Genomic DNA, 57,671 nt, shown 5'->3' on the forward strand with positions numbered 1-57,671 from the left:
CTGATGAACCTTTTTAATGTAATGTTTACTTTTTTAAGGATTCTCTATATAATTTAACTTAGTGCGTATTCCAATTAATGTATTAAAAGGGAATGGATATTGAATAGAATCTTTTTAGTGAAAGTAAGACAGTTTTCAAAAGCCTTGGTGATAGGTTCTGCTTTATCCCTAGGTATGTTTATTTGTGTTAGCGTTAACACAACAACTGCCGAAGCGATAACTAGTGGCTATGTTGATAAAGGGGATAAAAAGGGTTATTGGATACGTGGAAAGAAAGATGGGAACGTTTATTCAAAGTATAAAAACTATAAAATGGAAGACAGAGCTTCTGTTGTAAATGGAGCGGGAGACACGGATACAAGTGGATGGAAATCTCCTGATACTTATGGCGTAGCGAAAAGAGATTGGACATTCTGGGGTACTAATAAAACATATTACAATTACAAATAGATGTAAATATTAGTTGACAATCTACTGTTTTTAAATATTTAGACGAAAAAAATAGTTGGTTTGGCCTGAGTTAGGGGAAGAGTGATAGTCTTGTAAGCTAAGAGTTTTTTGTAGCTTAGTGTATACTTCCTCAATTCACTAGCCAAACCAACTATTAATCAGGATGTTTATTGTATAAATAGCTAGAACATATTTATCACGTTGAGGAGAATAACTATGAAAAAGGTCATGTATTTGTTAATAACATTTCAAATTATTTATGCTACTGTAATTATGTTCGCTTTTTTTCAAAAAGATAAAATGGATGAATTATTGTACGATGATTCAATACCGGTTTCTATATTTGTCGATCCTAGTATTGACCAAAAAGAGTATTTCAACTTTATTAATGAGTTATCAGTTGACTTTGATATACCTATCTCTAAATATGTATATCGAGAGGATAACAAGTTAATTGTTTTTACTACTAATTCGAGTTTAAATGGAAAAGTTAAATTGAAAAATGGGAATTATATTTCGGAAAACGACCCAAGTACTTATTTTCTATCCACGTCTGATTCAAATAACGATAAACAAATTGGAACAATAAAGCAACCAGTATCTTCAAGAGAAATTATGATTAAGGATTTTAGAGAAGTTAACAATTTCGGTCTAAATGGAATGTACACTTTTAACTCTCAAAATGTTAAGCAAGTCAATAAAATGGTGAAAGAAATTAATAAGCAATATGGTGAGGCAAAAATAGAGACATCAATAGGAAGCGTTGCAAATGAACCTGATATTTCTGTTGTTGTTAATCTAGCTATTATTTCAATATTTATTTTTATTTCAGTTGTGTACTATTTCATTAGTCAATTTAAAATGTTATCCGTTAAGAAGATAAATGGATATTCTATTTTTGATTTACAAATGGAATTTATAAATCAAATCACAAAGGTTTTCAGTATAGCTGCCATTACAGTATACGTCTTTTCATTTTTATATTTCTTAGTTCAGAGAGACTTTGATTACTTCCTGAATTTCACATTGGTATACGTTATTATAATTATTATGGATGGTTTATTTCTACTTTTACCGACTTGCTTATTAACATTGTTCATTAACAAGATTGATATTATAGGTTCGATTAAAGGAAAGAAACCGTATAAGCTTACAACAACACTTAATTATTTCACAAAAATCTTATTTACTATACTCATTATCGTTGTAATTGACAGAGGATTGGAAAACTATGATGATTTAAATGGAAAGCTTGAACAATTAAATGATTGGGAGAGAACGGAAAACATATTTAAAACAGTTACTAAATATAATGGACAAACTGATTTGAAACAAGAACAAAAATCCAATCAACGATTAAAACAATTCTACATAGATATCGAGGAGGAATTAGGGGCATTTGTTATAGATTCCTCAAACTATTCTGAAGATGGTAACACGTATCTTTATGAGGATTATCCTGAATGCGAAGAATTTCCGTATAAACCAAACTGTGAGGCAATTACAGTCAATTTTAACTATTTTAAACATAACCCTATACATTCAATTAATGGGAACATAAAAGAACAGATGGAAATTGATGACAAAACACTTAACCTATTAGTGCCTGAAAAATATAAGAAAATTGAAAAACAACTTATTCCTATATACAAGGAATACTTTCATTTTCGAAAGGTGGAAGTTGAGAATATTTACAATGAAGAGATAGGTTTACCACTTAATGATACGAAAATGAAAGACTTAGATGTAAATATTATATATGTGAGAAATAATCAAACATACTTTACTTTCGATATTGATAAAGCGAAACTTGATAATAATGTTATTTTAGACCCTATTACAATAGTTGATACCGGCAATTTTGACGCTTCTGATTATAGTTCGTATATCTCTTCATCACTATATTTTGAAAGTAATCCAAACGACGGAGCATTTGAAAACTTAAATCCTTATATTCAAAAATATGGATTAGAATCAACGTTACAAAGTGTAGATTCTTTATATGAAGAGTACGGAAAAGAAATAAATGATATTAGAACAGAACAAAAGCAAATTTTAAAAGTGTTATCTCTTCTTATCCTCTCTAATATAGTTATTACCTACTATATTATTAGTATCTATTATGAAAGAAATAAAATAGGCTACTTTATAAAAAAAATAAATGGATATAATTTTCTCGATAATATAAAGAATTTATTGTTAATACTCTTTATCCTTAATTTCATTTCAACAGTGATAGGATCTCTTGTTTCCTTTAGTGCTGACATACTTATAATTATGTTTGGAATGCTGTTAGTGGAGTTGTTTATCACTTTACTAATTTCTAAAAGAATTGCTAGGAAAACAATCAACTCAGTAATTAAAGGGGGCTGAAACAATGATTGAAGTAAAAAATATAACAAAAAAATTAGGGGATAAATCGATTATAAAAAATTTTGATTTGAATATTGAAGAAAGTGATTTTGTTGCAATATGTGGTGAAAGCGGGAAAGGTAAGACAACCTTACTAAATATATTAGGATTATTAGAAAAAGTAGATTCAGGTGACGTTATTATCGATCAAATAAAAAACCCAAACAATAAAGAAATTCAACATATGCAACGGAAAAAATTTGGTTATTTGTTTCAAAACTTTGCTTTAATAGAGAATGAAACTGTAGCAAATAATTTGAATATATCTTTAAAATATCAAAAAAGGGTTGACAAGAAAAAAGAAATTAGTACTGCTCTTAAACAGGTTGGCTTAGAGGGATATGAGCGAAAAAAAGTGTTTCAATTAAGTGGTGGTGAGCAACAACGAGTTGCTTTGGCGAGAATAATACTAAAAGAATGTGAAGTAGTATTTGCCGATGAACCAACCGGTAATTTAGATCCAAAGAATAGAGATTTGGTTTTTGATATATTAAAAGATTTGAATCTACAAGGAAAGACGATAATATATGTAACTCACGATATTGAGTTAGCTAGGCGGGCAAATAAATGCATAAAATTGTAAGGAATATACTGATTCTGTTAACAGTTATAGCTATAGGCTATGTGTTATACAATTATGAAGTTGTGAAAGTTGAAGGGGAGTCAATGGCTCCCGCTATGGCATCAGGTGATTATGCTATAGCCCAAAAAAGTAGTGAAAATAGGCAATACCACTTTAATGATATCATCGTGTTTGAGCATGATGGCAAAACGCTAATAAAAAGGGTAATTGCAACAGCTGGGCAAGAGGTTGAAATATCGGATAACAAAGTCTATATAGATAATGTAGAATTTGTAGGAGGGGAATGTGGTGATCCTTGTAAAAATGAATCTTATGTATTAGAGGACAATGAATATTTTGTTATGGGAGATAATATTACTATAAGTACGGATAGTCGATATTTTGGCCCAATAAGAAAAAAAAATATACGATTTGAGATTGTATATTATGGTTTTTAAAAAATGACGAATTGTCTTGTAACGCTTAAAATGTGGCTGAAACAAAACACGGGCTCTTATTTTTAATTGCCAATTTTGTGTGTATTAACATACTATACCCTGTACCTACTCTGTCGTGTAACAAGGATGGGTTTTAGTATTGGATACTAATTGTTTATCTTAAATCTAATTCATAACAAAGAGGAAACCGCTTCTTCATGATACGGTTTCCTTTCGATTTCTCAAAGCTTTACACCAAAATATTGTTTTGCAAGTTGCGGAAATGCATCTTCATTAATCTTCTTCTTTGTCATTACGCCGTCAGTCCATTGGATGAAGTGGGTATTCGTTAAAAGGATGCGGCCTTGTGGGGTGAAGGCGGTGAGAAGCGGTCGTTTATTAAATGGTGATGCTTCATGTTTGGCTATGATTGTTTGAACTTCGTTTAATTCGGACAAGTGAGCTACTGGTTTCCTTGAATCGAAGGCATAGCCTATATGCCAATCGGTATGTTTGTGTTTTAGTTTCATTTCAAATATATAGTTACCGCTGCTAGTGTGCATTGGTGTAATTCGGAATGCTCCATTTTTTGATTGTACGGTTTCTCCTGTCAGTGGTATAGGTGTTAATGGTAGATTTCCGCCAAATCCTGTGTCTATTAAATAGGTTTGTTGTTGATGTTCGATTAGAATGGTTACGTGTGTTCTCCCTAAGTTTTGGAATGTTTCTCGTTCTTGGTCATACACATCGCCTCTAACTAGAGTAGCATGAAAGCCGTTTTCGATTAAGAAGAGATAAAGGATTGGATTCAATTCATAACAAAGACCACCGTTATGCTGCACGAGAATGTTGTTTGCTAGGTTTTCTTTTGTGATGTCGAGCATTCTATGTTCTATTATGGCTAAGTTTTCGAAAGGGAGCGTTTGGGAAGCTCTGTCTAGAATGGTTGGTAATTGATCGAACGAAATGGTTACGTTGTTTGAGATTGCTAGTCGTTTACGAAATGGAGTATTAATATTCATCTTCTTCTCCTTTATGTTCGAATGGTACGTTTATCATACGTGCTTGCTCTCCTTGTTAGCAAGTGAATCGTTTGAGTATTGGTATAAAACAAAAGGATGATGCGAGGTTGCATCATCCATCTTTTTTTAATTTATTGCGGTAAGTTTGCCACTGTTGATGGTGTAGGTAGTGTTTTGCTCTGGTAAATACACAGCTTGATGATCATTGATTGGTTTCACTAACTCAGGATGGAAGCTATGCCATGGAATGAGAAGCTTTGGGTTTATTCGGTCGATTATTGCTAGAATGTCTTCGTTAGTTGCATGTCCAGAAATATTTAATGAGTGATATGACATGTCGAGCATTTCGAGGAATGCGTGCATCGTATTAAAGGCTGGGTCAAAAGCTCCCAGTGGCATGCCATTACTATGTATATATAAGCTGTCTTGAAGATTGAAGTCTAGTAAGTTCATCATGCGGTCGTAACTGTTTTGCAACACATATTGTCCTGGTTGTTTATTAATGTCATTGTTTGTCACTTGTGTGTACTTCTCTGTTAGTGCTTTGTGCCAATGTGTATGCGGCATGCTCGTGTGATAGATGGCGAAATCGCCTTGCTCCAGAAAGCAATCTGCCACGTATGCTGTTTCTGGTTCGAATACAATCGTACGACTTGCTTGTTGGGCAGCAGTTACGAAATGGTTTAACCGATCGATGTTTCGGTGGTAGATGTTGAATGTGACGAGTCCTTTTGTTTCATGAAGTAGTTCTGTTGTAAGTGCTCGGATGTCTCTTTCGCTTATCCCTTTCTTTTCTGCTTGGTTTCCTTCGTCTGGAAAGAATGTAGTTCCTTCCATTAATAAAAGGTCGATATCTTTGCTTGTCATGTCATTAATCCACGCGTCGTTCCATTCGGGATGCTGACCGTGCATACGGATATCTCCTGAGTTGACAATCGTCGCATCAGGCGTTTCGATTAGAAAGGCGCTTGCACCGATAATGTCGTGATCCACGCGATAAGGTGTAACGGTAATTTCTCCAACATGAATCGGTTCGTTGAATGTATAATCTCGGACTGGTGGTGTTCTCTGTAACGCTTCCCCGATGTCATTTAACGTTTCGAAAAGTTGTTTCGATGGTTGTGACATATAAATAGGTAGTTCTCGACTTAATGTATCTACGGCTCCAATGTGATCTAAATGCAAATGGGAAATGAATACACTCGTGTTGTACGGTGATGCTTCAAAGGAAAGTGGTTTTGTCATGTTATATGAGCTTCCTTGTAAGTCTTGCTCTGCGTAGATGCCGTCTATGTGTGGGATAGCTCCAATTTTTAATTTGTCTAAAACAAATGAATCCGTTCGATCGTCATGTTGAGGAATCGCTTGAACAGGGTCATAAATAAGACCAAAGTCAAAGATGATTCGATCGTTACCGTACCGAATTTCTGCTATATTGCCCCCAATGGTACGAAGTCCTCTCCAAAATGTAATCGTCGTTCTGTTCATGTCAAACACTCCAATGTGTATTTCTTATTGATGAATAGGAAAGGCGAGGTTATCCCCCGCCTTTTCCGTTATTAAGATGATTCGCTATGGGTTATTTCTTGACTATCTTATTTTTTCAGCTCTTCGTTTGAGCGTTCTTGTGCGCTTGTTAAGCCATCCTCAACTGTCTTCTCACCAAGAACGATTTTGTCTAGCTCTTCAAGAACGATGTTACGAACAGCGTCTCCACCAGTTACACGAGCTGTGAAGAATCCAGTATCTACTTGCTGAGATGCAGCAGCATATGCAGGATTTTCTTCTAAGAATGTTTTGTATTCTTCTAATTCAAGTGCAGAAGAACGTACAGGTAGATAGCCTGATTTCATTGCCCACTCTGCTGTTACTTCAGGGCTCGTTAAGTATTTCATGAATTTCCATGCCGCTTCTTTTTCAGCATCTTCTGATTGGTTGAACATGACAATATCGTTACCAGCGAAAGTAGTCGCGCCTTCCCCTTCCCAAGTTGGATTGGTTGTAACACCCCACTCTAATCCTTCTTCAGCAGCCCCAGCAATGTGCGGGATACCTGCGGAAGAACCAATGTACATGGCTACATCCCCACGACCAAATGGGTTGGACATGTATTGGTCTTCGCCGGCAGTACGTGCAATACCTTCTTGAATCATATCATTAATGAATGTCATTGCTTCGATACCTTTTTCGGATGCAAATTGTGCTTCTTTCGCTTCTTCATCAATGTAAGTACCGCCTAATTGCTTAAGGATTGCTTGGAATTCAGCTTCAAAGGAGTTCTCGAAGCCCATACCAATTACGTTATCTTTCGTAACTGCTTCGGAGATTTCACGAACATCTTGCCATGTTTCTGGAACGTCAAATCCATTCTCTTCAAGGATTGTTTTGTTATAGAACATCACGCGCGTACTCTTACTAAATGGTACACTGTAGTATGTGTCGTCCCACTTACTTGATTCACGAAAAATTTCCATGAAATCGTTACGCTCATCTTCTGATAAACCAATTTCTTCATCTTCCATATACGTGTTTAATGGTTCTACGAAATCGTTGTTAATATACTCAGGGATGACGCCTGTAACAGCTTGGGACATTGTTGGTAGTGTTTTCGCTTTAGCGGAAGCCATGATTTTCTGTTCAAGATCATCGTAGCCACCTTGGTTTACTGCTTTTACTGTAATCGATTCATTCTCACTGTTGAATGTCTCAACGAAAGATTGTAGTGCTTCTTCGTGTGGACCGCTCATCGCGTGCCAGAATTCAATTTCTACTGGTTCAGATGTTTCTTCATTATCTTTATTTTCTTCTGTTTTCTCTGCATCTTTCGCTTCTTTATCTTCGGTAGAAGTCGTATCTTCTCCAGAACATGCACTTAATACTAACAAGAAAAATAAGCTCAAAATCGTTGTTAACAGAAAACGCTTTTTCATAATTTGTACTCCCCCAAAATTGTAAGTATTGTTAAGAAACGTATGAATCAACTACTTCCAACCTGCACGTGTAATGAGCGGCGTCACCCCCTTTAATAGTAAGTAAGTTATCCTTTTAATCCTGCTCTAGTAACACCAGCGACGATGTATTTCTGCATTAGGAAGAAGATAATTACCATCGGCAGTATAACCATTGCGGATGCTGCCATGAGAAGGCCGTATTGAATGCCGGCTTCTGTTGTAAATGCGGTTAATCCGACTGGTAATGTGCGCATTTCAGTTGAGTTCGTCATTATAAGAGGCCATAGGAATGAGTTCCAGCTACCGATAATTTTAAGTAGAGCGATGGTGATAAGTGCTGGCTTCGCTAACGGCACCATGACATACCAGAGAAACTTAAATTCACTACAACCATCTACTTTGGCTGCGTATGAAAGTTCTTTTGGAATGCCTAAGAAGAACTGTCGTAATAAGAAAATCGCGAAGATACTTGCCGTCCAAGGAATGATTAGCGCTTTGTACGTATCAATCCATCCAAGGTCGGATAATGTTACGAAGTTAGGAATCATTAATACCTCACTTGGCACCATCATCGTACCGAGTAGAATGGCAAATACGACATCACGTCCATAAAAGTTAATTCTAGAGAAGGCGTATGCGGCTAATATGGTTGTAATTAATTCACCTAATGTACTTAATATGGTAATAATGACACTGTTGACGAAATAGCGACCAAAAGGAGCGATTTCTGTTGCTTCCGTGTAATTCTCCCAATGTAACTCAGAAGGGATCCAAACCGGAGGGAGTGCCATAACTTCGTTCGGCGCTTTAAGTGATGTGCTAATCATCCAAATGAATGGAAGAAGCATTAAGATAGCCCCGAACGATAATAGAATGTAGATGGTACTTTTAGATAAGGCTTCTTTTCGCACGGTATTCTCCCCCTTTTAATTGTAATGAACGAACTTCTTTCCTAATACGAGTTGGATAATCGTAAAGAGGAAGATGATGATAAAGAGTACAAAGGCTGCTGCTGATGCTAGACCAAATTGCCACTCTTCATAGAATTTCTGATAAATGTAATACACAACGGTTAACGCACTGTTTCCCGGTCCAGGTCTGCCGTCAAATAGTGCGAAGATTTCATCGAATACTTTAAAACCGTTTATTATCGAAATTATCGACACGAAAAACAGTGTAGGGGAAAGTAAAGGTAACGTTACGGACTTGAAACGATGCCATGCGGACGCTCCATCTACTTTCGCAGCTAAATAATATTGTTCATCAATCGTCTGAAGGCCGGCTAGCATAATCATGATGTTAAACCCGAGACCTTTCCACACGCTAACGATAATTAATGCTGGCATCGCATATTGCGGATCGCGGAGCCAGGCGATAGGATCGATTCCGAACCAACTTAGAAAATAGTTTAATAGACCGTAATCATAGTGAAAGATCCAACTCCATACAATTGAGATAGCAACAACAGATGTTACATACGGTAAGAAATAGATTGTACGGAAGGCTCCTCTAAATTTTATTTTGCTATTGAGGAATAGAGAAATAATAAGAGAAAGTACGATAGACAATGGTACGACACCTATGACGAAGATAACGGTGTTTACAATCGCAATGCGAAAGTTCGGATCTTGAAAAATTTCTACGAAGTTTCCGAAGCCATATGCAAATACTTCACCAGTAAAGAAATCGAAGTCAGTATACAAACTCATTACAAAGGACTTAATGATTGGATAAATGTTAAAGGTAATCAATATAAGTAAGGCTGGTAATAAGTAAAGATATCCCTTTAACGTACTCTTCTTCGTTGGGTTAAGATCCATTCCCACTTCCTCCTTCATGAGAAGTGAGTCTGATGCCTGTCTCTGTATTAAAGTAGTGAATGTTCTCCTCTTTGATGCCTAAGTAGCACGTTTGGCCCACTTGAATAGTTGCATCAGGATGAATGAGTGCACGAACTGTCTCTTCTTGTAATTGAACACGTATCATCGTATCTCGTCCAATGGTTTCCATATGGATCACTTGACCAGAAATAAGGTGATTTTCTTTAGAACTAACGTATAAATCTTCAGGACGTAAGCCGATAGTTACATCCCTTTGTTCAGCAGCAAGGATTTGTTTCGTTTGGTTGTATGTATGTAAGTGTAGCTTTTCTTGCGTTTGTCCGTGTTTCGTTTCTATTAAATTAATAGGAGGATTCCCTAAGAATTTAGCAGCGAATCGGTTACAAGGGTAGCGGTACATGGATTGTGGTTTACTATGCTGCTGAATCACGCCGTCTTTCATTAGTAATACATGATCTGAAATACTTAATGCTTCTTCTTGGTCGTGTGTGACAAACACAGCTGTAATGCCAATTTCTTGTTGTATGCGGCGAATCTCTTCTCTCATCTCTAGTCGAAGTCTTGCATCTAAATTGGATAACGGTTCATCTAGTAACAGTAGTTTTGGTTCTTTGACGAGCGCGCGGGCAATAGCTACACGTTGTTGTTGACCACCTGATAGTTGCCCAGGCTTACGGTCTTGTAAGTGCTCAATATGCATCAGCTTTGTCATGGCTTGTGCACGTTCTTTCGCTTCTTTCTTAGGTACTTTCTCCATGCGAAGCGGGAACATGATATTCTTTAAAACGGAAAGGTGAGGATAGAGAGCATAGCTTTGAAAAACCATTCCAATCTTACGGTCTTCTGCTTCCATATTCGTAACGTTTTTATCTCCAAAGTAAATGTCTCCTGAAGTAGGCTTATACAAACCGGAAAGTAACATGAGTGTCGTACTTTTACCACAGCCACTCGGTCCTAGTAAAGAAACAAGTTGTCCGCTCTTGATCGTTGTATTAATATTCTGTACCGCATAGACATCTTGAAATTTCATCGTTATATTACGTAGATGTATATCCATTTATGTCCTCCTAATGATTAGCGTAATTAAAAGTGCCTTATGAATTCTTTCTCATATCTAACACACTTCAAATAGTAAGCAAGAAATATTAAATGAACATTGATTTATTGTAAATAGACTGTAAATAATGTGCGTATTTTTGTTAATTGTGTTATGGTGTAATGTTAGGCTATATGTGTTTATAGATGGTGTTAGCTTTGTGAGAACTAGTTGTGCCTCCATTTATTGAAGAAATAATAAGCAGGGTACAGGGGGAATTATAAAATCAACAAAAAAGGAACCTCCTAGCGTTAAGCGTTAGGAGGTTCCTTTCTAGAATTTATGCACTAACTTTTTGTTGTTCTTGTTGCAGTTGTTTACGCCTCAACCATTTAGCTACCATGCCATGTTTTGGACTAAGCATAAATGTCGCTGTAAAGATGAGTCCAGTTGCGACTGCCATGGAACCTGAAATAGATACGTTAAATGTAAGAGCCATTCCATATCCTAAAAAGGCAGATAAAGCACCAATACCTCCGCTTAGAATCAGCATCATGCCGAATCGATCGGTTAACAAGTAGGCGGTTGCTCCTGGTACGATGAGCATGGCAACAACTAAGATCGCTCCTACACTATCAAAGGAAGCAACAGTGGAAAATGATACCATTGTCATAAGCATGTAATGAATAAACATGACAGGCACCCCAATGGAAATAGCCATTGCTGGGTCGAAGGTACTTATTTTAATTTCTTTATAGAATAATAGGATAAGAGTTAGGTTGAACAGTAGTACGCCGCCTAACATCCATACAGCCACTGGTCCATAGCTATTGCCATTAATGATGAGCGTATCCCAAGGGGTGAAAGCAATCTCTCCCATTAACGCATGGTTAACGTCGAGGTGCACATTATCCCCGATAAACGAGATTAACACGACACCTAAGGCAAATAGGGAAGTGAACACCACACCTATCGCAGCGTCAGATTGTACGCCACTTGAATCGAGCGCTTGCACCATAACTGCTGTTAATACCCCAACGATTGCAGCTCCAATTAACATCGGAAGGCCATTTAATGATTGGGTAACGAAAAAGGCTAATACGATTCCAAGTAATACGGTGTGACTAATCGCGTCAGCAATCATAGCCATTTTCCGTAGTACAAGTATTGCTCCGGTCACCCCGCACGTGATACCAACGAGGCTTCCAATAAGAAGAATCCATGCATCATAACTCATGCGTGGCGCACCACCTTTGTAATAAGACCTTTACGTGTTCCGAGTAATAAGGAAATGAGGAAAATCACTGACGCACACAATACGATGAGGGGACCAGTTGGTAATCCGTTCCCTATTGTGCTAATTAATGTACCAAACACACCAGACAATGCCCCAATAATTCCTGCCAAAAAACTCATCCGACCTAGCTGATCTGTCCAATATCGAGCAGCTAATGGGGGAGTAATTAATAAAGCTGCAATTAACACAACCCCAACCATTTGAATACCGACGACAACGATACCGACGACGAGTGCCATTAATACGCCATTTAATAAGTTTACTGGTAACCCAATACCTTTTGCATACAAAGGGTCAAAGATGGAGACTTTTAATTCTTTAAAGAACAAAGTAGATACAAGTAATATTACTACAGAACCTACAGCTATCACCTGAATATCACTTCGGACCATTGATGCTGCTTGCCCGAAAATAAACTCGTCAATTCCACTTTTATCCCCTGATGTATTTTGCGTAATATACGTAAGCAAGACGATTCCTAAACCGAATGAAACAGACAGCACTACACCTATGGCTGCATCTGTCTTAATGCGTGAGTGCTTGACGATAGCTTGAATTAAATAGGTTGAAATTAATCCTGTTACGGCTGCCCCGATTAAAAAGATAGGAGTTGATTTCTCGCCAATGACTAAGAAGGCAAGACATACTCCCGGCAATGTGGCGTGTGCCATTGCATCTCCTATTAAACTTTGTTTTTTTAATAATACGAAACTTCCAATTACGCCACTTGCAAATCCGAGAATAAGGGATCCCATTAAAACCCATTGTGTGTTTGCATTGGAGAGTAAGTATAGTAGGTTTTCCATATAGATCACCCTTTCTGAACGAGCATTGGACTATTGCCTAAGAAGGAAATCGCTCCTCCATACGTTTTTTCTAAATTATTTAGTGTGAATACTTTCTCGGTAGGACCACATTCAATCGGCTTTTTGTTTAATAATAAGCAATTGTCAAAGTAGTCACGGACGGTTTGCAAGTCATGATGCACGACTAATACCGTTTTTCCTTGCTCTTTCCATTCTTGTAATAGTTTCATAATCGCCTTTTCCGTTGCGGCATCGACACCCGCGAATGGTTCGTCCATGAAATAGATTTGTGCATCTTGAGCTAGTGCGCGTGCTAGGAATACTCGCTGTTGCTGTCCGCCAGATAATTGGCTAATTTGCCGATTAGCAAATGCTTTCATCCCGACTTTCTCTAAGCATTCGTATGCGAATTGTACTTCTTTCTTATTCGGACGTTTAAACATACCAATATGCCCATAACGGCCCATTAATACGACGTCTAACGCATTTGTTGGAAAATCCCAGTCGACTTCACTTCGTTGAGGGACGTAACCAATCAGTTTGCGCTGCTGTTTGTAAGGTTTACCATAAACTGTAACTTCTCCAGATAAACGCGGAATTAAGTGTAAAATTGCTTTAATTAATGTGGATTTACCAGCACCGTTCGGCCCAATAATACCGGTAAGTGTACCTTCTGGGATATTGAATTGTACGCCTTCTAATACTGGCTGTTTCTCATAGGTGACAGATATATTATTGACTTGTAATGCATGCATAGGGATGATGCTCCTTTCCTTTTATTTAAGTGAATTAACAATCGTATCAATATTGTGGGTAAACATACCGACATAAGTGCCTTCTTCTGTTCCTTCAGGGCCCATCGCATCAGAATAAATTTCTCCACCGATTTCTACTTCGTGTCCTTTATCTTTTGCGCCTTCAACTACTGCGTTGATCGCTTCATCGGAGACACTACTTTCAACAAATACAGCTTTAATATCTCGTTCTACTAATGTGTCAACAATGCGTTGAACGTCTTTTAAGCCAAATTCAGAATCTGTACTTAATCCTTGTAGCCCCATTACTTCAAAGCCATAAGCATCACCGAAATATTGAAAGGCATCATGAGCTGTTACCATCACGCGACTCTTCTCTGGTACTTCCTCAGCATTTTGTAGGGCGTACTCATGTAATTCATCTAGTTCTTTAGAGTATGCTTCTCTATTTTTCTCGTAATCTGCTTTGTTATCTGGGTCTAATTCAATTAATGCGTTTGTCACTTCCTCTACAGCGTATTGCCATAATTGAATATCAAACCAAACGTGTGGATCGGCTACTTCAGGATTTTCAGGATCGGCAGTAAGTTTTTCTTGTGGAATAGTTTCAGCGACTGCATAAGTAGGCTTTTCTTCCTGCATTTTCTCGAATATTTGATTCATTTGCCCTTCTAGATTAAGTCCGTTGTAATAAATTAAATCAGCATTTTCTAATTTATCGATATCACTAGGAACAGCTTCGTAGACGTGAGGGTCAACACCAGGTCCCATTAAACTTTCTACCTGTACATGCTCGCCACCAACATTTTTGGCGATATCACCGATTTGAGCAATTGTTGTTACAATATTGATTTTTCCTTCTGCATCGGATTGTGTTGCATTACCGCTTTCGTTTCCACAACCAGCTAGTAGGAAAAAAGGTACTAATAATAAGACAATTAATTTCTTCATGCTTTTTCATCTCCTTTTTGATTTCATGAAAATTGTTTCCCTGAGGCAAATTAAAGGTAAAAAAATTTTGAACACGTTAGGCTTAAAAAATTATATGTGTAGTAATACGCTGGTGTTCTTATTTTTGTACATTTAGCCAACACAACAAAAGTTTCCCTAGTGCAAAATATATAACGTTGGCCATAAATTGTCAACCTATTAATGAGAATATTGATTAATTGGAGAGGGAATATGTATTTGAATCCATTTGTTTATAGGGAAGTCAGTTGCAAACTCAAGTTTTGCGGAAGAGTTTAATAGCCGAAATGTTACAAGAATGTTAGAGGATGCACCAATTGCTCCTAAGCTTGAACATTATGGTAAACACAAGTCATATATACTTCATCATAAACAGCCTATAGATAAAGGCGGAGAAGTATATAATCTTGATAGTTTAATAATTACTTCACCAAAAATGCATCAAAACATCTTAGATCCAGCATATCATTTTTGGAAAAAAGGACATTGATTTAGGAAAGAGTGAATGTTATGGAAAATAAACTATCTAAAGAGGAATTAATTGAACTTGTAGAAAAAATATGTAATCCGAAGTTGTCTGATGGAGAAGTGAGTGAATATGTTGATATATTAAAAAGTAATGTACCTCATCCAGCTTCAAGTGACTTAATATTTTGGCATAATGAAGAGTTATCACCAGAGGAAATAGTAACAATTGCATTAGCATATGAAGAGAATGAAAAAGATAGATAGGTGTATAATGGCAATTTACAAAAGTAATAAAGTATAAAACTAATTTTTTTTAAAAAAATCACTCCTATAAAATAGAAGCCTCTAGGAAAATTAGTTTATTTATAGTTTGTTTTAATTGGGTTAATATTCAAATTATTAAAATTTAATTATTTAGATTTGATTTAATGGGAGGTTGTATACTATTGAATATTTTATGGAAAATTACCCGTCTTTTAATACTTGCCCTAGGTGTAGGGGTCGCTTTTAATTTTTTGAGGATTGGATGGAATATATAGGATTTATTGTGTTTGCAACAATTATCACGATTGTGTTAGATAAAATTGAAGAGAATAAAAATATAGAAAAAGAGAATTGATGTTGAGATTATTAGTGAACGGTTTATGACGGAAATCAAAACGTAGTCTTTTTGTATAGGAGAACCCTTTAAGTAAAATTCTGGTATACAACATTTAGGAGGTGCTTCCTTTTTTCTGTTTTTAACCCTTTGTCTCACAAGGGCTGATTAGTATGAAATTCATTCAATTACAAAAAATAATAAGATATTTCGACAAAATATTCATTATCCTATTGAATAAATGTTAATCCTTTGTTAAGATAGATTCTGTTATCAAATTTAAATGAATAGTTAAGACAGTTCTTTCTATTTATTAATAAAATACTAATGCGGGTGTAGTTTAGTGGTAAAACCTCAGCCTTCCAAGCTGATGATGAGGGTTCGATTCCCTTCACCCGCTCCATTGCAATTATAAGTTACCAACGCAGTGTTTCGTTTAGAGGTGTGAAAACGAAGCATTGCGTTTTTATTATGTTTTTATTCCTTTTGCTTGAAGGCGTGGAACACGTTACACTAAAACAAACAATGCAGTGGGAGAGATGAATGGAATTGAATACATTACAACAATTGTTGAGAAAAATAGATGGTAAGGGATATAAAGCGTATAAAGAGTTGCAAGGGCATTACACTTACAAAGGATATGAACTACGGTTTGATTATGTGCAGGGAGACCCGTTCGCATCTCCTTCTAAATTGAGAGTTATTATACCGAATAAATCTGTATATATCATGCCTGAGTGGAAGCAGACGCAATCAAGAAAAATATACACAGAAGATTTCATCGCACGAAGCGTATCGCAGGCTATTGCTCGGGATAAAACGTTTATTAAAGGTACAGGGAAAAGCGGTATGATTATGGTGGATACACCAGGACAAGAATTAATAGAACGTACAGCAGTAACGCTACATAAGGAAGAAATGGTACTTTGTCTTTCGATTGGATTACCTGCTAATGGTAGGAGGATCAACGGGAAAGAAGCGGAAAAGTTGCTTTTTCATGTAATACCAAATGTGTTAACTCACTCTGTTTTATCATTAAATGATCATGAAATCCAACGAACGTGCGAGCTTGCTGATCAACATGATACGATTCGAGCTAAAATGAAGGAAGAAAATTGGGTTGCATTTGTGGCTGATGGTTCTATTTTACCGAGGGAAAGTGGTATTAGCGATCGACCGTTACAACAGGCAGTACCTTTTCAAAGTCCAGAAGAGAATCGAGTATCCATCTCAATTCCTCACCAAGAACAACCAATTACTGGTATGGCGTTAAAGAAAGGGATAACACTCATTGTCGGTGGCGGATATCATGGGAAAAGTACACTATTGAAAGCAATAGAGCGCGGGGTATATCCTCATATTCGTGGAGATGGAAGAGAGTTTGTCCTTACAGATTTAAATGCTATGAAAGTGCGAGCAGAAGATGGAAGAGCGGTTACAACTGTAAACATCTCACCATTTATTAACGACTTGCCACATAAAGAAGATACGACACAATTTTCGACAGACAATGCGAGTGGGAGTACGTCACAAGCTGCAAACGTAATGGAAGCAATAGAGGCAGGTGCTTCAACGATATTAATGGATGAAGATACGAGTGCAACGAATTTCATGATTCGTGATGAGCGGATGCAATCGTTAGTAACAAAGGAAAAAGAGCCGATTACTCCGTTTATTGATCAAGTGAAGCCAATGAAAGACGAACTTGATGTGTCGACCATTCTTGTCATGGGTGGTTCTGGTGATTATTTTGACGTAGCAGATGAAGTGATTTTACTCGATCAATATGAGCCATTCAATGTGACAAATAAGGCGAAAAAAATTGCTGCAGCGCATCCGCAGAAGAGAAGGAAAGAAGTAGTGGTTCCGTTTCATTCATTTCCTAATCGGCATTTTCAATCTTCTAGCATTCAGAGTTATAAAGGGAAGAAATCGAAGGTACAAGCAAAAGGTCTTCATCATATTGTGATCGGGCAACAGGACCTTTCACTACATTTGGTCGAGCAAATGGTTCATTCCGCACAAACGAATACGATTGCGATGGTGCTTCAATATATGGAACGAAAAGGGTTGCTTAAGAAACGGCAAAGTCTACCTGATTTACTGGATAGGTTAGAGAAGCAAATGGATGAACAGGGTATGGCTTCTTTTGCGCCTTATCCCGAGCAACATCCAGGGGAACTCGCTCGCCCGCGTCGCTTCGAAATTGCAGCTGCTTTGAATCGCTTGCGCACGGCAAATGTAACGTTACTCTAAATGACATACAGTGAGGTAGAAAGGAGGGAAGAGGATGGATATTCAGCAATTGAAAGAAGATGTGATGCAGTACAGTAAAACGATTGGTATTGATAAGATTGGATTTACTTCTCCTGATGTGTTCACACAATTGAAAGAACGATTACGAGTGCAACAAGCGTTAGGTTATCAATCCGGCTTCGAAAAAGGGACAATAGAAGAAAGAACAGAGCCGAAATTGCATGTGCCTGAAGCGAAATCAATTATTTCCATTGCTTTAGCTTATCCTTCCAAATTAAAAGGTGCACCACGAAGTAAAAAAGGAGAGCGGCGGGGCATTTTCTGCCGAGCATCGTGGGGCGAAGATTATCATAATGTGTTAAATGACCGTTTAAATAAACTAGCTTCTTATTTACAAGAACGCTATCCGGAATTGCGCTGGAGGTCGATGGTTGATACAGGAGAGTTATCTGACCGAGCTGTCGCAGAACGAGCAGGTATTGGTTTTGTCGGCAAACATACAAACCTTATTACGGAAGAATTTGGTTCCTATGTGTATTTAGGGGAAATGATTACGAATATTCCTTTTCCCTCTGATGAGCTTGTCGAGGATAGCTGCGGAGATTGTACGATTTGTGTTGATGCCTGTCCGACAGGTGCGCTCGTCCAAGGCAATCAATTAAATGCGCAAAAGTGTATCGCTTTCTTAACACAAACGAAAGGATTTCTACCAGATCAATATCGCAGTGTAATTGGGAATCGGCTTTACGGGTGTGATACATGTCAAACCGTCTGTCCAAAAAATAAAAAGAAAGATTTTCATCTACACCAAGAGATGGAGCCAGAACCGGAAAAGGTAAAGCCATTATTAACGCCGTTATTGTCTATATCCAATCGACAATTTAAAGAGACATATGGGCAAATGTCTGGTTCATGGCGCGGGAAAAAGCCAATTCAACGTAATGCGATTTTGGCTCTTGCTCACTTCAAAGAGGAATCAGCAGTGGATGAATTAACGCGGTTAATGTTTGAAGATCCGCGGCCTGTTATTCGAGGTACGGCAGCTTGGGCTTTAGGGAAGATTGGTGTTGCCTCATCAGAAGAAGTTATTCGTAAAGCCCGCGCAACAGAGCGCGATGAAGATGTACGTGCTGAAATGGAAAAAGGTTTAGCTTTATTAAACGAATCTTCTCATTAGGCAACTGTCTATTCATAAGTAAAACTGTAACTTCTAGTTCAATTTTAGCATAAAGGTAAGGAATGCTTTCTTATTTCATGTGAAGCATGTACAATAATGTAAAATCTTATTTGTAAAGGGATGAGGATATATATGCGTGCCTTTTTATACTATAGTGAAATGGAATCTCCAGTAGGTCCTTTAACGTTAGTTGCTTCGGAGAAAGGATTATGTCGGATTGATTATGGAACGTTGCAAGATGTCGATACCAAGCTTAGGAATTGGGCTCGTAAGTACTTCTTGCGAGTGGAGTGGATCAATGATGATATGCCTTTCCAAACAGCTAAAGAGCAGCTCAAGGAGTATTTCGCTAAAGAAAGGATCGCATTTAACTTAGAATACGATTTGTATGGTACACCCTTTCAACAAAAAGTGTGGCAATCTTTAACGCATATTCCTTTAGGGGAAACACGCTCTTACAAAGATATTGCCATAAGCATACAAGCTCCTAAGGCAATTCGAGCTGTCGGAGGTGCCATTAATAAAAATCCCCTTTCCATTATTTATCCGTGCCATCGAGTGATTGGGAGCAACGGTGCTCTAGTTGGATATGCAGGCGGACTAGATAAAAAAGAACATTTATTAAATCATGAACAAGCAAAAGCTGTCTCTTTATAAAAGGGGTAGCTTTTTTTACTATCTTTTCTTGGTTGGACATATGGATAGAATAAAAGGGGGAGTGTGTGTGAATGCTCGCGTGCTTTTAAGACAATTTTGGTTGAGAAGGCTTGAGGAGAAAAAGGGCTGGAAACGTGATTGGTCGTGGATACATCGTAAAGTAGCATTGTTGGAAGAACGAGGAGCTAAAGTGGTGCGAATAAGTGTAGATGGAATACCTGATCGAATTATTACGTTATCTAGCAATCATCAACAAGTGGAGTATCTTTTACGTGCTTCGTTCTTTATGAACCAAGCGGGGCATTTTTATATAGAAGAGGGGGTGAAACGGCACCTAGCTGTACTAAATAAGAATAACATTGTAGAAGATTATGAAATACCACTAGATAAGGCAAAAGTAGCTAAGCAACTAGTGCAGTTTGATCATCATGATGAGGAGCAGGAAGAAAGAGAACATTTACGGTTTGAGTACAATCGTCATCAAGCTGTGCAGTATGCGAATCGTTGGTGGAATAGTTACAATCCCGATTACCGCCATTTTACGGATGATTGTACAAATTATATTTCCCAATGCTTACGTGCAGGGGGTGCTCCTATGTGGGGGAGCCCTAATCGTAGCAAGGGATGGTGGTATAATCATCGGACGTGGAGCTTTAGCTGGGCAGTGGCCAATTCATTGCGCTGGTATTTAAGTGGTTCGACGCAAGGATTACAGGCAACAGAAGTATCAGAGGCGAGAGCGTTAATGCCAGGAGATGTGATATGTTACGATTTTGAAGGGGATGGCGTATGGAACCATAATACAATGGTCGTCGCTAAGGATGGTCTTGGGGAGCCATTAGTAAATGCACATACGTCCAATAGTTATCACCGGTATTGGACGTATGAGGATTCCACTGCCTATACGCCAAATATTCAGTATAAATTTTTTCAAATAGGAAATTAAATTTGTGGTATAATACAAGGCATTGTGAATAAGAAATACGAGGTGAACGAAATGGCACTCCATGTGGTGTTATATCAACCAGAAATACCAGCTAATACAGGGAATATCGCGAGAACGTGTTTAGCGACGAATACGGTTTTACACTTAATTCGGCCGTTAGGATTTTCGACAGAAGACAAAATGTTACGCCGAGCAGGGCTAGATTATTGGCACGATGTAGATATTCGTTATTATGATTCTATAGAAGAATTGTATGAGGCATTTCCTGAAGGCAGTTTCTATTATATTGAGAATTTCGGGACAGGATATTGGACCGATTTCGATTATAGTAATCCGGATGAAGAACTGTTCTTCGTCTTTGGTCGAGAAACGGACGGGATTCCGAAGTCATTGCTAGAAGGGAAAGAAGATCGTTGCTTACGTATTCATATGACAGACAAAGTACGTTCATTGAACTTATCGAATACAGCAGCTATCCTAATTTATGAAGTGTTGCGCCAACAAGGATTCCCTAATTTGTCATAGGAGAAGATCAGCCTTTATGGAGCTGATCTTCTATTTGTGGTGCTTAGAGAAAAACGAGTATGATTCAAGCCAGGATTGATTTCGCTGATGCTTTACAATATCGTTTATTACCCAAATGCTATACGTTAGGCCGAGAATAAGGTGAATTATGCCTCCTGCACGATTCGTAACATACATATATCCATAATAAATCAGCAAAATGGTAAGAAGCAACTTGATCATAAAGGCGTGAATATTCTTCATTAGTACCTCCCCTTAATAAAAAAAGCAAGCATGATTTACTCAATGCTCGCTTTTCATCCTCATTTTGATTCATATCCTGATGTGTAAATAGAAACTAAAAATGTAATACATACGCCAAGGATAAGTGCTAGCTTCATGATTCTACCCCCTTATGTAACGTGCTTAGCTTGTGTTCATCCATCTCTTATTATAACCAATTGTACAAAGTCTGTGAAATGTTTTCCACACTTCTTTGTAAAAATGTTAGCGTTTCCTTACAATTGTTTTAGCTTGTACAAGAAAAAATAATTGACAACAAACCTTACAAAACGATAATATAATTAAGTTAACTTAACTAAATTAATTTGGGAGGTGCATGAGTTATGGGATATGTGCTTTTGTTTGCTGCTATTATAAGTGAAGTGATTGGAAGTTCTATGCTGAAGTTATCTACGTTAGAAGGGATTCCGAAGTTTTGGGGGAATGTTGGGGTTGTCGCAGGGTTTATGGTTGCTTTATATTTTCTACAACATACCCTTCATTATTTACCACTTAATACTGCATATGCTATTTGGTCTGGTATTGGTACGGCGTTAACTGTTGGAGTCGGGGTGTACTTCTTTAAAGAAAGTATTAATGGTACGATGATTATAGGAATTGTGTTCATTATCGTCGGTGTCATTGTGCTTAATGTAGGTAAAGTGGCACACTAATTATAATATGGGAGAGTTGATATGTGTTCTAACGACAATGTGATTGAATTGTATCAACGATTTGAACAAATATGGGGCAAGCTTTCAGATGTAGAAGATCGATTTAAAGCATACCAACTTACTTCATCATTAGAAGTTCTATTAACTTTAATCATTCGCTTAGACAAGCCAACCGTTACACAGTTAGCGGAACAAATGAATGTATCGAAAAGCGCGATAAGTCAAATGATTACAAAACTAGAGGATGCACATTATGTTCAGAAATCGGTTGACCCAAATGATAAACGGGTCCATCGAATGGAACTTGCTCGTAAAGGAAAAAAATATGCACATGATTTAAATCTTTATGAACAATACGTGTACCAACTTTTTAAGAAAAGCTTAGATGATGAGGAAGTGGTACAAATGAAAGGTTTATTTGAGAAAATACTCCAAACCATACAAGAGCAGAACTAGGCCTAAGTTGTTTCTGCTTTTGTATGGTTCTTTTCGTTGCATGTATTGTCTACTATCGTTCATTCATTATTCTGTAAGCTCACACATAGACTGTACTAATTCAGCTATTTGCTAACTTAGACAGGGGAGGTACAGTGTGTGGATATTTTAAAGAAGATACAAAATGTACGAGAAGAAGAAGAGAAGTTAAAGTGGGAAGGTACTTTTGCTGAGTATTTAGAAATGGTGAAGGAACGCCCGTATCTTGCACAATCAGCTCACTCCCGTGTATACAATATGATTAAACACGGCGGCATTGAAGAGGAGAATGGGCATTTTCACTATAAGTTTTTTGACAATGAAATATTTGGTTTAGAAGAGGCGATGGAGCGTTTAGTTGAAGAGTATTTTCATCCAGCTGCGAAACGATTAGATGTAAGGAAAAGGATTCTGTTATTAATGGGGCCAGTAAGTGGAGGAAAATCAACCATTGTAACACTGTTAAAAAGAGGGATGGAACGTTTTTCTCATACTGATGAAGGTGCAGTGTACGCAATTAAAGGATGCCCGATGCATGAAGACCCCTTACATTTAATTCCACAGCATTTGCGCGAAGACTTTGCTGAAGAATATGGCATACGTGTAGAAGGGAATCTCTCTCCACTTAATGTCATGCGCGTAGAAAATGAGTATGGCGGTCGGATTGAGGATGTAAGAGTAGAGCGTATCTTCTTCTCAGAGGATAAAAGAGTAGGCGTCGGAACGTTTAGTCCGTCAGATCCTAAATCGCAAGACATCGCTGATTTAACTGGGTCCATTGATTTCTCTACAATAGCCCAGTACGGATCGGAGTCAGATCCACGAGCGTATCGTTTTGATGGAGAATTGAACAAAGCGAATCGAGGCATTATGGAATTTCAAGAAATGCTAAAGTGTGACGAGAAGTTTCTATGGCATTTGCTATCGTTAACACAGGAAGGGAATTTTAAAGCGGGGAGATTTGCGTTAATAAGCGCGGATGAGCTAATTGTCGCCCATACAAATGAATCAGAATATCGCTCCTTTATATCCAATAAGAAAAACGAGGCACTCCATTCGCGGATGATTGTCATGTCTGTTCCGTATAACTTGAAAGTAACGCAAGAAGAGCGTATTTACGAGAAAATGATAGGACAAAGTGATATCAAGAATGTGCATATAGCGCCACACACATTGAAAGTAGCTGCTATGTTCACGATTTTAACGAGATTAAAGGAGTCAGGGAACGGAAGCGTAGATTTACTGAAGAAAATGCGATTGTATGATGGGGAAACGGTAGAGGGATTTAGTGACGTTGATATTGAAGAACTGAAGAATGAGCACCATGACGAGGGAATGACGGGTATTGATCCACGTTACGTTATAAACCGCATTTCCTCCACTATTATTAAGAAGGAAATGACATCAATTAACGCGCTTGATGTGTTGCGGTCGTTGAAGGATGGATTAACATCACATGCTTCTATTTCTAAAGAGGATAGAGAACGGTATTTGAATTTCATCTCTACTGCCCGTAAAGAATATGATGAAATTGCAAAGAAAGAAGTGCAGAAGGCGTTCGTTTATTCGTATGAAGAGTCTGCCAAAACGTTAATGGACAATTATTTAGACAACGTCGAGGCATACTGTAATAAAACGAAATTACGCGATCCGTTGACAGGAGAAGAACTCAATCCTGATGAGAAGTTAATGCGTTCCATTGAAGAACAAATTGGCATTTCCGAAAACGCAAAGAAAGCCTTCAGAGAAGAGATTCTTATTCGCATTTCTGCCTATGCCCGAAAAGGTCGCAAATTTGAATATGCATCCCATGAGCGGTTACGAGAGGCGATTCAGAAGAAACTTTTCTCTGACCTTAAAGATGTAGTGAAGATTACGACATCGACGAAGACACCAGATGAACAGCAACTGAAGAAAATAAATGAAGTGATTGCCACGTTAATTGATGAGTATGGGTACAATTCTAGCTCGGCAAATGAATTACTGCGTTACGTTGGAAGTTTGCTAAATCGCTAATCCTTTAGGAAGACTGAAAAAATTCATTTTTTAAATAGAATGAATGAATTTCATAATTATAAGCCCTTGCGTGCCAAGGGCTTATAAACATAAAAAAGGAAGTACCTCCCCAAATCCTGTATAATGGTAGTTGTCCAAAACATCCCACAAGGCTGGGGGAATACTTCATTATATGACATGGAACCTACCCCAAAATATGAGGCAATAAAATATATCACAAAGTAACGAAGAAATCATGACTAGGTGCATCAGAAGACGGGAAACGTGCCAAAGTTCATTTTGGCATAGTTACCCTTATTTACAATGCTTAAAAATTAGCTGCAAATCGTATTAGTGCACAATTAAATCAGCAACAAGTTGCAGGATTTCTGTTTTTTAAAAGAGCAATTATGAATTTGACTTTACAAATTACCTCCTCAGGTAACTTTAATAAGGAATTCTTTTAAAGAAGAAAGGTGGGATGGGCGTTTGGTTAGTTTTCAGCATTAGCAATTATATTAACTGCATTTTTTTCACCTAAAACAAAAAGGAAAGATTCTCAACCTCAGGCCTCTCTACCTATCTTAAGTACTGTATCCTTTCTGTTTTTTTATTGAGGTTACACTCATGCCCATCGCACATACTCAATTAGGCTGGACTAAAAAAATCACCTGCATAGGAGGTTTTATATAAATGGCAAAGTATTTATTTCCCGCAATTTTTGACCCTGGAACAGATGGAGATAAAGGCTATATTATTACATTCCCTGATTTACCAGGTTGCATCACAGAAGGCTGTGACACGTCAGAAGCTATGCATATGGCAAAAGACGCCCTAGAAGGGTTCTTGTATGGTATGGAAGAAGATAACGAAATCATCCCATCTCCTTCTACTCCAAATGAAATTTCAATACCTACTGGTGGTTTTATCGTCATCGTTGAAGCATAAACAGATTATATTCGTGAAGACATACAAAATAAAACCATCAAAAAAACATTAACCATGCCTAAGTGATGCAGCTAAATCAGAAGGCATTAACTTTTCTCAACTACTTCAGTTTGCTATTAAAGAACGTTTAGGTATTTAGAAACGTTTTTGAACCAGGCATTGTGCTTGGTTCTTTTTTTCTACACAGCCTCTTCTCCATCAAACCATTTACCAAAAAAATAACTACAGCATTTATTGTGAATACTGTAAAAGGATTGTTCAATGCCCATCTTCCCATTTCTCATTCATTTACTCCAATAGCTGAATTGTTAGAGGATTTTTTTAGTTTAGACGGTGTAAGTGTAAAGAAATTGCCCACTTTTTTATTAGAAGCCAGTAACAATATATGTTCGGTGAAAAAAGCGAATGAAATATTGAATCAAGTGAAAGAGGATGGACATACACAGAAAGAACGCTAAGAAACACGAGACTTTCTAGTAAGAAGCATAGTTCAAGACATTTCGTTTAAAAAGAAGGGAATGAAATATGTGGAAGCGAATTAAAGTAGTTAATGAGTTTATTAGACTTTCAAGTAGACTCCATGCCAAGTATTGACCTGGTGACAGGTATGAACAGGTAAGAGATATTTTTTGTAGAAGAAACAGATAAATATACAGATTACCAAAGATCTATTTCGGGAGACTATCAAAATGTTAACTTAAGTATAACTAATTATAACGCTATGGACTGTATATTAAACGAATGTTGTAACTTGTTTAGATCACATCAATATATGTTGATATGCAGGGCTCCTAAGTTTCTTAAACGCACGGATTAGTGATGGTAAAGGAAAGGGGAAAAAGTATATGTTGGGTTATTATAGCAATCTTTCTTCACAGGTATATGACATAGACAAATATATTGGGCTTTCTTTTGGTGATGTGGAGTTTTACAGCGATAGATTGGCTTCGTGTGAAGGGAAAGTTCTTGAACCTGGGGTTGGTACTGGCCGGATTCTTATTCCACTTCTAGAAAAAGGATTAAAAGTTGATGGTTTTGATGTATCCGATGAAATGTTGAAAATTTGCCGTAATAATTGTGAAAATAGAGGATTGCAGCCAAAATTGTTTAAAGGGAAAATGGAGTCATTTGCATTGGATACAAAATATGAGGCGATTATCGTACCAACCGGAACATTTTTGTTGCTACATAAAAGAGAGGATTCCCTTAATGCCTTGAAAAATTTCTATAACCACCTTTCTGATGGAGGCAAGCTTATTTTAGACATCTTTTTGCAAACGGATCTAACGGTTGGTAATGTATCGACAAAAACTTGGAAATCTCAAAATGAGGAAATGATCACTTTAGAAAGTAAAATAGTCGAAGTTGATTTTATTAGTCAATATACCATATCTCATCATCGATATGAAAAATGGAATCATGGTCAATTAACACAATCAGAGCTAGAAAGATTTCCACTTCGTTGGTATGGGGTGGAAGAATTTAAACTGATTCTTGAACAGATTGGTTTTAGAGAGATAATAATCTCAGCCGATTACAAATACGGGGACTATCCTACACATTCAACCCAGACAATTACTTTTGAAGCAATTGCTAATAAATAATTATTAGCGCAAAGGATGCGATTCCCACTAGAGATGAGCCCATTTTATACGAAGCGTGTGAATATACGTTATATCACCAACCCATTTTTGGTTGATTGTTATCGTAGAAAAGTCTCCGTTAATAATGTTTACTCGTTCTTTCCCCTTTTCTTTACTAGGTGGCGGAAGAAATTTTGAACGATGATGATTGAATACCAGCTTCTTTCATCAAACGTTGAACCCGTTTTCAGCTAATATTGTGACTTTTTTTCAAGCATTTCATCTTAGGTGCACCACGTTGTTTCTTACTCTCTTCATGAATCTGTGTAATCTTTTTTTAAAAAATTTACGTTTTTCACGATAAGGGTTCGATTCTGTTATATTCAAGGAATCCTTAGCAACGAAGCATAGCGCGTTTTTATAGCCTTAACGGAGAACATTCAAAATCTATGTTATATTTGAATAAGGTTTTGAAAGGATGCGATTATAATGCCAAAAAGTTTAGTACTAGCGGAAAAGCCTTCTGTTGCACGTGATATTGCACGTGTATTAAATTGTGATAAAAAAGGAAATGGGTGTTTGGAAGGGAATAAATATATCGTAACATGGGCGCTTGGACACTTAGTGACACTTGCTGATCCAGAAAGTTACGACGTAAAATACAAAACATGGAAATTAGAAGATTTGCCTATGTTACCTGAGCGTTTGAAACTAACAGTAATGAAGAAGACTGGAAAACAATTTAACGCTGTTAAAAGCCAAATGAACCGAAAAGATGTTAATGAAATAATCGTGGCAACGGATGCAGGTCGTGAAGGTGAACTTGTAGCTCGGTGGATAATCGCTAAGGCGAAAGTAAACAAACCGATTAAGCGTTTATGGATTTCTTCTGTAACGGATCAAGCGATTAAAGAAGGTTTCAAAAATCTCAAACCAGGAAAAGACTATGAACATTTATATCATGCTGCTGTTGCACGATCTGAAGCAGATTGGTATATCGGTTTAAATGCTACTCGAGCCCTTACGACACGTTTCAATGCACAACTAAATTGCGGACGTGTTCAAACACCTACAGTAGCCATAATTGCGACGAGGGAAGATGAAATTAAACATTTCAGGGCAGAAACATATTATGGTATCGAAGCACAAACCGATACGATTAAATTAACATGGCAAGATTCAAACGGTAATGGTCGTAGCTTTAACAAGGAAAAAATTAATGCCATTGTTCAATCAATTGGTCGTCAAGATGCTAAAGTTGTGGCGATTGAACGTAAACCAAAAAAGTCATTTGCTCCGGGGCTTTATGATTTAACCGAATTACAACGTGATGCAAATAAATTATTCGGCTATTCAGCAAAGGAAACATTAAATATCATGCAGAAGTTGTATGAGCACCATAAAGTGTTAACATACCCTCGAACAGATTCACGATTTATTTCAAGTGATATTGTTTCAACGATTCCACAGCGTGTAAAGGCTTTTGCTGTTGGTGAATATCGATCAGCTGCAAATAAAATTTTAGCTAAGCCAATTAAAGAAAACAAATCGTTCGTCAATGACTCGAAAGTAGGCGACCATCATGCAATTATACCTACTGAGGAATGTGTTAATTTCTCCGCCTTCACTAATAAGGAAAGGAAAATTTATGATTTAGTAGTAAAACGGTTCTTAGCAGTTTTATTCCCAGCACACGAATATGAACAAGTAACAGTACATACAGATATTGGTGGGGAAAAATTTATTGCTAAAGGTAAAGTAGTAATCAATGCTGGTTGGAAAGAAGTTTATGAAAATCGATTTGATGATGAATTAACAGGTGAAATAAAAGAACAATTACTGCCCAACATTGAAAAAGGCGATGTACTAAAGACAAAGTTAGTCACTCAGACATCGGGTCAAACAAAGCCGCCTGCACGCTTTACAGAGGCTACCTTACTGTCGGCCATGGAAAACCCAACGAAGTATATGCAAACAAGTAATAAAGAGCTTGCAAATACTTTAAAATCAACTGGTGGATTAGGTACGGTCGCAACACGAGCAGATATTATTGATAAACTATTCAATTCATTTTTAGTTGAGAAACGTGGTGGTAAAGAAATTTATATCACGTCAAAAGGGCGTCAGTTACTTGATTTGGTACCAAAGGAATTACGTTCCCCTGCAACAACAGCTAGATGGGAGCAAAAGCTTGAGTTAGTTTCTAAAGGTCAGTTGAAAAAAGATGTATTCATTAATGAAATGAAAGAGCACACGAAAGAAATAGTTGCTGAGATTAAATCCAGCGATAAGAAGTACAAGCACGACAATATTTCAACAAAATCATGCCCTGATTGCGGTAAACCGATGCTTGAAGTAAACGGTAAAAAAGGAAAAATGCTTGTCTGCCAAGATCGTGAATGTGGCCACCGTAAAAACGTGTCACGTGTAACAAACGCTCGCTGCCCTCAATGTAAAAAGAAATTGGAATTGCGGGGAGAAGGTAAAGGACAAATTTTTGCATGTAAATGTGGATATCGTGAAAAACTTTCCTCTTTTGAAGCTCGTCGAAAAAAAGAAAAGGGTAACAAAATGGATAAACGGAGCGTACAGAAGTATTTAAAGCAACAAGAAAAAGAGACGGAACCAATTAATAATCCATTTGCTGAATTATTAAAAGGGACAAAATTTGATAAATAAAGTAAGGTTAAATAATTTATGAAAATGTTAATTCTCGGTCGGGAAAACCACCCTCCCTGCGATTACCGTTGACAAACGCCAAAAAAGAGCACCTGGCCGAATGGCAGCTGCCCCTTAAAGACCTATGTTGCCTTAAGGCGAATATATCGCCTTAAGGCGGTCTATTCTAAAACGCTTCCCGATGGAAAGGACTTGATTTTTCCAATACCTAAATTACTTTAAGATAAATTTTTCATTCATTTTACCGAAGCGAAAATAATGAAAAAACAAAATTAACTAGTTTAACAGTAATAAAACATAAGGTCATTAAGATAAGTAACTCAATACCAAAATACAACAAACCCTTATTGGTTAATCCTGGTGGATTTTTACCTATACTAATGACAAAAGCTATCGTAAATGAAATAACTAAAGAAAACCAATTACTATCTAAAAATCTCATGAATACCACCTTTAATAATTAAATATATCCACGGGTTTCACAAAAGTCATCAAAAAAATTATACTTACCTTCAAGATTTTGACAAGCCTTGGCAATTCCATAAAGGGTTACTTCCGCAACTATAACTGCTCCAGCTGCTCCTGCATTTAGCAATAGGGATTAAAACTAGTGGAAGGGCTTGAGTTGAAATTTCCCCATTACCTTCTAATTTAGAGGGATCAAACCCAATGGTATCATTTTAGTCTCTTTTGTTCCAGTAATGATTACACGCTCTTCTCCGTTAGACTCTTTTAAAATTACATCTTCAAAAGGAGTTTCATACCTATTTTTTACTTTTAAAACCTTTTCTGGCTGCTCTTCTGCACTAATAATAGTCGGCATTAAAAACATAAACAACCCTAACAATATTAGTAAATTAAACTTTTTCATTTTTAATTTAACCTCCTTTTTTTAATTAATAAGTTCTACAAAAAACCCTTCATTTTCATGACTTGTTTAAAAGCATATATAATTCTAAACATTTAAAACCGGCGCCCAGGCACGTCTTTTTCCTCTCGATCTCCTTGACCTCATGACACCCGATGTTGGTGGCGTGAGGTCAAGGAGTTTTCGCAGCGATAGCGAAGAAAAAGAGAGTAACGAAAAGGCGTGCCGATAGGCGCCGGTTACTACAAACTCCTCACGAATTCATAAAATGTCTTAGAGAAGGAAGTAAAAAGGTTAAAAGATAAGTTAAGTAACGGGTGAAGCAGAAAATTAAATATCACGTTAAAAAAACGCTCAGAAGATTTTCTGAGCGTTTTAGTTGTGCTGTTTATAATGGGAAAAGGGGTACGAAATTTGTATAAAATATTGCGATATTTCTGATATTATTAACGTTTTGCCCGCCTGCTCTCCAAGGTGGTTAAAAGGATTTAGATCATTTCGTTTTACTGTTTCCCTTATACGAACGCCTTAAGTCTGGCTTTTGAACTATTGACATTTAATTATTTCAATTACGAAAGGATTAATAGATTATTCCGCACGTGCTATGGTATAAGCAACGACAGTAGGGACTACCTGGTAAAAGAGGTGTTTTCATTTCGAGTTTTTCACCATAACGGCAACTATACACATAACGAACATGCTCCTTCTGTAGAATCTTCCAATTATTACGTTCTCGATTACAGAATATGAAATAGTCCGTTCGTGTTTTATTGACAAAAAGGTAAAACCTCATTAGCATGATAATGATAATCATTATTATTGTAATTGATATAAATAATAGTTTATTAGAAAAATCTAGTGTAGAAGCATTTACAAACTATTATTGAAGTGAGGTATGTAATGTGAATTTTAACGTTAATCAGTTGGCAGAGCATTTTGCACACGTCCCTTTTCAAGTGAAAGGCATCTATCGATATGCTAAAGATCCAGGTGTGCCTAACGCTGACTATACAGATTCGTTTCCTGGATTTGTGTTTCCGCTTTCAGGAAAAATACAATTTTCATTTAATGGAAATCCTTATATCCTTTCTCCAGGAAAAGTTGTGCATGGTGGCGCAAACATGAATCTATCTCATAAAATGTTTGCCAAAACGAACTGGGAATACATTCTGGTTTTATATCGATTGTGTAACTCAGAACCAGAAGAAACAGGCTTTTCTCATCAGCATTTTGAATTATCAACAGGACAATCTCCGCGCCTTACTGAATTAATTATGCGTCTTTGGCATGTGTATAATCAGCCAGGTGGTATATCAAAGTTTCAGACCGAAATGTTGTTTCGAGATGCATTAAATGAAAGTTTTTTATGTGTTAATAGGCAGAATAGCTGTGAATCACATGCTTTATTTGAACGAGTATCTAATTATATTCATGAATACTATTATGAAAGCCACACAATAGCCTCACTTGCAGAACAAAACAATGTCAACCGAAATCGACTTTCTTACGTATTTCGAAGGCATGCAGGTATGGGACCAGCAGAATATGTATTGAAATATCGTTTAAACAGAGCGCAAGAAATGCTATATACAAGTAGTGTACCTGTACAACAAATTGCCCAAACTGTTGGATTTACGGACCCCTTTTATTTTAGTAGGGTGTTCAAGAAACAATTTGGTGTTTCTCCTACTGATTATCGAGAAGTTCATCAATAATCCATGCTAACTTCAACAAGCATCCATTCTAATCTAAAAATGCCTTTGCTATACTAGCGACAAGCAATAGATAACATGGTATTGGAGGAGCTTCATATGCAACAGTTGAAAGGGCTGCTAGTTACCTTGCTATTATTAGTTGGTATATTGGCAGGCTGTAATGAAACACCTGCTGACAATAAGGTATCGACTAAAGAAGATACGTCTTCAGCAGCAAATAATATAGATGCAACTGAATGGCCAAGAACATTTAAAGATGCATTCGATAAAGAAATAGTTATTGAGAAACAGCCAGAAAAATTGGCTTCAATCTGGTACTTTTATCCTGAAATATTAGCTGCACTAGGTGAGCAACCTGTAGCTACTACTGAAAAAGAGTATCTATCTTCTTTATCATATTTAAAAGGAAAGCTAGATTCAGCTGAAGAATTAGGAGATAAATTATCACCTAATATCGAGAAAATTCTTTCTACTGAACCCGATTATATTTTAGCAACGGAACATCATGAAGAAATGTATGATTCACTAGAAAAAATCGCCCCGGTTATTACGTTAAAATCTGAGGACGTCTATGAGGATTGGCAATATGGACTTCGTACAGTAGCTGAGATTATCGGGAAAGAAGAAGAAGCAGAAAAAGTAATTGATAAAATGATGAAAGAAATCACCAAAGGTCGTGATGCATTAACTTCGATTGAAGGAGAGACGGTAGCACTTATATTGTCCTGGGACGGAAAGACGTTCAATGTGTTAGGGGAAGGGAATCCTGTCTATACACTTGCGTTTGATAAAGAAAAGGGACTGGGACTTACACCAGATGATACATTTAAAGGTGCTAATAATGAATTTACTTCGTTTGAAGGAATTTCAACTGTTCAAGCAGACCATATTTTTCTTATAGGTGATATAACAAAAGAGGAAAAATTGATGAGTGAGTTAGAAGGAAGCAATGTATGGAACGATTTAAATGCAGTTAAGAAAGGCAATGTCTATTTAATGGATTCTTCCGCTATAACAGGGGGGCCATTGGCTACGGAATATGCTCTACACCATATGTTAAATGCCTTTAGTGAGTCCTAAGAAGTCAAGAAGAACTACATCGACTTCTTTGTATAACATATGAATGATAAGTTTCCGTTTGCGTATTTTTAAAAAATGAACGGAGACTTACGAGTGAATACTATTTGAAGCAAAATCCTGTCATGATATAAAGGTAGTTAAAAACAAGGAGGGCTTATTATCCATTATCAAGCTATTAAACTAAAGGAAGAACTATATAAAATGAATGATTATTGGTCTCCGAAAGTTATTGGTGAAATAAATGACTATCAATTTAAGCTCGTTAAAATTGATGGGGACTTTATGTGGCACAATCATCAAGGTGATGATAAGGTATTTATCGTGCTTGAAGGGGAGATGTTTATTGATTTTCGCGATGGGCAGGTAAAGATTTCGAAAGGTGAAATGTTTATTGTCCCGGGAGGAGTTGAACATAAACCTTTCGCCAAAAGGGAGTCCAATATTATGTTGATGGAGCCTAAACGTGAAGGTAACACTGGCGATACTATTACAAGCCAATGATAATTGGAAAATCTCCTATTAGAGACCTCATTCTAAATGATAATCAAGAATAAAGTTCATCTAACCACTGGCGTTTTATCAATGACACAAACCTTTCACTGCCAGGATAGGAATACCAAACAGTTCATTGGAGTAAATCTCTTATGAACTGTTTTTGCTATGTGTAATACATAGGTACTGGATCATAAAAGTCCACCGAAAAGGAATTTCTTCATCACTAGAAAGGTAGAATCTGAAGTGAATTCTACCTGAAGAAAAACGAATATCATGGGATAAGTTTGTTGAATGAAACGACGCACTATTAATTAAACGGACGTGCGAATGTAATGGTAGGGATTCGTCGTTTCCGTTTTATTAACATTACCATCTATTGCATTTCAGGAAAAGAAAGGTGATTTGTACGCAGGATTTAGGAGTATGTGAAATAGATGATGGATATTCAACGAAGTTAATTCGTGTATGGATTCTGATATAGGAGAAAGGAATAAACAAATGGTATCATCAAATGAACAATTAAGAAAGGTAAACGAAACGGCACGTCCAATTATGGCAATATGGATTGTAGTGGGTGGGTCGTTCATTCTATTATTTTCCCTTATGTTGTCGATATCGTTAGGAACTGCAGATATAGACTTAAAAACGGTTTGGAAAGCAATACTTCAATTCAATCCCGATTTGCAGGAACATCAAATTATTTGGGAACTTCGCCTTCCACGTGTCATTGGAGCAGCTATAGTTGGTAGTTGCTTTGCCATATCAGGGGCATTAATGCAAGGGATGACGCGCAACCCTTTGGCTGATTCTGGTTTGCTTGGCTTAAATGCAGGTGCTGTTTTTATGCTAGCGGTATGTTTTGTTGTTTTTCCTAGTATGCCATATATCTATTTAATCCTATTTTCTTTTTTAGGAGCTGCGTTAGGGGCGGGGATTGTTTACGGTATTGGATCATTATCCAAAAACGGACTAACCCCAATACGTTTAGTACTAGCTGGAGCGGCAGTCAGTGCGCTATTAAGTGCTCTAAGCGAAGGGATTGTCCTCTATTACGAAGTTGGACAAGATATAGCTTTCTGGTATGCAGGTGGCGTTTCTGGGGTTAAATGGAGTCATTTAGAGGTAATAGTGCCATGGTTATTGATAGGATTTGTAGGGGCATTGATGCTGTCACAATCGATAACGATGTTAAGTCTAGGAGAAGAGGTCGCCGTTGGTCTTGGCGAGAAAACAGGGCGTGTAAAGCTACTAAGCGCAATTATTATCCTTATTTTAGCGGGGGCAGCTGTATCTGTAGTAGGGGCCGTTAGTTTTGTTGGATTGATTGTCCCGCATATCACACGTCGTCTAGTGGGCTATGATTATCGCTGGATTATCCCATCTTCTGCTGTGTTAGGAGCCATACTGGTTGTTTTAGCTGATTTAGCGGCGCGTACGATCAATCGTCCCTATGAAATACCAATTGGCGCATTAATCGCTCTTTTAGGTGTACCTTTCTTCTTATATTTAGTGAAAAAGGGAGGAAAGGGAATATGACAAGGGAAAAATGGAAAGAGGAAAGTCGAACAAAAAAAGAAAAACAAGTGAGATTGGTTGCTTTAACGCTTATTCTATTCATTAGTATATCTTTTTTCATTAGTTTAAATACTGGTCATATCCGCCTGACTCCTAAAGAAGTTATCATGACATTATTTGGTCAAGGTACAGACAAGCAAGCATTAATTTTATTTAATTTTCGTTTGCCCCGTATGGTCATTGCGTTATTAGTTGGAATGGGATTGGCGGTATCGGGAACGGTACTTCAAGGAATCGTTCGCAACCCTCTAGCTGATCCTGGTATTATTGGTATTAATGCAGGAGCTGGATTAGCTGTTATGTTATTCATTTCGTTCTTTTCGACAACGACAGCTGCTTCTGTGTTTATGATGCCAATTCTAGCTTTTGTGGGTGCTGGAGGTGCAGCGATTGCTATTTACTTACTCGCCTATAAACGAAAGGAAGGTATATCACCGATTCGCCTCATTTTAACAGGAGTGGGAATTGCAGCGGGCATGAATGCACTTATGATCGTCTTGACGCTAAAGCTTGATCCTGATAAATATCAATTTTTAGCAACTTGGTTGGCCGGAAGTATTTGGGGGTCTAATTGGGAATTTGTACTTGCTATATTACCATGGTTCATTATTTTAATCCCATTTGTCTATTCGAAATTTATATCCTTAACATTTTAAATCTGGGAGATGAAACTGCAATTGGTCTCGGAGCTGATTTGGAGAAAGAAAGACGGTTGTTGTTAGCAGCAGCTGTTGGAATAGCTGCTGCCAGCGTCTCTATAAGTGGTGGTATTGGATTTGTCGGTTTGATTGCTCCTCACTTAACTAGACGCTTGGTAGGTAATAAGCATGAATATGTAATTCCAATTTCGGCTATAGTAGGTGCACTATTGTTACTTGTTGCTGATACGATCGGTCGGGGGATTATGCAGCCCTCTGAAATTCCTGCTGGTATCGTAGTAGCCGTGATTGGCTCACCATACTTCTTATATTTACTAGCCAAGCTAAAGGATTAGTTTCATTGATTAATGACAACAATTATTTTTAAATAAAGGATTAGCGTTTCCGAGTTATCACTAAATCTTGAAGGAGAAAAAAAGATTTACTCGCATTTCTATAACTCAAGTGAATGAGGGACAAACGAACATCGCAAGCCATCTTTTCCGTACTCTCAACCGTTTAGTGCTCTCTTTTTAAACGCAGGTTTGTTTCAATGTCAAGAGGGTTTGGGGGCAGTAAGGTTGTCAATGCCTTTCCACTATCGCTACAAGACATTGACAACCACCACGTTTTTATTACCTTACACAACATCATATTGGTCGCACATGAATAACGAACAAAAAAAGAGTAACTCATTAAAATCAGAGCTACTCTTTTTGATCAATAACACTTTGATTATTTTTTTTAAATATCCTTTTAAGCAAGAAGACTAATCCCGTTATGGCCATAACAGTAATAATAAGACCCGGAACTCCAAAACTACTTAACATAATAGTTCCCCTTTACTTTTTTATTTTGGATTAACAGTAAAAGTACCACCAGAATGCTTAACAGTAGCAGTGGCCCATGTTGGGGCATAAGCAACAACTTCAGTGTATTTCTTAGTTCCATTCAATGTACTATTTTTTCCAGAAGTTGATAAAGCTACAGAATACACTTTGCCTATTCCTCCACTTCCTACTAACCCATAAGCATTAAGATGAACTCTTGTTTTTACAGATGATACTTTGCTAGCACCTTTTGTTGTACTAGTTTTTAAGTTAGAAGCTCCAAAACTTTGATTGATAACATTTTGAATATCATCATTAATTGTACCACTTACTTTCACTGTAACACCATTTTTAGTCCTAGATACAAATATTTTTTTCGATTTAAAAAGAGTCACTTTTCCAGAATCAACTGGTTTCGCACACATTTTAATAAAAGCTTGATCGCTTTTTCTATGTCTTATCAAAAAAGAATCAATCTTATGCTATAATGTAGCCAATTCAACATGAGTTTATGTTCCCAATACGAACCGAAAAAGGTGTGTTCACTTTGAATGAAGAAAATTATGCCATCATCGATATAGGATCGAATACAGTTCGACTTGTCATCTATGTGAGAGAAAAGAGCGGGCGTTTTAAAGAAATAGAAAACGTGAAAGCAGTTGCGCGTCTTCGAAATTATTTAGACGATGATCAGTACCTCTCAGAAGAAGGTATCCATAAGCTAATTAATATAGTACGTAGCTTTAAAGAAGTAACCAATACGTATGAACTAAATCAAATATTATGTGTCGCAACGGCAACGATTCGACAAGCGAAGAACCAAGCGGAAATAGCAAATCGTTTAGAAGCGGAAACGGGCTATAAGACACAAATCCTATCAGAGGATGAAGAAGCGTATTATGGCTATTTAGCAGTGGTTAACTCTACTGATATTCAGAATGGGATAACCGTCGATATTGGTGGTGGAAGTACAGAGGTCACCTATTTTGAGAATCGAGAATTGAAATATTCCCACAGCTTCCCATTTGGAGCGCTAAACTTAAAGCAAATGTTTGTAAAGAAAGATGTTCCAACAGATAAGGAAATGCACCAAATGAAAGGGTACCTTCGTGAACAATTCTCTACTTTATCATGGTTGAAAGGGCACCGCGTTCCTTTAATTGGTATTGGTGGGAGTGCTCGTAACATGATACAAGTTGACCAAGCCTTAAAAAGCTATCCGTTAGCAGGGTTACATCAATATCGTATTTATGAGAATGATATCGCGTTTATCAAGAATTATTTAATGACACTATCGTTTAAAAAGTTACAAAAAGTAGAAGGTTTAACGAAAGATCGAGCAGACATCATTTTACCGGCGATAGAAGTCTTTCAATCTCTATATGAACATATGGACGCTACTTCATTCATTTTAAGCCGAAAAGGATTACGTGACGGTGTATTTTATGAACAAATTACGAGTAATTTTGGCATTGCAATGTTTCCTAATGTGCGAGAAGAGAGTTTTAATGAGTTAGCGGTTGATTTTAACATTGATTATAAACATGTTCATCAAGTAACGACTATTGCGACACAAATATTTAATGAATTGCGCCATCATGGGGTTGGCTACGTGATGAAATCCGATTATGAATTATTAAAACGAGGAGCATTTGTGTTTAATTTAGGGGAATATATTGATTCTGAATCATCCTCTCAACATACGTTTTATCTATTAGCGAATCGAACAATTGATGGATTATTGCATCCAGAACGGTTAAAAGTGGCTCTTGTAGCTTCTTATAAAAGCAAGCAAACGTTTAAACAATACGTCGACCCATTTAAGCATTGGTTTGTGAAAGAAGAGAAGAAAAAACTTTGCGTGATTGGGGCGTTATTAAAACTAGCGTATTGCTTTGATTCAACTCGTCGTAACATTGTAAAGGATATTCATGTTTGTATGCGGGATGATGAATTGATTATAGATGCATTCTGTGATCAAGAATGGATGCCAGAGGAATATCAAGTAGAGAAGCAAAAGAAACACTTAGAAAAAGCTCTGCACATGGCGGTTACTGTTCGTTTTCATTACAGTAATGATAGTGGCGCAACGTCTCTTAAACAATAGCTACTTCTTAATAATATTGATTTGAAATTTACATTTTTTTAATATTTATGTTGTAGTATAATATTGAATTAGTATGTCCTAATGAATATGTTGTAAAGAGGTAAGGAGGAACCATATGAGCCAGGCAAAAGATTTAGCAAGTCCTCAATATTATAATAATCGTGAGCTTAGTTGGCTCGCATTTAACGAGCGTGTATTGCAAGAAGCCTTAGATAAGCGCAACCCTTTGTTAGAACGCTGTAAATTCTTGGCGATTTTCAGCTCGAATTTGGATGAATTTTTTATGGTTCGTGTGGCAGGGTTGAAAGATCAAGTGGAGGCTGGATTCAATAAACCTGAAAATAAAGCGGGTTTAACCCCAAAAGAACAATTGTCTGCTATCGCAGAAAAAAATCATAAGCTAGTGGACATGCAAACATCTACATATAAACATGTTCTTCTCCCGATGTTAGAAGAGGAGAGTATTCAATTTGTTACTATCAAGGATTTAGATGAAGAAAAGCAAACTGAAATGGAAGCATACTTTGATAATCAAATATTCCCTGTATTAACTCCGATGGCGGTTGACGCTTATCGACCGTTCCCGATGCTATCTAACAAAAGTATTAATCTAGCGGTGTTGTTAGAAGATGAACGTGATAAGGATGACACAGAAATAAAAACGGCAATCGTTCAAGTGCCGGCTGTTTTAGGTAGATTTATTGAAGTTAAGGATGAAGATTCCTATACGAAACGTTTCATCATGCTTGAAGATCTTATTAGTTATTATATTTATAAATTATTTAGAGGGTATAAAGTGAAATCTGTTACGGAATTTCGTATTACTCGTAATGCAGACATGACCATTCATGAAGAAGGCGCACGTGACTTGTTGAAAGAGATTGAAAAGGAGCTGAAGAAGCGTAAATGGGGAGCGGCTGTTCGTTTAGAAATTAAACATGGCCAATACGACCCAAATATGTTGAATTTCCTATTATCTGCTCTTGAGATTCACCGTAAAGATGTTTATGAAATTGATGCTCCATTAGATATGACGTTTTTATTTGGATTCCATAAAGCATTAGAGCCACACCGAGAGCATTTAGTCTATGAAGCATTGATTCCGCAGCCTGCAAGAGATATTGGTTCCTCAGAAGATTTATTTGATTTGGCTACGGAACGTGATTTATTTTTACATCATCCGTATGAATCATTCCAACCGGTAGTAGATTTTGTATCGGATGCAGCCGATGACCCTGATGTGCTCGCAATTAAACAGACTTTGTACCGTGTAAGTGGGGACTCGCCTGTTATTGAAGGATTAAAGAGAGCAGCGGAAAAAGGAAAGCAAGTAACGGTGCTCGTTGAGTTAAAAGCTCGCTTTGATGAGGAAAATAACGTACAATGGGCGAAAGAGCTGGAGAAAGCAGGCTGCCATGTGATTTATGGTATGACCTATTTAAAAACGCATAGCAAGATAACCCTTGTAGTCCGTCGAAAAAAGCATCAAATTGAGCGATTTGTTCATCTAGGAACAGGTAATTATAACGATCAGACAGCGAAGATATATACGGATATGGGGATCATTACATCTGAGCGTGAATTTGGCATTGATGCGACGAACTTTTTTAATTACTTGAGTGGTTATACAGAAAGACCTTCTTATCATCATATTTCTATGGCACCATTCGATATTAAGAAAGACTTTATCCAGTATATCGATTTAGAAATTGAGAGTCATCGCACTCATGGCAACGGAAAAATTATTTTTAAAATGAATTCTTTAACGGATAAAGAATTGATTATGAAAATGTACGAAGCTTCCTGTGCTGGAGTACAAATTGATTTAATTGTACGTGGAATTTGCTGTTTACGACCAGGTGTGGAAGGCATTAGTGAGAACATTCGAGTGTTGAGCATTGTCGGACGATTTCTTGAGCATAGTCGCATTTATTATTTCCACAACAATGGAGATGGAAAAATGTTTCTTTCTTCGGCGGATATGATGACAAGAAATATGGAAAAGCGTGTAGAATTACTTTTTCCAATCAAAGATGTTACGATTAAAGAAAGATTGATAGATATACTTCAAATTATGCTCCATGACAATATGAAAGCAAGGGTTCAAGACGAATTTGGTGTTTATCATTACGTTAAGAAAGCCGGAAATGATAAGGAGATAGACAGTCAAATGGAGTTGTTTGGAAGAGCTTATACAGTGAAAGAAGATGAAGAATAAATAATGCTTGGGAAAAGTACAAATTACAGCTTAGTCTGTATTTTGTGCTTTTTTCTAGGTAGTCTATACAAAAATGTTACTAAATTCAAAAACGTTGGAATTGTTAGATAATTTAGTATTTCTATTGTAGATCATTTAAAAATGCGTACTTTTTTAAAAATCTATGGTAAAGTAGTTGAAGTGAGAAAAGGAAAAAAATTATAATAGTAAATAGGTTTGCAAACGGTTACTTAAAGAAAGCGAACTTCTATTGGAGGTAGTAAATCGTGTCGAATATGAATGGTGGTTCTAACGTAAATATTTGGAGTAAGTTTCACGGTCCAAATATGGGGTATTTGGAGGAGCAGTATGAATTATTTTTACAAGATGCTTCATCGGTTGATGATTCATTGAAACAAGTGTTTGAAACATACGGCGCTCCAGACTGGTTACATAAAGGCGAAGTACAACCTACACAACATGAGACAACATCTGGGGATATTAAGAAGATAACCTCAGCTATGAAGTTAGTTGAGGCTATTCGACGTGAAGGTCACTTAATAGCAGATATTTATGCTATTTCACCAGACAGGGAAAGATATACACCTTCACTTGAACCAAGAGCATATGGATTAACAGAGCAAGATTTACAGTCTATTCAAGCAAATTGGATTTGGGAGCATGCACCTGCTCATGTGCAAAATGGTCTTCAAGTAGTAGAAGAATTAAAAAAACGCTATGCAGGTAAGATTTCATTTGAAGTCGATCATGTTCACGATGAAACGGAACGCGATTGGATACAGAATAAAATTGAAACAGGAAGTTATTACGTTGCTTTAGATGAACAACAACAAAAAGAGCTTCTACAACAATTAGCAGAAGTTGAAGGTTTTGAACAATTTCTTGCTAAAACGTTCGTAGCACAGAAACGTTTCTCAATAGAAGGTTTAGATGTTATGGTGCCACTTGTGAACCATATTGTTCAAAACGGAACGAAAGACCATACGCAAGATATTATGATGGGAATGGCTCACCGTGGGCGTTTGAATGTATTGGCACATATTCTTGGTAAGCCATATGAGAATATTTTCTCCGAGTTCCACCATGCCCCTAATAAAGAGTTAGTTCCTTCAGAAGGATCAATGGGCATTAACTATGGTTGGACAGGTGATGTGAAGTATCACTTTGGTGCTAGTCGTGAAGTATCAAATGGTCAAGAAGCACATAAAACGAGAATAACGTTAGCCCACAATCCTTCTCATTTAGAATTCGTAAATCCTGTAGTTGGCGGATTTACGAGAGCGGCGCAGGATGACCGAAATGAGCGAGGGGCAGCGACTCAAGATACTAATAAAGCGTTCTCTATTCTTATTCACGGGGATGCAGCATTTCCTGGTGAAGGTGTAGTAGCAGAAACGTTAAATATGAGTGGATTGAAAGGTTATCGTGTAGGCGGTGCAATCCATATTATCGCCAATAACTTGTTGGGCTTCACTACTGAACAAGAAGAAGGACGGTCTACTAGGTATGCAAGTGATTTAGCAAAAGGGTTTGAAATTCCTATTATTCACGTAAATGCAGATGATCCTGAAGCTTGTATCGCAGCAGCTCAATTAGCGTATGAGTATCGTCAGAAGTTCCATAAAGATATATTAATCGATTTAGTCGGTTACCGTCGTTTTGGACACAATGAGATGGATGAACCACGCATGACGCAGCCACACTTATACCAACATATAGATGCACATAAAACGGTAGCGACCATTTACAAAGAAAAACTAATCGAACGTAACATAATGACAGAAGAAGATTTTACAACTAATCAACAACAGTTACACGACAAACTTCGTAATATATATGAAAGCATGAAAGAAAACGAAGCAGCAGAACGAGAAGTAGATTCCATTCCAGCTGCAGTAGAAAGTACGTTAGAGGATATTGAAACTTCTATACCTCTTGAACAATTGAAGCAGTTAAATAGAGGGTTGTTACATCGTCCTAAAAACTTCAATGGATTTAAAAAGATTGAGAAAATACTTGAACGCCGTGCTAAGCTTTTAGAAGAGGACAATAAAGTCGATTGGGGGCTCGGTGAATCACTAGCATTTGCATCCATACTAGCTGATGGTTTACCTATTCGCATGACTGGTCAAGACTGTCAGCGTGGTACATTTGTCCATCGTCACGTAGTTTTACATGATGTAGAAACAGGGGAGACATATTGCCCGATGCACGGGTTAAAGGAAGCGAAAGCGTCGTTTAGTATTCATAATAGCCCTCTTAATGAAACAGGAGTATTAGGATTTGAATACGGATATAGTGTGCAAGTGCCGGAAGCGTTAGTTATTTGGGAGGCGCAGTTTGGTGATTTTGCCAATGCTGGTCAAGTCATTTTAGATCAATTCATTTCAGCGGGACGAGCGAAGTGGGGAGAGAAGTCAAGCCTTGTTTTGCTGCTTCCACATGGATACGAAGGACAAGGACCAGAGCATTCTAGTGCCCGTTTAGAGCGATTCTTAACGCTTAGTGCGGAGCACAATTGGACTGTGGCGAATGTAACGTCATCAGCGCAATATTTCCATTTGTTACGACGTCAAGCGGCAATTGGTGATAAAGATGAAGCACGTCCCCTTGTCTTAATGACACCGAAGAGTTTGCTTCGTAACCAAAGAGTTGCTTCAGGCAGCGAACAATTTAGTGAAGGAACATTTATGCCGTTATTGGCACAGCCTGGTTTAGGAAAGAACAAAGAAGCTGTCAAGCGCCTTGTAATAGGTAGCGGTAAAGTAATGATTGATATAGAAGAGGCAATCGAAAGTGCTGAAAATGGAAATCTAGACTGGTTACACGTGTTACGTCTAGAACAAATTTATCCATTCCCAGCAAAGCAGCTTGAAGCTGTTTTGGCAGAATATCCAAATGTTGAAGAAATTGTATGGGTACAGGAAGAACCAAGAAATATGGGTGGATGGAATTTTGTAAAAGAAATTCTATTTAACATAAAAGGGGACCAACAAGTATTAAGTTATATTGGTCGTCCACACCGCTCTTCTCCAGCAGTAGGAGAACCAAACATTCATAAAACGGAACAAAGCAGAATCATCCAGGAAGCATTGGAGCTATCAAAAGGAGGAAATTCCAATGAAGGAAATTAAAGTACCGGAACTTGCAGAATCTATTACAGAGGGAACAATTGCAGAATGGCTTGTGAAAGAAGGAGAAGCTGTCAAGAAAGGTGATCCAATTCTTGAATTGGAAACGGACAAAGTAAACGTGGAAGTGAATTCGGATTATGATGGTGTTCTTGCTGAGATTCTTAAGCAAGAAGGAGAAGATGTAGAAGTTGGAGATTGTATTGCGAAAGTGGATGAAGGTGGAGAAGCTGGAGCATCTACGAATCAACAGGCAACTGCCAAAGAAGAAGTGCAGCAAGAAACACTGAAGCAAGCTGTTGAACAACAAGAAGAGAAAGACCATACGAAAGATTCAGTAGCGTCACCAGCTACACGGAAGCGTGCTCGTGAACTAGGCATTGATTTAGCTAATATTCACCCGACAGATCCACTTGGTCGTATTCGCCCTGAGGATGTAGAGGCTCATGCTCAAAAAGGTAAAGCAGAGCAGTCTAAACCAGTGAAAGCTGAGAAGCCGAAAGCACAAGTTGCGGATAAGGCGGAATTTGACAAGCCAGTAGAGCGCATTAAAATGTCTCGTCGTCGTCAAACGATTTCAAAACGTCTTGTTGAAGCGCAACATACCGCAGCTATGTTAACAACGTTTAATGAAGTGGATATGACAGCTATTATGAACCTACGTAAAGAACGCAAAGACCAATTTTTGAAAAAGCATGATGTGAAACTTGGATTTATGTCTTTCTTTACACGTGCAGTAGTAGGGGCATTGAAAGAGTTCCCATTACTAAATGCAGAAATCCAAGGTGACGAGATCATTAAGAAGAATTTCTATGATATCGGCATTGCTGTTTCTACAGAAGACGGTCTAGTTGTGCCAGTAGTTCGTGACGCAGATCGGATTGGATTTGCTGGTATCGAGAAAGAAATTGGTCGTCTTGGTATGAAGGCGAAGAATAAAGAACTTTCTCTTGATGAATTACAAGGTGGAACGTTTACAATTACGAATGGTGGTATCTTTGGTTCTATGCTTTCTACGCCAATTTTAAATAGCCCTCAAGTTGGTATTCTTGGCATGCACAGCATTCAGAAGCGCGCAATGGTAATGCCTGATGATTCCATTGAAGTTCGCCCAATGATGTATCTTGCTTTGTCTTATGACCATCGTATTGTAGATGGAAAAGATGCCGTACAGTTCTTAGTACGTGTGAAAGAAATGTTAGAAGATCCATATGATTTACTATTAGAAGGTTAATATACTTAATAAGACCCTCTGGTTTTTGCCAGAGGGTCTGTTTTCTTCATTTCCATTTCATAGATGGCTAGCTTTTTTGGGTGGCGGGAAGAAAATAATCGTTCTGTTCGTCCGTATCACTGTATATAATAAGAGAAAATAGAAAACCGAGCTAATTATAAAGCTCGGTTTTCGCTTGTAGAGTACGGTTATTTTGGTTAAAGAACTTGAACTAATTATCAGAATTTTAAATCAAAATGACAATCTCTGCATAGTATAGAATAAAATATTTGAAGGAGGGGAAAAGGATGAGTCGTCAAGAAAGTTTTGTAATCTCGGAAGAAAACTGGTCCCTCCACCGCAAAGGATATGATGATCAACAACGCCATCAAGAAAAAGTACAAGATGCCATTAACAATCAACTTCCGGACCTAATTTCCGAAGAGAATATTATTATGTCGAATGGGAAAGACGTAGTGAAGATTCCAATTCGTTCGTTGGATGAATATAAGATTCGGTACAACTATGATAAAAACAAACATGTAGGTCAAGGGGAAGGAGATAGTGAAATAGGAGATGTTATTGCAAGAGATAGCTCTCCTCAGCAAGGATCAGGGAAAGGGAATAAGCCAGGAGACAAAGCTGGTGAAGATTACTATGAAGCAGAGGTCTCTATTGCTGAACTAGAAGAAGCGTTATTCACCCAGCTCGAATTACCGAATTTACAAGAAAAAGAGAAAGATAATATTGTGACAACCGATGTGGAATTCAATGATATACGTAAAACAGGTCTTCAAGGAAATATTGATAAGAAACGGACGATGCTTGAAGCATTTAAACGAAATGCGATGTCAGGAGCAACTAGTTTCAACCCGATTTATCCAGAGGACATTCGATATAAGACGTGGAATGATGTAATAAAACCGGAGTCGAAAGCTGTTGTTATTGCAATGATGGATACTTCAGGATCTATGGGAACATGGGAAAAGTATATGAGTAGAAGTTTCTTTTTCTGGATGACCCGATTTTTACGAACGAAATATGAAACGGTCGATATTGAATTTGTTGCTCACCATACAGAAGCGAAAGTCGTTTCCCAGGAAGATTTCTTCTCGAAAGGGGAAAGTGGCGGGACAATTTGCTCTTCTGCTTACAAAAAAGCCCTCGATATTATTGATTCGAAATATCACCCAGACCGGTATAATATTTATCCATTTCATATTTCCGATGGTGATAATTTAACCTCTGATAACAAACGATGCATGAAATTAGTAAATGAATTAATGGATTTGTCGAGCATGTTTGGTTATGGAGAAGTCAACCAATATAATCGTAACTCTACCTTAATGACAGCCTACAAAAAAATTGAAGATCCCCGTTTTCGTTATTTTATATTAAGAAGAAAAGCGGACGTATTTTATGCAATGAAGCACTTCTTCCAACAACAATCGGAAACGGAGATAGCCTAATCCAATAAAAAGGAGGCTGGGACAGAAGTTAAGATATCAATGAAATTTCTGATTTTCCCAAAATAGCAAGCGCATGAAATCGAGGTTTTAAATTTGATTTCATGCGCTTTTTTGATTCTTACTAGGTTTTGTCCCAGCCTCTTTAATAATGTATAAAACGGCAAGTATTACAATTTCATTTCAAACTAATGACATTTTTAAGGTTTATTTGTAATTTACTGTTGACGAAGTGACAAATCTAAATTAATATGTAAATAATTCAGAATATTAATAAAAATAAGAAAAGAGGTGGGTTGATGAGGGAGGTTTCTAATTCCCAAGCTATTCTTGAAGTGAAGAACTTAGAATCTGCTTTCATGATAGAAGGGGAAGAATACAATGCAGTCGATGGTGTCTCTTTTCAAGTCCAACCAGGAAAAGTAGTTGGAGTAGTTGGGGAATCAGGGTGTGGAAAAAGTGTCATGTCCTTATCCATTATGGGACTTTTACCGAAAGGGATTGGTAAAGTTGCTGGAGGAGAAATAATATTTGATGGGAAACATTTAGAACAATTGCCTGATCAAAAGATGAATAAAATACGCGGTAAAGAAATATCAATGATTTTTCAAGAGCCGATGACCTCTTTAAACCCTGTGTTTACAATTGGATATCAGTTAGAAGAAGTATTACATAACCATTTTAAAATTTCGAAAGAAGAAGCAACGAAGAAAATTATACAATTGCTCGATGCGGTTGGAATCTCTAGGCCAAACAAAATTATAAAAGATTATCCTCATCAGTTATCTGGTGGTATGAGACAGCGAGTGATGATTGCGATGGCGATTGCTTGTCAGCCGAAATTACTAATTGCTGACGAACCGACAACAGCGCTTGATGTTACGGTGCAAGCTCAAATATTAGAGTTACTTCAAGACATTCAGCGCAAAAATGATATGTCAATTATATTCATTACACATGATTTAGGCGTTGTCGCAGAATCATGTCATGAGGTCATCGTTATGTATGCAGGGCGAATTGTAGAAAAAGCAAGTGTCGAGCGTTTGTTTAAAGGTCCAAAGCATCCTTATACAAAGTTATTAATGGGGGCGATTCCTCGTTTAGATGAGACGGTAGATGAGCTAGAAACCATTGAAGGCATTGTTCCCACATTAACTAAAATGCCGTCCGTTGGCTGTCGTTTTGCCAATCGTTGTCCACAAGCTATGAAAGAATGCGTTGAAGTGACACCACAGCTGAAGGAAGAGGAGAGCAATCATGAGGTTGCTTGCTTATTATACGAAGCTAGTCGGCCAGAAGAAGAGGTGAGTCGATGAGAAACGCAGCGAAGCCATTGTTAGAAGTAAACAACTTGCAAATGCATTTCCCTGTAAGAGGAGGCTTCTTTAGAAGGAAAATTGGAGAAGTGAAAGCAGTAGATGGCGTAACTTTATCGATTAATAAAGGAGAAACACTCGGTTTGGTGGGAGAATCAGGTTGTGGGAAATCGACGACAGGACGTTCAATCTTACGCTTGCTTCAACCGACAGCTGGACAAGTGTTATTAGAAGGAGAAGATATTACTTCTGTAAAAGGGAAAAAATTGTGGGACATTCGCAAAGATATGCAAATGGTGTTTCAAGATCCGTATGCATCGTTAAATCCGATGCAAATGGTGGGCAATATTGTAGGCGAGCCGATTCGTAACTACTACCCAAAGAAAAAGAGTGAGGAAATTAAACAAGAAGTTGCGGATTTGTTGAAACGGGTTGGACTTCCGGAAGAAGCTTATTATAAGTATGCTCATGAATTTTCTGGTGGACAAAGGCAGCGAATTGGGATAGCAAGAGCATTGGCGTTAAAGCCAAAACTTATTATTGCTGATGAACCGGTTTCAGCATTAGATGTGTCAGTTCAATCACAAGTATTAAATCTATTAAATGAGTTGCAGGATGAGTTTCAATTAACGTACCTTTTTATTGCCCACGACTTAAGCGTTGTAAAGCATATGAGCAATCGCATTGGCGTCATGTATTTGGGACAAATTGTGGAGATAGCAGATAAAGGGTCTATTTACGAGAATCCGTTACATCCTTATACACAAGCCTTGATATCAGCAGTTCCAGATGCTTCTAAGGTTGGGGAGAAACGAGATCGTATTGTGTTAGAAGGGGATGTACCAAGCCCAGAAAATCCACCAACAGGGTGTCCTTTTCACACAAGGTGTCCTAAAGCGATAGATAAATGCTCCACTATCAAACCTCCATTAAAGGAGGTGAAGCCTGGACAACAAGTGGCATGTGTATTGTATGATGAATCATTACTGAAATCATAAGGGGGAAGCAATCAAATGAAGGGGAACAAATGGTATTGGCTGTTATCCACGGTGTTACTGTTATCGTTATTTCTAGCAGCGTGTAGTGGAGGAGATGACGAGCAAACGAAGGGTGAAGGCGAAGAAACAAGCGAAGAAGGTACAGATGAAAATACGGGAGAAGATAATCCGACTCAAGGTGGAACAATTACGTATGCGATTGATTCAGAGCCGGAAGGGATTTTAAATATTCATTATTACGGTACAGCAACAGATGCTGATGTTCTTGGCTTTATGGTGGAATCACTTATTGATTATGATGAGAATCTAGAGCCACAGCCTAACTTGGCATCCTGGGAAACAGAAGATAATAAGACATATACCTTCACATTTGAAGAAGGCGTAAAGTGGCACGATGGAGACGAATTAACAGTCAATGACTGGGTATTTGCTCTTGAAACAATTGCCCATCCAGACTACGAAGGGCCTCGCTATGCAAACGTACAAACGATCGAAGGAGCAGAGGCGTTTAATAAAGGAGAAGCGGAGAGCATTTCTGGTCTAGAAGTAGTGGATGATTATACAATTAACGTTACTTTCGACGAAGCACGAGTGAACAACTTAGTCAATGTTTGGAGTTATCCAATGCATGAAGAGTATTGGAAAGACGTCCCTGTTAAAGATATGCTAGAGCATGAGAAAACTCGTATGAAACCAATGGGAACAGGACCATTTAAAATCGGTAACGTAGTTCCAGGTGAATCTTATGAGTACATTGCTAACGAAGATTATTGGAAGGGTGCACCTAACTTAGATAAAGTCATTGTGAAAGTAATTGACAACAAAGCAGTAACAGGAGCACTGCAAAACGGAGAAGTCGATATGGTTCCAGTGCACCCAACAATGGGCAAGGATGTAGAAGCAATGGAAAATGTTGATTTAGTTACTTATCCTGGCCTTTCTTATTACTACGTAGGCTTTAAGTTTGGAAAGTTCGATAATGAGAAAAAAGAAATTGTTGAGAAGAACGAGAAATATGCTGATTTGAAATTACGACAAGCAATGTATCATGCTATCAATCGTGAAGAGTGGGTGGAAGCATTCTTCGGTGGTTACGGCACTCCTGTCAATGCACCAGTACCATCCTCACACTGGATTGCTGCTGACAATGATGATTTGAAGAATCATTATGAATATGATCCAGAAAAGGCAAAAGCATTGCTAGATGAAGCGGGCTATGAGGATACAGATGGTGACGGCTTCCGTGAAGACCCTAAAGGAGAAAAGTTTGTCGTGAATTTTGCACATTATTCTTCTACAAACCCAACATTTGAAGCCCGCGCGAAAGCGTTAACTCAATATTGGAATGAGATTGGTTTACAAACGGAGTTGCAAATGATGGAGTCTAGCTTATATTACGACAGCATCGAGAAGGATAAGAAAGGAATTGAAGTATTCTTTGGTGGATGGAGTACTGGTGCTGATCCAGATCCATCGGCGTTATGGAAGTCAGATCAATTGTGGAACTTACCTCGTTGGGAAAATGAGAAGAGTGACCAATTGCTAGAAGATGCACTAAATGTAGAAGTTGTAGGAACGGATAAAGAGAAACGTAAAGCGATTTATACGGAGTGGCAGCAGTTAACAAACGAAGAGCTACCGATGTTATATATTGCAGAACTTGAAGAAATTATGGGCATTAACCAACGTGTTGGTGGCGTTGAATATGACGTATCTGGCGCCAATAATGCAAACGAGTGGTATATCAAAGAGTAGAAATAGTGTCATAAGATAAGGAGAATGTCTATGCTGAAGTATACGATTAGGCGTATTCTAGCCATTGTACCGATGTTATTCCTTATCTCCGTCGTAGTGTTTTTCCTGGCATTAGCGATGCCGGGAGATGCACTATCGGGGGAAATAGACCCGAATAATTCGGATCCAGAATACATTGAAATGATGCGCGAGAAGTTAGGGTACAACGATCCTATTCATGTGCAGTATTATCGCTGGATAACGGATTTCATACAAGGAGACTTTGGTACATCGGTTAAATATAAAATGCCTGTAGAGGATTTAATTGCACAGCGTCTACCTAATACGATTTTCTTAGGAATTATATCGCTGTTATTTACATACTTATTTGCATTTGCAATGGGGATGTATGCTGGGAAAAAACCGTACACGAAAATAGACCATGCAATTGGAGGTTTTAATTACTTAATGTTAGCAATTCCCATCTATATTGCAGGTGTGTTTGCAATTTATTTATTCTCCTTTAAGCTTGGTTGGTTTCCGTTTTCGGGTTCTGTCGATATTGCGTTAACAGAAGGAACAGCGGAGTGGTGGCTATCTCGTTTGTACCATGTCATTTTACCAGCGTTGGTCTTAGGGGCAATGGGGACAGCTAGTTATACGCAATTTCTACGTAATGATATTATCGATAATAGCCAAAAGGATTACGTTCGTACAGCCAGAGCAAAAGGAACACCTGAATCTCGGATTTATAACCAACATATCCTCCGTAATTCCGTTATTCCACTTATTACGTTTTTAGGATTTGATATTGTAACAATCGTCAATGGTGCTTTAATTACAGAAACCATCTTTACGTATCCTGGTTTAGGGCAATTGTTTCTAACTTCCATGCAAACGAATGATTATCCAACGTTAATGACGCTTGCTTTAATGTTTTCATTCCTTGTATTAATAGGGAATTTAATTGCTGATCTTCTTTACGGCATCGTAGATCCAAGAATTAGAGTAGAATAGGGGGTGTGGCAATGGAAATCGTACCGAATCATAATCAAACACAAACGTCGGCAACAAAGCCTCAGAAGAGTATGTCACCTTGGGCAATTGCAAGAAGGAAATTCTTCAAAAATAAGTTAGCGGTTATAAGTTTAATTTACTTAACTGCTATTGCGGTGCTTTCTTTATTGGCTCCTTATATTACAACAGCTGATGTTACGAAGGTCAATATTGGAGATATGTCTTTGCCACCTTCATCAGAGCATTGGTTAGGAACAGATACGAGCGGGAGAGATGTATTTACTAGGTTGTTATATGGTGGAAGAGTTTCCTTATTAGTAGGTGTAACGTGTACAACGTTCATACTAATAATAGGGACCATTATTGGCTCTGTAGCAGGCTATTTCGGTGGATGGGTTGATAATGTGTTAATGCGGTTTACAGACTTTATGCTTAATTTTCCATTTTTAGTGTTTGTAATCGTTTTGAATGCCGTATTATTCGGTGTCATCTCTGGCGTGTGGTTGCTCATTTTCGTAATTAGCATGCTCGGCTGGGGAGGAGTTGCCCGTCTTGTTCGAAGTAAGATACTGTCTGAGAAAGAAAACGAATACATCCTTGCAGCTATTTCTGTTGGTGGTAAACCTTACAAAATTATAGGGAAGCACTTGTTACCGAACGTACTAACAACTGTCATTGTCCAAGCAACAATTTTATTTGCTGGAATGATTGTAGCTGAATCAGCACTTAGCTATTTAGGTTTCGGTGTGCCTCAAGAAGTGCCAAGCTGGGGGAACATGTTATCTGCTTCTCAACAACCAGAAGTATTGCAAAACATGCCTTGGATATGGATGCCTCCAGCCCTTGTGTTAATACTTACTATTTTATCGATTAATTTCATAGGAGAAGGGATTAAAGATGCCCTTAATCCAAAATCATTTCGTTAGCCCTCCATCTAAATAATGGTGGGTTTTTTATGTGTGTAAATAAACAACGACATTTCACGAAAAGTGTGGAAATGCCGTTGTTCTGATTATGTTATTGGAACCAATTTTTTATTCGCGTAATAAAGTTAGCTTTCTTATCCTCTTTTTGAACTTCACGTGTTTCTTCTTCTACAAATATCTCCTCGATATCTACAGCGTGATCATACGTTAGTACAGCTCCTAAATCGGATTGTGCATCTTGATTCATCACGACTGTATAAGGAATATTATATTGATTGGCTAAAGCTTTCTCTTCTTTCATAAAGCGTGAAGAAACTTCTCCATTTAGTAAAAGCTTCGTGTCTGGGTGTTGCCGCATCGCATTGGCTAATTGATTTAATGCGTTGTCTTGCATGAGCTGTCCTTTTGTAAGAACTATCACAACGCGTTCTCGCAAAGTTCCTAGAAAACGTTTTCGTTCAGCTGGTTTTATTTCCTTTTTGCCATGAATGCCTTCTTGTAATATATCATCTATTTGTTTATTCGACATGGGTTGTTCCTCGCTTTTACAATGATTGGTCTATATTTAGTGTATCGATTTCATATGATTGATGCAACGTTTCAAGTGTCTGTTGGTTTAAATACAATGATAAAGGCAAAGTACGTTGGTGCACTGCACACTACATTCATTGCAACACCTTTATAGAAAAATTCACACCAATAATCACAAAAAGAGAAATCGTGATCAAGAGGCCACTCGATATCATTAAATGTTGTTAATTGGGTTAAGACGTTTTTAAACATCACTTCATATGTGTAGGTGTACTGTAAAGTTGGTTGAAAAAAAGCTATTAGAGCAGTGTGATCACCATAGCGATGATGTTGTTGTACAAAGGACGTCAGCTTGTTTGCTAACTGCTGGATATGATTCTGACGAGAAATAGAATCAATGAACACAAAGCGCGTTTGACGACGTTTGATACCATCTAAGTTTAACAGATATGGAAATGGATTGTTGCCGGATAACATATCTGTTGCAAATTGTTCAAAAACATCATAGCCCCATGTTGGCATTTTTCTTGGGAGGGAAGTTTCGGCAAGATGCTTTATTCGCGATTCCATAAGCACATTCCCCCATTTCTATTACTCGACAATTTAGTTTATGATGCCAAACAAGCAAATATGTTACTTTTCCTTTGTGACAATGAGTAAAGATGTGCATGTTGGTTAAAGATAACAGTGATAAATATAGAAGGAGTGATGGATGGATGAGGAAGTTCATCGGATTATTAGCAGCATTGCTTGCTTGTTTTAGTATGGCTATTATATCACCTACGCCTACACATGCTCAACAAAAGGACACTTATACAGTAAAAAGAGGAGATACACTTTGGATTATTTCGCAAAAGTATCAAATAGGATTATCAGAAATTATTCAGGCCAACCCTCAGTTTGATAATCCCGATTTAATCTATCCAGGTGATAAAGTTACCGTCCCATTAAAAAGAGCTCTAAAATCTATTGAACAAGAAGTCATTCGCCTCACAAATGCAGAACGCGCTAAATATGGCTTACCGGCATTAAGAGGCAATTGGGAATTATCAAGAGTAGCTCGTTATAAATCTCGAGACATGCGAGATAATAATTACTTTTCCCATACTTCCCCTGTTTACGGATCCCCTTTTCAAATGATGAGAAATTTTAATATTTCTTATGAGAAGGCAGCTGAGAATATTGCAGCTGGACAAACGTCCCCTCAACAAGTAGTTCAAGGTTGGATGGATAGTTCAGGTCACCGAAAAAACATATTAGACAAAAATGTAACTCATATTGGCGTAGGGTATGCTAAAGGCGGTAGCTATGGTCACTATTGGACACAGATGTTTCTAAAGAAATAGAAATGGGAAAAGTCAGCTACCGCAAGCTGACTTTTTTCAACAAATGGGTGATTGTTATCAAATTATACAGGGTACTGGTAACTACGGGGATTATTTTATCGAAAACTGTCACTTTAGCGCAAATTAAGAGGACTTTTGGATAATTTTTCACTTGCAAGACGTCTGACAACTTGATACAATTCATCATGAAATAGTTGAAAGCATTTTCATGATTAAGGTGTAGGAGCTTTATTACTAAGGGAGGCGTATTATACGTGGATATTCTATTTGGGATAATAGCTATTGCTCTCGTTTTAGCTATAGCCTTTATGATGTCGAATGATCGAAAGAATATTAATTATATTGGTATAGGGGTAATGTTGTTATTCCAATTAGCGACGACAGCATTCTTCTTTAATACGAGTATTGGTCAAAGCATTATAAAAGCCATATCCAACATGTTTAATAAATTAATTGAATTTGGTCAAGAGGGTGTCTCTTTCGTTACGGGAGGAATTGCAAGAGAGGCTATGACGGATGGATCATCGGCTTCTGTATTTTTCTTAGATGTATTATTAATTATTATTTTCTTTGCGACACTTTTATCTGTTCTTACTTATTTGCGAATCTTACCGATTATCATTAAATATATCGGAGCATTTATATCCAAAATTACGGGCTTACCTAAAGTTGAATCCTTCAATGCGGTTAACAGTATGTTCTTTGGACAGTCGGAAGCATTGTTGGCGATTAAGTCTCAATTCCACCATTTGAGTGAAAATCGCTTGTATATAGTAAGTGCTTCCGCAATGGGGTCTGTTTCCGCATCTATTGTCGGTGCTTACTTAGGAATGTTACCAGAGCAATACGTACTTGTCGCTATTCCATTAAATATGTTCAGTGCGCTCATTATTGCGTCGATGATTGCTCCTGTAAAAGTGAAGGCAGAGGAAGATCGTGTAGATATTAAAAATGTATCTGGAGCGAATAGTTTCTTTGAAGCAATGGGGAATGGAGCATTAGATGGTGGAAGAATTGCACTAATTGTAGCAGCGATGTTGATTGCTTTTATCGCTTCTTTAAACTTGGTAAATGCAATCATTCAGTCTATATTTGCTGGATTAACGTTACAGACGATTTTAGGATATATTCTTGCTCCAATTGCATTTTTAATGGGTGTACCAGGCGATGAATTGATTCAAGCAGGAAGTTTGATGGGAACGAAGATTGTAACGAACGAATTTGTTGCAATGTTAGAGTTGCAATCCATGGTTCAAGATGCGACCTTATCTGATAAGACGATTGGCATCATTTCCGTGTTCTTAACGAGCTTTGCTAACTTTTCGTCTATCGGAATTATTGCTGGTACAGTACAAGGAATCGACTCAAAAAAAGGGGCTCAAGTGTCTAGGTTTGGTATGAAATTATTAGTTGGTGCAACGTTAGGTTCTATTTTGTCTGCAACGATTGCAGGTTTATTCTTATAAGAAATCATTAGCTGGCATGTGTAATAAATGCATGCCAGCTTTTTTGCAAGGAAAAATATAGTGTCTTTTCTGCAACATTTCCTGGGGAATAATATGGGTGCATTCGACATGCTAATACTCGACAACTTGTGCACGTGCATTTCGTTGTACGATGCGTAAGCGAATAAATAGTAAGATTGCTCCAGCGGCTAAGCCGGTAATTAATCCTATCCAATACCCAAAAGGGCCAAAGGAAGTGAAATTAGCCAAGACATATCCACTTGGAAGACCGATGATCCAGTAAGATATAAGAGCGACGATTAGAGTGATGTTCACATCTTTATATCCTCGTAGTGCACCTTGAATCGGAGCGGCAACACCGTCCGATAATTGGAAGAAAATAGCGAACACTAAAAAGTGCTTTGTTAGCTCAATTACTTGTGTTTCCGTACTATATAATCGAGCGACAGGTTCATTAAAGATATAAATAATACAACCACATACGATTGACAGAAGAACAGCAACTGTTATGCCCATGTAGCTGTATTGCTTGGCATCTTTCATACGTTTTGCTCCTGTTTCAAAGCCAACAGCAATGGTTAAAGCCATCGATATACTAAGTGGGATCATATATAGAAATGAAGCAAAATTCATCGCAGCTTGGTGAGCGGCAATCGTAATTGTACTGTAGCTACTCATTAGTATGGTGACAGCGGCAAATATGCTAACTTCAAAGAAAATGGCAAACCCAATTGGTACACCTATCTTCATTTGTTCCCACCATGCCTGTAATGAAGGTTTTTCTATTTTCCCCCAAATTTGGTGGATTGAAAAAGGTCGCACTCGCCAGACGATGATGACAGCTACTGTGCAAGTAAACCAATAGGTAATGGAAGATGCAATTCCTGCCCCAATACCACCTAGTTGAGGCGCTCCCCACTTGCCAAAGATAAATATATAATTAAAAATAATATTAATCGGCAAAGCGGCAAGAGTAATAATCATTGTTATTCGAGTTTGCCCTAATGCATCAATAAAACATCTCAATGCATTGTAAATAAATAAAGGGATAATGCCTGTGACTAGTGCTACTAAATAAAACGTTGCGGTATGACGAACTTCTGGTTCTAGTGCCATTTGATTGAGTATCGGATTTAATACGAAAGCCCCAATCGTCACGATAGATATAGCCAAGATGACAGCTAAATAGATGCCTTGACGTACAGCAGAAGCAATTCTTTCT

48 protein-coding genes, 1 tRNA gene and 3 pseudogenes (1 of these 52 running past the window's edge) are annotated in these 57,671 nt (G+C 37.6%); 36 read left to right on the plus strand and 16 right to left on the minus strand.

Annotated features, from left to right (window positions below):
• Window positions 1–99: 99 nt before the first annotated feature.
• The 4 genes from N784_RS15940 to lepB all read left to right on the plus strand — a co-directional run bounded on the left by N784_RS15940 (window position 100) and on the right by lepB (window position 3,882).
• On the plus strand, window positions 100–450 hold the full coding sequence (locus tag N784_RS15940; protein ID WP_052127164.1) for a hypothetical protein: 351 nt from the start codon (window positions 100–102) through the stop codon (window positions 448–450).
• 216 nt (window positions 451–666) lie between these two features.
• Complete coding sequence (locus N784_RS06355; protein ID WP_036833430.1) at window positions 667–2,823, plus strand: DUF1430 domain-containing protein; 2,157 nt, start codon at window positions 667–669, stop codon at window positions 2,821–2,823.
• Window positions 2,824–2,827: 4 nt separating this feature from the next.
• Window positions 2,828–3,445, plus strand: coding sequence for a putative bacteriocin export ABC transporter (locus tag N784_RS06360; protein WP_036833431.1), 618 nt, complete (start codon window positions 2,828–2,830; stop codon window positions 3,443–3,445).
• A complete protein-coding gene (lepB, locus tag N784_RS06365; protein ID WP_036833433.1) occupies window positions 3,430–3,882 on the plus strand; it encodes a signal peptidase I in 453 nt (150 codons plus the stop codon). The genes N784_RS06360 and lepB overlap by 16 nt, the downstream gene beginning before the upstream one ends.
• A gap of 221 nt (window positions 3,883–4,103) precedes the next feature.
• Here lepB and N784_RS06370 read toward each other — a convergent pair whose 3' ends face one another.
• The 10 genes from N784_RS06370 to N784_RS06415 form a co-directional block, all read right to left on the minus strand.
• Window positions 4,104–4,883, minus strand: a complete 780-nt coding sequence (locus N784_RS06370) for an arylamine N-acetyltransferase family protein (RefSeq protein WP_036833434.1) — start codon at window positions 4,881–4,883, stop codon at window positions 4,104–4,106.
• 126 nt (window positions 4,884–5,009) lie between these two features.
• On the minus strand, window positions 5,010–6,371 hold the full coding sequence (locus N784_RS06375; RefSeq protein ID WP_052127165.1) for an MBL fold metallo-hydrolase: 1,362 nt from the start codon (window positions 6,369–6,371) through the stop codon (window positions 5,010–5,012).
• 107 nt (window positions 6,372–6,478) lie between these two features.
• Window positions 6,479–7,813: an ABC transporter substrate-binding protein gene (locus N784_RS06380; RefSeq protein ID WP_036833438.1), complete on the minus strand. Its 1,335-nt coding sequence runs from the start codon at window positions 7,811–7,813 to the stop codon at window positions 6,479–6,481.
• A gap of 107 nt (window positions 7,814–7,920) precedes the next feature.
• On the minus strand, window positions 7,921–8,745 hold the full coding sequence (locus N784_RS06385; protein WP_036833439.1) for a carbohydrate ABC transporter permease: 825 nt from the start codon (window positions 8,743–8,745) through the stop codon (window positions 7,921–7,923).
• A gap of 15 nt (window positions 8,746–8,760) precedes the next feature.
• Window positions 8,761–9,654, minus strand: coding sequence for a carbohydrate ABC transporter permease (locus N784_RS06390; protein WP_036833440.1), 894 nt, complete (start codon window positions 9,652–9,654; stop codon window positions 8,761–8,763).
• The gene (locus N784_RS06395) at window positions 9,644–10,732 is read right to left on the minus strand and encodes an ABC transporter ATP-binding protein (protein ID WP_052127166.1); all 1,089 of its coding nucleotides are present in this window, start codon (window positions 10,730–10,732) and stop codon (window positions 9,644–9,646) included. Before N784_RS06395 ends, N784_RS06390 begins: the two co-directional genes overlap by 11 nt.
• A gap of 319 nt (window positions 10,733–11,051) precedes the next feature.
• On the minus strand, window positions 11,052–11,948 hold the full coding sequence (locus tag N784_RS06400; RefSeq protein WP_036833443.1) for a metal ABC transporter permease: 897 nt from the start codon (window positions 11,946–11,948) through the stop codon (window positions 11,052–11,054).
• Window positions 11,945–12,814 carry a metal ABC transporter permease gene (locus tag N784_RS06405; RefSeq protein ID WP_036833445.1) on the minus strand — a complete coding sequence of 290 codons (870 nt, stop codon included), beginning with the start codon at window positions 12,812–12,814 and terminating at the stop codon, window positions 11,945–11,947. The genes N784_RS06400 and N784_RS06405 overlap by 4 nt, the downstream gene beginning before the upstream one ends.
• A 5-nt stretch (window positions 12,815–12,819) precedes the next feature.
• Window positions 12,820–13,569, minus strand: coding sequence for a metal ABC transporter ATP-binding protein (locus tag N784_RS06410; RefSeq protein ID WP_036833446.1), 750 nt, complete (start codon window positions 13,567–13,569; stop codon window positions 12,820–12,822).
• Between the two features lie 21 nt (window positions 13,570–13,590).
• Window positions 13,591–14,520 (minus strand): metal ABC transporter solute-binding protein, Zn/Mn family, encoded by a 930-nt coding sequence (locus N784_RS06415; protein WP_036833447.1) that lies wholly within the window; start codon window positions 14,518–14,520, stop codon window positions 13,591–13,593.
• Window positions 14,521–14,767: 247 nt separating this feature from the next.
• Between N784_RS06415 and N784_RS17185 the strand changes: the two genes are divergently transcribed.
• From N784_RS17185 to trmL, 8 genes are all read left to right on the plus strand, one after another.
• Window positions 14,768–15,028: a hypothetical protein gene (locus N784_RS17185; RefSeq protein WP_332307844.1), complete on the plus strand. Its 261-nt coding sequence runs from the start codon at window positions 14,768–14,770 to the stop codon at window positions 15,026–15,028.
• A 20-nt stretch (window positions 15,029–15,048) separates the two neighbouring features.
• A complete protein-coding gene (locus N784_RS06425; RefSeq protein WP_036833448.1) occupies window positions 15,049–15,270 on the plus strand; it encodes a bacteriocin immunity protein in 222 nt (73 codons plus the stop codon).
• 663 nt (window positions 15,271–15,933) lie between these two features.
• Window positions 15,934–16,007 (plus strand) — tRNA-Gly (locus N784_RS06430).
• Between the two features lie 146 nt (window positions 16,008–16,153).
• Complete coding sequence (locus N784_RS06435; protein WP_036833584.1) at window positions 16,154–17,860, plus strand: ABC-ATPase domain-containing protein; 1,707 nt, start codon at window positions 16,154–16,156, stop codon at window positions 17,858–17,860.
• Window positions 17,861–17,894: 34 nt separating this feature from the next.
• Entirely contained in the window at window positions 17,895–19,037 is a 1,143-nt protein-coding gene (gene queG / locus N784_RS06440; RefSeq protein ID WP_036833449.1) for a tRNA epoxyqueuosine(34) reductase QueG, read from the plus strand.
• A 132-nt stretch (window positions 19,038–19,169) separates the two neighbouring features.
• Entirely contained in the window at window positions 19,170–19,694 is a 525-nt protein-coding gene (locus tag N784_RS06445; RefSeq protein WP_036833450.1) for a methylated-DNA--[protein]-cysteine S-methyltransferase, read from the plus strand.
• 67 nt (window positions 19,695–19,761) lie between these two features.
• Window positions 19,762–20,640 (plus strand): amidase domain-containing protein, encoded by an 879-nt coding sequence (locus N784_RS06450; protein ID WP_036833452.1) that lies wholly within the window; start codon window positions 19,762–19,764, stop codon window positions 20,638–20,640.
• Between the two features lie 51 nt (window positions 20,641–20,691).
• Window positions 20,692–21,165: a tRNA (uridine(34)/cytosine(34)/5-carboxymethylaminomethyluridine(34)-2'-O)-methyltransferase TrmL gene (trmL, locus tag N784_RS06455; RefSeq protein ID WP_036833456.1), complete on the plus strand. Its 474-nt coding sequence runs from the start codon at window positions 20,692–20,694 to the stop codon at window positions 21,163–21,165.
• Between the two features lie 30 nt (window positions 21,166–21,195).
• Here trmL and N784_RS06460 read toward each other — a convergent pair whose 3' ends face one another.
• Window positions 21,196–21,408: a hypothetical protein gene (locus tag N784_RS06460; protein WP_036833458.1), complete on the minus strand. Its 213-nt coding sequence runs from the start codon at window positions 21,406–21,408 to the stop codon at window positions 21,196–21,198.
• Between the two features lie 362 nt (window positions 21,409–21,770).
• Here N784_RS06460 and N784_RS06465 point away from each other — a divergent pair, with 362 nt between their 5' ends.
• The 7 genes and pseudogenes from N784_RS06465 (at window position 21,771) to N784_RS06490 (ending at window position 29,779) form a co-directional block, all read left to right on the plus strand.
• Window positions 21,771–22,100, plus strand: coding sequence for a DMT family transporter (locus N784_RS06465; RefSeq protein ID WP_036833459.1), 330 nt, complete (start codon window positions 21,771–21,773; stop codon window positions 22,098–22,100).
• 21 nt (window positions 22,101–22,121) lie between these two features.
• Window positions 22,122–22,556, plus strand: a complete 435-nt coding sequence (locus N784_RS06470; RefSeq protein WP_036833460.1) for a MarR family winged helix-turn-helix transcriptional regulator — start codon at window positions 22,122–22,124, stop codon at window positions 22,554–22,556.
• A 138-nt stretch (window positions 22,557–22,694) separates the two neighbouring features.
• Window positions 22,695–24,590 carry a PrkA family serine protein kinase gene (locus N784_RS06475; protein WP_036833461.1) on the plus strand — a complete coding sequence of 632 codons (1,896 nt, stop codon included), beginning with the start codon at window positions 22,695–22,697 and terminating at the stop codon, window positions 24,588–24,590.
• Between the two features lie 672 nt (window positions 24,591–25,262).
• Window positions 25,263–25,517 (plus strand): type II toxin-antitoxin system HicB family antitoxin, encoded by a 255-nt coding sequence (locus N784_RS17190; protein ID WP_332307845.1) that lies wholly within the window; start codon window positions 25,263–25,265, stop codon window positions 25,515–25,517.
• A gap of 326 nt (window positions 25,518–25,843) precedes the next feature.
• Window positions 25,844–26,061: pseudogene (locus tag N784_RS16890) on the plus strand (IS110 family transposase); the annotation flags it as partial.
• A 301-nt stretch (window positions 26,062–26,362) separates the two neighbouring features.
• Window positions 26,363–27,121 (plus strand): class I SAM-dependent methyltransferase, encoded by a 759-nt coding sequence (locus N784_RS06485; RefSeq protein ID WP_036833463.1) that lies wholly within the window; start codon window positions 26,363–26,365, stop codon window positions 27,119–27,121.
• Window positions 27,122–27,589: 468 nt separating this feature from the next.
• Entirely contained in the window at window positions 27,590–29,779 is a 2,190-nt protein-coding gene (locus N784_RS06490; RefSeq protein ID WP_036833466.1) for a DNA topoisomerase III, read from the plus strand.
• Window positions 29,780–30,425: 646 nt separating this feature from the next.
• Here N784_RS06490 and N784_RS06500 read toward each other — a convergent pair.
• Window positions 30,426–30,650 carry a hypothetical protein gene (locus N784_RS06500; protein WP_036833475.1) on the minus strand — a complete coding sequence of 75 codons (225 nt, stop codon included), beginning with the start codon at window positions 30,648–30,650 and terminating at the stop codon, window positions 30,426–30,428.
• An 899-nt stretch (window positions 30,651–31,549) separates the two neighbouring features.
• Between N784_RS06500 and N784_RS06505 the strand changes: the two are divergent.
• The 5 genes and pseudogenes from N784_RS06505 to N784_RS06525 all read left to right on the plus strand — a co-directional run bounded on the left by N784_RS06505 (window position 31,550) and on the right by N784_RS06525 (window position 36,506).
• Window positions 31,550–32,372, plus strand: a pseudogene (locus N784_RS06505) (helix-turn-helix transcriptional regulator).
• Window positions 32,373–32,458: 86 nt separating this feature from the next.
• Window positions 32,459–33,442, plus strand: coding sequence for an iron-siderophore ABC transporter substrate-binding protein (locus tag N784_RS06510; RefSeq protein WP_036833477.1), 984 nt, complete (start codon window positions 32,459–32,461; stop codon window positions 33,440–33,442).
• Between the two features lie 159 nt (window positions 33,443–33,601).
• On the plus strand, window positions 33,602–33,943 hold the full coding sequence (locus N784_RS06515) for a cupin domain-containing protein (RefSeq protein WP_036833478.1): 342 nt from the start codon (window positions 33,602–33,604) through the stop codon (window positions 33,941–33,943).
• Between the two features lie 492 nt (window positions 33,944–34,435).
• Window positions 34,436–35,473 (plus strand): FecCD family ABC transporter permease, encoded by a 1,038-nt coding sequence (locus N784_RS06520; protein ID WP_036833480.1) that lies wholly within the window; start codon window positions 34,436–34,438, stop codon window positions 35,471–35,473.
• Window positions 35,470–36,506: pseudogene (locus tag N784_RS06525) on the plus strand (FecCD family ABC transporter permease). Before N784_RS06520 ends, N784_RS06525 begins: the two are co-directional and overlap by 4 nt.
• Window positions 36,507–37,000: 494 nt before the next feature.
• On the opposite strand, the gene N784_RS06530 reads toward N784_RS06525, so the two are convergent.
• Window positions 37,001–37,444 carry a hypothetical protein gene (locus N784_RS06530; RefSeq protein WP_052127168.1) on the minus strand — a complete coding sequence of 148 codons (444 nt, stop codon included), beginning with the start codon at window positions 37,442–37,444 and terminating at the stop codon, window positions 37,001–37,003.
• Window positions 37,445–37,527: 83 nt separating this feature from the next.
• Between N784_RS06530 and ppx the strand changes: the two genes are divergently transcribed.
• The 10 genes from ppx (at window position 37,528) to opp4C (ending at window position 53,106) form a co-directional block, all read left to right on the plus strand.
• Window positions 37,528–39,087 (plus strand): exopolyphosphatase, encoded by a 1,560-nt coding sequence (gene ppx, locus N784_RS06535; protein WP_232305982.1) that lies wholly within the window; start codon window positions 37,528–37,530, stop codon window positions 39,085–39,087.
• A 115-nt stretch (window positions 39,088–39,202) separates the two neighbouring features.
• Window positions 39,203–41,305 carry an RNA degradosome polyphosphate kinase gene (locus tag N784_RS06540; protein WP_036833482.1) on the plus strand — a complete coding sequence of 701 codons (2,103 nt, stop codon included), beginning with the start codon at window positions 39,203–39,205 and terminating at the stop codon, window positions 41,303–41,305.
• Window positions 41,306–41,580: 275 nt separating this feature from the next.
• Window positions 41,581–44,439 (plus strand): 2-oxoglutarate dehydrogenase E1 component, encoded by a 2,859-nt coding sequence (locus N784_RS06545; RefSeq protein ID WP_036833590.1) that lies wholly within the window; start codon window positions 41,581–41,583, stop codon window positions 44,437–44,439.
• The gene (gene odhB / locus N784_RS06550; RefSeq protein WP_036833485.1) at window positions 44,426–45,670 is read left to right on the plus strand and encodes a 2-oxoglutarate dehydrogenase complex dihydrolipoyllysine-residue succinyltransferase; all 1,245 of its coding nucleotides are present in this window, start codon (window positions 44,426–44,428) and stop codon (window positions 45,668–45,670) included. Before N784_RS06545 ends, odhB begins: the two co-directional genes overlap by 14 nt.
• 287 nt (window positions 45,671–45,957) lie before the next feature.
• Entirely contained in the window at window positions 45,958–47,118 is a 1,161-nt protein-coding gene (yhbH, locus tag N784_RS06555; protein ID WP_036833487.1) for a sporulation protein YhbH, read from the plus strand.
• Between the two features lie 296 nt (window positions 47,119–47,414).
• Window positions 47,415–48,431 (plus strand): ABC transporter ATP-binding protein, encoded by a 1,017-nt coding sequence (locus N784_RS06560; RefSeq protein ID WP_036833488.1) that lies wholly within the window; start codon window positions 47,415–47,417, stop codon window positions 48,429–48,431.
• Window positions 48,428–49,429 (plus strand): ABC transporter ATP-binding protein, encoded by a 1,002-nt coding sequence (locus tag N784_RS06565; protein ID WP_036833489.1) that lies wholly within the window; start codon window positions 48,428–48,430, stop codon window positions 49,427–49,429. Before N784_RS06560 ends, N784_RS06565 begins: the two co-directional genes overlap by 4 nt.
• Before the next feature lie 15 nt (window positions 49,430–49,444).
• Entirely contained in the window at window positions 49,445–51,184 is a 1,740-nt protein-coding gene (opp4A, locus tag N784_RS06570) for an oligopeptide ABC transporter substrate-binding protein (RefSeq protein ID WP_036833491.1), read from the plus strand.
• 30 nt (window positions 51,185–51,214) lie between these two features.
• The gene (opp4B, locus tag N784_RS06575; RefSeq protein ID WP_036833492.1) at window positions 51,215–52,180 is read left to right on the plus strand and encodes an oligopeptide ABC transporter permease; all 966 of its coding nucleotides are present in this window, start codon (window positions 51,215–51,217) and stop codon (window positions 52,178–52,180) included.
• A gap of 11 nt (window positions 52,181–52,191) precedes the next feature.
• The gene (gene opp4C, locus N784_RS06580) at window positions 52,192–53,106 is read left to right on the plus strand and encodes an oligopeptide ABC transporter permease (protein ID WP_036833494.1); all 915 of its coding nucleotides are present in this window, start codon (window positions 52,192–52,194) and stop codon (window positions 53,104–53,106) included.
• Window positions 53,107–53,197: 91 nt separating this feature from the next.
• Here the strand turns inward: opp4C and N784_RS06585 are convergent, their stop codons facing one another.
• A complete protein-coding gene (locus tag N784_RS06585; RefSeq protein ID WP_036833497.1) occupies window positions 53,198–53,635 on the minus strand; it encodes a YueI family protein in 438 nt (145 codons plus the stop codon).
• A 71-nt stretch (window positions 53,636–53,706) separates the two neighbouring features.
• Window positions 53,707–54,207 (minus strand): YqcI/YcgG family protein, encoded by a 501-nt coding sequence (locus N784_RS06590; protein ID WP_036833499.1) that lies wholly within the window; start codon window positions 54,205–54,207, stop codon window positions 53,707–53,709.
• A 146-nt stretch (window positions 54,208–54,353) separates the two neighbouring features.
• Here N784_RS06590 and safA point away from each other — a divergent pair, with 146 nt between their 5' ends.
• The gene (gene safA / locus N784_RS06595; RefSeq protein ID WP_036833500.1) at window positions 54,354–54,983 is read left to right on the plus strand and encodes a SafA/ExsA family spore coat assembly protein; all 630 of its coding nucleotides are present in this window, start codon (window positions 54,354–54,356) and stop codon (window positions 54,981–54,983) included.
• Window positions 54,984–55,237: 254 nt separating this feature from the next.
• Window positions 55,238–56,449: a NupC/NupG family nucleoside CNT transporter gene (locus tag N784_RS06600; protein ID WP_036833501.1), complete on the plus strand. Its 1,212-nt coding sequence runs from the start codon at window positions 55,238–55,240 to the stop codon at window positions 56,447–56,449.
• A gap of 111 nt (window positions 56,450–56,560) precedes the next feature.
• On the opposite strand, the gene N784_RS06605 is transcribed toward N784_RS06600, so the two are convergent.
• Window positions 56,561–57,671: the 3' portion of an MATE family efflux transporter gene (locus tag N784_RS06605; protein ID WP_036833503.1), read on the minus strand. It continues 251 nt past the right edge of the window; 1,111 of the gene's 1,362 nt are visible here — the last part of the coding sequence; the start codon falls outside the window, past its right edge — the gene reads right to left on this strand; the stop codon is at window positions 56,561–56,563.

It is taken from the genome of Pontibacillus litoralis JSM 072002 (genome assembly GCF_000775615.1).
Lineage (GTDB): Bacteria > Bacillota > Bacilli > Bacillales > BH030062 > Pontibacillus > Pontibacillus litoralis.

Bases quoted from the DNA above. Each gene is read 5' to 3' on its own strand.
- N784_RS06355 (WP_036833430.1), top strand. From the start codon at position 667: ATGAAAAAGGTCATGTATTTGTTAATAACATTTCAAATTATTTATGCT.
- N784_RS06360 (WP_036833431.1), top strand. From the start codon at position 2,828: ATGATTGAAGTAAAAAATATAACAAAAAAATTAGGGGATAAATCGATT.
- lepB (WP_036833433.1), top strand. From the start codon at position 3,430: ATGCATAAAATTGTAAGGAATATACTGATTCTGTTAACAGTTATAGCT.
- N784_RS06370 (WP_036833434.1), bottom strand. From the start codon at position 4,883: ATGAATATTAATACTCCATTTCGTAAACGACTAGCAATCTCAAACAAC.
- N784_RS06375 (WP_052127165.1), bottom strand. From the start codon at position 6,371: ATGAACAGAACGACGATTACATTTTGGAGAGGACTTCGTACCATTGGG.
- N784_RS06380 (WP_036833438.1), bottom strand. From the start codon at position 7,813: ATGAAAAAGCGTTTTCTGTTAACAACGATTTTGAGCTTATTTTTCTTG.
- N784_RS06390 (WP_036833440.1), bottom strand. From the start codon at position 9,654: ATGGATCTTAACCCAACGAAGAAGAGTACGTTAAAGGGATATCTTTAC.
- N784_RS06395 (WP_052127166.1), bottom strand. From the start codon at position 10,732: ATGGATATACATCTACGTAATATAACGATGAAATTTCAAGATGTCTAT.
- N784_RS06400 (WP_036833443.1), bottom strand. From the start codon at position 11,948: ATGAGTTATGATGCATGGATTCTTCTTATTGGAAGCCTCGTTGGTATC.
- N784_RS06405 (WP_036833445.1), bottom strand. From the start codon at position 12,814: ATGGAAAACCTACTATACTTACTCTCCAATGCAAACACACAATGGGTT.
- N784_RS06410 (WP_036833446.1), bottom strand. From the start codon at position 13,569: ATGCATGCATTACAAGTCAATAATATATCTGTCACCTATGAGAAACAG.
- N784_RS06415 (WP_036833447.1), bottom strand. From the start codon at position 14,520: ATGAAGAAATTAATTGTCTTATTATTAGTACCTTTTTTCCTACTAGCT.
- N784_RS06425 (WP_036833448.1), top strand. From the start codon at position 15,049: ATGGAAAATAAACTATCTAAAGAGGAATTAATTGAACTTGTAGAAAAA.
- queG (WP_036833449.1), top strand. From the start codon at position 17,895: ATGGATATTCAGCAATTGAAAGAAGATGTGATGCAGTACAGTAAAACG.
- N784_RS06445 (WP_036833450.1), top strand. From the start codon at position 19,170: ATGCGTGCCTTTTTATACTATAGTGAAATGGAATCTCCAGTAGGTCCT.
- trmL (WP_036833456.1), top strand. From the start codon at position 20,692: ATGGCACTCCATGTGGTGTTATATCAACCAGAAATACCAGCTAATACA.
- N784_RS06460 (WP_036833458.1), bottom strand. From the start codon at position 21,408: ATGAAGAATATTCACGCCTTTATGATCAAGTTGCTTCTTACCATTTTG.
- N784_RS06465 (WP_036833459.1), top strand. From the start codon at position 21,771: ATGGGATATGTGCTTTTGTTTGCTGCTATTATAAGTGAAGTGATTGGA.
- N784_RS06470 (WP_036833460.1), top strand. From the start codon at position 22,122: ATGTGTTCTAACGACAATGTGATTGAATTGTATCAACGATTTGAACAA.
- N784_RS17190 (WP_332307845.1), top strand. From the start codon at position 25,263: ATGGCAAAGTATTTATTTCCCGCAATTTTTGACCCTGGAACAGATGGA.
- N784_RS06485 (WP_036833463.1), top strand. From the start codon at position 26,363: ATGTTGGGTTATTATAGCAATCTTTCTTCACAGGTATATGACATAGAC.
- N784_RS06490 (WP_036833466.1), top strand. From the start codon at position 27,590: ATGCCAAAAAGTTTAGTACTAGCGGAAAAGCCTTCTGTTGCACGTGAT.
- N784_RS06500 (WP_036833475.1), bottom strand. From the start codon at position 30,650: ATGAAAAAGTTTAATTTACTAATATTGTTAGGGTTGTTTATGTTTTTA.
- N784_RS06510 (WP_036833477.1), top strand. From the start codon at position 32,459: ATGCAACAGTTGAAAGGGCTGCTAGTTACCTTGCTATTATTAGTTGGT.
- N784_RS06520 (WP_036833480.1), top strand. From the start codon at position 34,436: ATGGTATCATCAAATGAACAATTAAGAAAGGTAAACGAAACGGCACGT.
- N784_RS06540 (WP_036833482.1), top strand. From the start codon at position 39,203: ATGAGCCAGGCAAAAGATTTAGCAAGTCCTCAATATTATAATAATCGT.
- N784_RS06545 (WP_036833590.1), top strand. From the start codon at position 41,581: ATGAATGGTGGTTCTAACGTAAATATTTGGAGTAAGTTTCACGGTCCA.
- odhB (WP_036833485.1), top strand. From the start codon at position 44,426: ATGAAGGAAATTAAAGTACCGGAACTTGCAGAATCTATTACAGAGGGA.
- yhbH (WP_036833487.1), top strand. From the start codon at position 45,958: ATGAGTCGTCAAGAAAGTTTTGTAATCTCGGAAGAAAACTGGTCCCTC.
- N784_RS06560 (WP_036833488.1), top strand. From the start codon at position 47,415: ATGAGGGAGGTTTCTAATTCCCAAGCTATTCTTGAAGTGAAGAACTTA.
- N784_RS06565 (WP_036833489.1), top strand. From the start codon at position 48,428: ATGAGAAACGCAGCGAAGCCATTGTTAGAAGTAAACAACTTGCAAATG.
- opp4A (WP_036833491.1), top strand. From the start codon at position 49,445: ATGAAGGGGAACAAATGGTATTGGCTGTTATCCACGGTGTTACTGTTA.
- opp4B (WP_036833492.1), top strand. From the start codon at position 51,215: ATGCTGAAGTATACGATTAGGCGTATTCTAGCCATTGTACCGATGTTA.
- opp4C (WP_036833494.1), top strand. From the start codon at position 52,192: ATGGAAATCGTACCGAATCATAATCAAACACAAACGTCGGCAACAAAG.
- N784_RS06585 (WP_036833497.1), bottom strand. From the start codon at position 53,635: ATGTCGAATAAACAAATAGATGATATATTACAAGAAGGCATTCATGGC.
- N784_RS06590 (WP_036833499.1), bottom strand. From the start codon at position 54,207: ATGGAATCGCGAATAAAGCATCTTGCCGAAACTTCCCTCCCAAGAAAA.
- safA (WP_036833500.1), top strand. From the start codon at position 54,354: ATGAGGAAGTTCATCGGATTATTAGCAGCATTGCTTGCTTGTTTTAGT.